Below are 57,671 nucleotides of genomic sequence, written 5' to 3'. Positions count from 1 at the left end.
CGCGGCCTGATTTTGCCGCTTACTGAAGGACAGGTAACACTGTGGGCGATCACGTTTGTAGGAAAATATCAGGCACTGGTCGGCTTTGACGACACGCTCAATCAGATCAAGGAAGTGAACGTTGAAATCAGAAGTGCCGGCCGTCGTCAGGCACGGGGTTAGTATCTCCAGAAATTCCTGGGTCTCTTTTCTACTGAAGATGTTCTCGAGTGACATTGTTTCATGGCGCTTAAGATCACCGGGAATGGCAACGCGACAGGCCGTTGTGATCAGGTAAATATCAGGCATGTCCCCTTCTGCGGGGGACAGAGCTGTAAGTGCCCATTTGCTAGTGTGCTGTCAACGTAAACTGCGCTGGTTCGAAGTTGGACTGGGTGAAGTTGTCAAGAACAGAGGATGCCGAACGGAATGACTAAAGCTGCGTCAATGGAATACAAAGCGGGCCTGTCGACAAAAGATGTAGAGGCGCTAACGCAAGGCAAACCGGTCACCAAGCTTTCGTCGAACGAAAACCCTTTTGGCCCGTCCCCCAAAGCCGTAAAGGCGGCGCGTGCCGCGATTAAAGAGGCCAACCTCTACCCTGAACGCAATGACTCGGCCCTGTGTGATGCATTGGCGGATTTTCACGGGAGGGGGCTGACCCGGGATCACTTCTTTGCGGCAAACAGCGGCGTTGAGGTTCTATCGCTGATCGAGGATGCAATCCTGACGGAAGGCGCAGAAGCCATCATCTGCCCACCCTGTTTTGGTGCTTATGCAGCGTCTTTGAAAAAGAAGGCAGCGACTATTCGGTTAGTCGAACTTGTCGGCAGTGACTATGCTGTCGATGTTGAGGGTATTCTTGCAGAGATCACACCCGAGACGCGTCTGGTCTATCTGTGCAACCCCAACAATCCCACCGGCACGTGGTTCGGTGAGGACACGCTGAGCGCCATATTGGATGGCCTGCCCCCAGATGTGACGCTGATTTATGATGAGGTCTATTTTCAGTTTGCCACTGAACATGGGCTGCCCGACGCCATCCGACATGTCCAAGACGGTCGCAATATCGTCATTGTACACAGTTTTTCAAAAGCTTACGGGCTGGCGGGGATGCGCTTGGGATACGGGATCGCGCGCCCCGAAACAGTCGCCAGAATTCAACGTCTCAAGCGGGCATTCCATGTAAACTCTGCAGGAATGGCGGCGGCAATGGCAGCGCTAAATGATGTCGAACATTTGACACGAACAGTCGACAATAACCATGGCGAACGCGCCAAACTGGCGCTGGGCCTGCAGAAGCTTGGGTTAGAAACTACGCGAAGTCAGGCCAATTTCGTGATGTTTAAATGCCCTGCTAACCACGATGCCGACAGCCTGACCAAGGCACTGGTTCGGCAGGCGGTCATGGTGCGGCCTGCGTTCAACCTGCCCAACCATATTCGGGCGACGGTGGGCACAACTGAAGATAACCAACGGCTGCTGGCCGCGCTGACAACAATTCTGGAACAACACGTATGACACAGGAAATGACAGGCGGCGAGGCCGCTGTTCTCTCGCTTCACAATCACGGTGTGAAGACTGTTTTTGGGCTGCCTGGGGTTCAGAACGATTGGTTGTACAACGCCTTCTACGACCACAGGTCAAAATTCCGGATCGTTCACACACGGCACGAACAGGGCGCGGCCTATATGGCACTTGGGGCGTCGCTGGCGACTGGTGAGAAGACGGTCTTCAACGTAGTGCCGGGGCCGGGATTGCTGAACGCAACCGCAGCCCTGTCGACGGCCTACGCGCTGAACGCCAAGGTGTTCTGCCTGACTGGCCAAATTCCGTCGCACAAAATCGGGCGACAGATGGGCGAGTTGCACGAGATTGAAGGGCAATTGCAGATCCTTCGAAACCTTACGAAATGGGCGGATCGGGCGGAAAAGCCCGAAGATATTTCTGGTTTGATTGGCGAAGCGTTCCGTCAGATGGACTCGGGCCGCCCTAGACCGGTCGGGCTGGAAATCCCGATGGATGTTCTGGCCGCGCAGGGGCCGATCGATCTGAGCCAGAAATCTGCTGTGCCGGATGTGCCTGCTTTGGACGAAGAGGCGCTTGACCGTGCGGCCAAACTGTTGGGGCGGGCGGAAAATCCGATGATCTTTGTCGGAAGCGGAGCCGTTGACGCGAGCTCAAGTATTCGCAGATTGGCCGAAACTCTGCAGGCGCCCGTGATCGGTTACCGGACAGGGATGGGTATTGTCGATGCGCGTAGCCCTTATTCGCTGCACTTGCCGGCAGCTCGACCATTGTGGGAAAAGGCCGATGTGGTGCTGGCGATCGGCAGCAACATGCGGGTGCCAATGGGGAAGTGGATAAAGGGGCATCACCCGGATATCATTCGGATCGATACCGACCCAGCCACTCACGAGATCTTTGCGCAACCAACAATCGCGATCACCTCACGCGCCGAGGCGGCGGTGCCGTTTTTGCTGGATCGCTTGGAGACGTATAACAGCCCACGCGCCTCGCGCCAGGTCGAGCTGTTGGAGGCAAAAGCAAATTGGGCAAAGCGCTCGGCCGTGCTCGAGCCGCAGATCAGTTATCTGAACGTCATCCGCGAGGAGCTGGGCGAAGATGGGATTTTTGTTGATGAACTGACGCAGGTGGGTTTTGCCAGCCGCATCGTTTATCCGGTTTATAACCCACGCACTTATATCTCGACCGGGTATCAGGGAACGTTGGGATATGGGTTTCCAACCGCGCTGGGCGTCAAGGTGGCCCGTCCGGACGTACCGGTTGTCTCGATCACCGGCGACGGCGGTTTCATGTTCAGTGTGCAAGAGCTGGCCACGGCTGTGCAGCACAAGATCCCGTTGGTAACGGTGTTGTTCAATAACAATCAGTTCGGCAATGTACAGCAGATGCAAAAGAACAATTATGGCGGACGGGTCATCGCAACTGATCTGGTGAACCCCGATTTCTGCCGCATGGTCGAAAGCTTTGGCGCGCAGGCATTACGGGCAACCAACGCGGCCGAATTGCGATCCGCGATTGCGCGCGGCATAGCAACAGATGATGTGCCCACCGTGATCGAGGTGCCTTTTGATGACATGCCAAGCATTGACCAATTCCGCTGAGGAGACCCGGATTGAGCAACTGCATTATTCCTGAACCTTCGGACCTCCGCAGGACATTGAACGCGGCGGCCAGCAGCCGCGTTGTTTTCATCGCGGGATTGCCGGGAACAGGGAAAAGTCTTCTGTTTCAGCAGCTTACGATCCTCGCGGATGAGGTGGGCCGGGTTGTTCATACGATGCAATGGGATGACGCTCGGCAGGCATTCGAACAGCTGAAATGGCTGGAGCTATACCCTGAAGTGGATAACCTCACTCATCCCGGCGTGCGAAAGGCTGTTGGGTTGTGGGTCCGACAGGGTCTGCAAAAATGGCAGGATACGCATCCTGATCCAAAGCACCTGCTGGTAATCGAACTCCCAGTGATCGGCGGACGGTTTATCGAGCTGCTGCATAGTCAGAACGACGCCATCGAAGACTTGCTGGCGTCGGATCAGACCGTTGCTCTGGTGCCTGTCCCAACTAATAGCTTGCGACAGAAAATCGAAGGATTTCGAGCCGAGACATTTGCCAACCCGCGAAACGCGCATGAGGAAAAGGACGCGCCGCCCTATATCGTACGCGACCTCTGGCTTGCATCGCGAAGGCTGTATAACCGCTGGAACGGTGTACAAAACGATGACACGCGTGACGCGCAATATGATGAAAATGTGGTTCGTGCCGTCTTCGGACACCTGTGCCGGTTTCGGCATACCGAACTGCTGACGATTGATCAGGTTTTCCCGACAATAGGTTCTGCCTACGAACGGACGGTTCCAATTCACACAATCCGCGCTGATGCGGAAGAGGTCGACACCGCCTTTGCTAGGCTGCAGGCCTTGTTCCCTGGCCAATCAGCAGAAACTGCGACCCATGGTTGGGCAGATTACTGACTCCCTGACAAATACAAAGGACCCGGCATGACCCAACTGGATCAGCAGCGCATTGATGCCATCGCGCAGGCTCCGGCCCCCAAGGCATTGAACATCATAAATGGCCAGATCAAGTCAGCGGCCAGCGGTCAAGAACTTGAAATTACCAGCCCGATTGATGGCCGACCTTTCAGCATGTTGGCAGACAGCAGTGCAGGCGATCTGGATAGTGCTGTTGCCGCCGCGCGTCAGAGCTTTGATGCGGGGATGTGGTCCGCGATGCCCCCTGCAGGGCGTAAGAACGTGCTGCTGAAATGGGCCGACCTGATCGAGGCCAATGCTCTGGACCTCGCGGTGCTGGGCGTTCGGGACAATGGCACAGACATCCGTATGGCGCTGAAAGGCGAGCCTTTGTCCGCAGCGACCACGATCCGCTACTATGCAGAAGCCATCGACAAGCGTTCGGGCGAGATTACTCCAACCGGTCCGGATGTTCTGTCTCTGATCCACAAGGAACCCGTCGGCGTTGTTGGCGTGATAATTCCATGGAATTTCCCGTTGATGATCGGGGCGTGGAAGGTCGCGCCTGCGTTGGCTGCGGGGAATTCAGTGGTGCTCAAACCCTCGGAGGATGCAAGCCTGTCGACGATGAGATTCGTAGAACTGGCGCATGAGGCTGGAATGCCACCGGGTGTCTTAAACCTTGTGAACGGGCGCGGCCCGGTTGTGGGTGAGGCGCTGGGCCTGCACATGGATGTCGATGTTCTGGCATTTACCGGTTCGGGTGTCGTTGGCCGGAAGTTGATGGAGTATTCCGGGCGCTCCAACCTCAAGAGGATCTATCTCGAACTCGGTGGGAAATCGCCCAATCTGGTCTTTGCGGACGCGCCTGATTTGGAGGTAGCCGCCGCGCAGACAGCGGCTTCGATCTTCCGCAACAATGGGCAAGTCTGTGTAGCAGCCTCTCGTCTGGCCGTAGAACGATCTGTGTATGACGAGTTTCTGGGGATGGTCTGCGCGCATGCTGAAGCGATGAAAATCGGTCACCCGCTGAAGCTTGAAAATACTACTGGTGCCTTGGCCAATGCGGCACAATTGGAAAAAACCAAAAACGCTGTGGCCGCGGCACTGTCCGAGGGGGCGACCTTGTGCACCGGAGGCAATGCGCTGCTCGCTGAAAGCGGAGGGTATTATCACCAGCCCACCGTTTTGCGGGACGTGAGACCGGACATGAACATCGTGCAGAACGAGGTCTTCGGCCCTGTCCTGGCTGCCCGCAGTTTCCAGACTGAGGAAGAGGCGATTAGTATCGCAAATGAAACCGTGTTCGGGCTCTCGTCTGCCGTTTGGACGTCAAACTTGTCGCGGGCGCACCGAATGGCGCGACAGATCAAATCGGGGCAGGTTAACGTCAATTGCTTTGCTGGCTCGGACGTCACTTCCCCGTTGGGCGGGGTCAGGCAATCGGGGAACGGGTCCGACAAGTCTCTGCACGCGTTGGAGAAATACGAAAACCTCAAGGCCACGTGGATACAGCTTTGATGTTGACCAATTGCGGTGCAAGGTGCGGCGAGAGTGGAGAGACGCCCTTAGCCACTGAATGAACCGCCCGTACAGTCGGGAAGACGGAGACGAAAATGTCCAAGGCCAAAAACATACTGTTCATCATGTTTGACCAGCTGCGCTGGGATTACCTGAGCTGCTACGGGCATCCCCATCTGCACACCCCGCATATCGACCGGCTGGCCAGCATGGGCGTTCGATTTACCCGCGCCTATATCCAGTCTCCGATCTGCGGCTCATCCCGGATGTGCTTCTATACCGGGCGCTATGCCCAAAGCCATGGTGCCACCTGGAACAACGTCCCCTTGAAGGTAGGAGAGGTTACGTTGGGCGATCACCTGAGAAAGGCGGGGATGGGGTGCTGGCTGGTCGGCAAAACCCATATGACTCCGGATTTCGAGGGGATGGAACGTCTGGGCATCAGCAAGGATACTGTAATCGGTGCGCGGATTGCCGAATGTGGCTTTGATGTATTTGAGCGCGACGACGGAATGCGGCCAGAGGGGCCTAAAGGTTTATACGACCCCGATGGAGCGCTGCAGTACAATGCCTATCTGAAAGACGCAGGTTATGACGGCGACAATCCCTGGCATGACCATGCCAACTCTGGCATCGACGATGACGGAAATGTCCTGTCCGGGTGGTTCATGAAGAACGCGTCCGAGGCCGCAAACATTGCCGAGGATGATAGTGAAACACCCTATCTGACCCGACGGGGAATGGATTTCATCCAGCAGGCGGAAGACCCATGGTGCTGTCACCTGAGTTATATCAAACCGCATTGGCCCTATATCGTCCCCGCGCCATACAACGATATGTACGGGCCCGAACATGTTCTGCCTGCCGCGCGGTCTGAGGCCGAACGGGAGAATCCGCATCCCGTTCTGGACGCGTTCATGCAAAGCCGCGTCAGCCAGGCGTTTGCCCGGGATGAGGTGCGTGACACTGTGGTTCCCGCTTATATGGGGTTGATCAAACAGGTCGATGATCAGATGGGTGTGCTGTTCAAATGGCTGGAAGAAAGCGGCCGCATGGAAGACACGATGATCGTGTTAACTTCGGACCATGGGGATTTCCTGGGCGATCACTGGCTGGGAGAGAAGTCATTCTTCTACGAGACATCAATCCGCGTGCCGTTGATCATCTATGATCCTTCATCCGAGGCGGATTCGACACGCGGAACGGTGTGCGATGCGCTGGTCGAAAGCATCGATCTTGCGCCCACGTTCCTCGAAGTTGCCGGGGGCGAGGCGTTGGATCACATCCTTGAAGGTGAATCGCTGCTACCGATCCTGCATGGCAAATCGACTGACACGGCTAGAAACGCCGTGTTCTGCGAGGTGGACTACACCACAAACAACGAGGCTGTACTGCTGGGCGCTTCTCCGGATCAGGCCATGGTCTTCATGGTCGCCACTCGGCGGTGGAAACTGATCCATTTTGAAACTGATCACCGGCCTATTCTGTTTGATCTGGAAAACGACCCGAATGAGTTGAACGATCTGGGGGCGTCCACCGAGCATCAGGCCATTATCAGAGATATGTACGAGCGACTGGGGGCTTGGGCCCGGCGTACCTCACAGCGTACGACAGTGTCAAAAAAAGACCTGGAAGCCATGCGTTCTGAAAAGGGTGGCACCGGTGTGCTGATCGGCGTGTGGGATGAGAATGAGCTTCCGTCGGAACTGACGGCAAAATATGTCGGGCAGAAGGCCAAGGACGTACGCAAATAGTCCTTGGCCTCGGCCAGTTTTTCTTTTTAAGCGGCTTTGAAGTCGCGTAAGACCCGGCGGGTGGCGCCGACCAGCGGGTCATGTGTGTCCTTCAGGATCTGTACCCGGTCAAAACGAGCGGAATCTGCATTGACGGCATCTCGTAATGCGTTGCCAAAGGCCATGCGCAACTCGGTCCCGATGTTGAATTTGCAGATTTTCGATCCCTGTGCCAACGCGCGGCGCTGGGCTGGAGGAACCCCCGATCCGCCATGGATTACCAGCGGCACCTTGGTAACGGCCTCGATGGCGCGGATTCGAGGCTCGTCCAGGCCACCTTCCTTGTCTTGTTGCAGGTGCACGTTGCCTACCGAAATGGCCATCGCGTCCACACCGGTTTCCCGAGCGAACTGCGCTGCCTCGTCTGGATCAGTACCAGCCGAGCTTTCACCGCCCGAATAGCCCACAAATCCAATTTCACCCTCGCAGGAAACACCGGCGGCATGTGCCATCTCGACGATTTTAGCTGTTTCGTCGATATTCTCCGCCAACGATTTGCGCGAGCCGTCGAACATCACTGAACTGAACCCGCTTTCGATTGCTACACGACATTCTTCAGCCGTGTACCCGTGGTCCAGATGGGCGACGACAGGTACGGCGGCCCCTTCAGCCAGGTGTCGAAACATCGCGCCCAAAACCGGTAGAGGAGTATGTTCGCGGCAAGACGGGCCTGCTTGCAGGATGATTGGCACACCTTCGGCCTCGGCGGCCGCAACATAGGCGCGCATGTCCTCCCAACCCAATGTCACCAGACCGGCAACGGCATAGCCATCCCGCAGGGCAGGTTGCAGAACTTCGGATAAAGTCACCAAACTCATTTGAACTTGGCCACCATGTCCATGATGCCGGGAATGGTCTTCAGCTGCTCGGCATGGGTGGGTTGGAAATACTGTTTCAGGCTGCGCTGGCTGAGTCCGCCCAGAATTGTAAAGTAGTACATCTGGTATCCCGGCAGAGCCGCGCAGGGGTGATATCCCTTGTCGATGCACAGGGTCGACCCGTCCACGACGTGATACGCGTCACCGGGTTTGTTGTCTTCGCGCTGCAACATCTGCAGTCCTGAGCCGTAGTTTGGCTTGAACCGAAAATTATAGGTCTCGTCATGCCGCGTCTCGTCGGGCAGGCGATCGGTGTCGTGTTTGTGGCTGGGAAAACCGGACCAACCGCCTTCACCCACCGTATAAAGCTCGGACACCAGCAGGCGGCCAACCTTGTCGTGGTGGTTCGCACCAAGGATATGTTTGATCTTGCGGTGGGTTTTGGTGTCGTCCGAGCCGTATTGCACCACATCCAGATCGGCAACGCGGACGTCGAAGGGTTCCAGCACCTTGTCGTATTTGGCACCAGCGATGAATGTCTCGGTCTCCTCCGTCAGGCAGGTGATCCGCACCTTGGCACCGACCGGCACATATACGCCTTCGGGATCGCCATCCCAAACATCAGCCGTACGGTTGCCGAGGTTATCGTACACTTTGCCATCAACATCGACGGTCACCGTTCCGGTGGCCGGAACGACACAGGTTTCATAACCTGGCACCGTGTATTCGAAGGTCTCGCCCTGGCTGAGCTTGATGATGTTGAAATAGTTTAGTGGAACCAGATCATTATCGATATCGACGATGGCTTTGTTCTGGTTGTCGTAGGGCGCGATATGCATTTGCGTCTCCTTGTTCAGCACTCAGTCGGGCCGGGGTGCGAGGCCAGAAAGGACTCGAGCTCGGCGGTTGTTGGCATGGCACCGGCGCAGCCGGGTTTGGATACGACGATCGAAGCGCAGGCCGATCCGCGCAGCACGGCATCGCGCAGGTCGTGCCCCGCTGCAATTGACGCCAAAAGGCCTGCCAGAAAACTGTCACCGGCTCCGTTGGGTTTGACCGCTGTCACCGGGTAAATACCGGTCCGGATTTCTTGTCCGTCAACCAGTGTTATCGCCCCTTCGTGCCCCATTTTGTAGACAACCATGCGCCCCTGCGCAGCCAGCTCGCGGGCCTTGTCCAGCCCTTTGTCGATCCCTCCGGCCATAAAGCCGAATTCTTCGTCATTGCCGACGATCAAGTCGCTTTCTGCGCCTGCGCGGGACAAGACGTCGGACGCAATCTGAGGCGAGGGCCAGGAATAGGGGCGATAGTCGATGTCGAAAATGACCGGCATCCCGGCTTTGCGCGCATTTTCGAACGCGCGGAAAGTGGCCGAGCGGGATGGTTCGGCGGCAAAAACAGTCCCTGCGGTGATCAACGCAGTGTAGGCAGAATAATCAACCGCATCCATGTCACCTTCGGTAACTTGAAAATCCGCTGCCCCGTTTCGATAGATGACGTTCTGAAATCCTTCGAGACAGCTTTCATAGACCGCCAGCGAAGTGCGTGCTTCGCCTCCTGCAGAGCGGACATAAGTTGTCTCAACTCCGTAATCCTTCAACCGGTTGATGCAGAACCGACCCACCGCGTCATCCGAGACCGACGTGACCAGCGCAGATGCGCCGCCAAGCTTGACCAATCCGGCGCAAATATTGGCCGACGAACCGCCGAGATCCGCACGAAAGGTTTCCGCATCTTCGCTTTTGACGCCAATCGGATCGGCAAACATGTCCATTCCCGCACGCCCAAAAACGGCAAAGCGATTGCCCTTGATCCCGTTCATCAGGTTCATGCCCGACCCTCCGTATTACCTGCTTTTGCCGTGTCCAGAACCTCAGGGTAGGGGTAGTTCAATCCCAACAGCTGACGCAGGTCAGGGCTGGCGTTGCTCACAAACTCATCTGGCAAGGCGGCGGGCATGTCCTCCATCGGTTTGACCCATTTGGGCAGGTATTGGATCAAAATCGCACTGCGGTCGTGGTCTGCCCGGTTCGGCATCGCGCAGTGCCATGTCACGCCATAGAATAGTGCTACGTCGCCAGGCTCTCCTGTCATGCGTTCACACCGCTCAAAGAAACGGTCATCAGGGCCGGGGTAGCGCAGTTCTTTCTGTGAGCCCGGCAGATATGCAGTGGCCCCGCTTTCCTCGGTGAAGGGATCCAGCAACACCGAGACCTGCGCGTTCATTGGAAACGAGCCGTTCAAGCCGACGGGATGCGTGTCCGGTCGGTGGAAATCCCAATACGGATAATCGACATGTGGTTCCTGCCCGGGGCCGCCCGGCAGGATACGGTTGGCCGCGATCGATCCCATGATGAACTCGGTGCCCAGAAAAGACCGCAAAATATCCATCAAAACAGGATGAGCCGCCAGGCGCGAGAAGACCTTGCCCTTGGCCAGCAGGTTCCAGACACGCCTTTGCAGGTTCAGTTTGCCCGCCTCGGCGGCTGCCCCCTGAAAATGAGTGACCTTGTCCGCGGTCTCTTCGGAATGCGCCATGACAATAGCGCGCGCTTCGGCGATATCGTCCGGCGTAAACAGACCCGAGATGCCGACAGCTCCGCCGCCGTGCAGAAGTTCGTCTACGACTTCAGCAGCGGAAACCGATTGTGCGGTAAACCGTTTCATCAAACACCCCGCCGTTGTTTGTCACGTGTGGCTTCCCAGTCGATATGGGCCTGACGAACATTGTCGTCGTCCGTGACGTGCGGCGTTCCAACTTCCCACCAGGCATGGCCTTCGGTTGTCCAACCCTCGTAGGGGTCGACATCCATGACGATGACATAGGTCTTTTCGCTGGCTTTCGCGCGGTTGAAAGCTTCACCCAGTTCTTCGGGGTTTGACACTTTTTCTGCTGCAGCCCCCATCGATGTGGCATGCGAAACAAAATCCACGCCGAATGGTTCTGCGATTGTGGGGCAATCTGCGAGCAGATTGTTGAAACTTTCGTTGCCCGTGTTGTTTTGCAGCTTGTTGATCACTGCGAATCCGCCATTGTCCAGAACCATAACAATCAGCTTTTTCTGGCTGAGGACTGAGGAATAAATGTCGGAGTTCAACATCATATAGGAACCGTCCCCACAGAAGGTGATCGTGTCCTGATCCGGTTCTTGCTGCATTTGAGCGATCCGCGCACCCCAGGCGCCCGCGATCTCGTAGCCCATGCAGGAAAAGCCGAATTCAACGTCTACCGTGCCGATATCAAGTGTTCGCCAGTTGGCTGTGACTTCGGCTGGCAATCCGCCGGCTGCGGCGACTACGCGGTCACGCGCGTCGCACAGTTCGTTCACAACGCCGATCGCCTGAGCATAAGAATTAGGGCGATTGCCGTAGGAGACGTTGTCCGCAACATACTCATCCCACTTTTTGCGCTCGGCCTGTGCCATGGATACCCAGCTGTCCGGCGCGCGATAGTCAAGCGCGGCACCAAGGGCCGAAATGCAAAGCTTGGCGTCTCCAACAACCGGCAGCGACATATGTTTGCCCGCATCGTGGCGCGCAGCATTGAGCGATATGAATTGCGCGTCTTTCGCAAAGGCAGTCCATGATCCCGTCGTAAAATCCTGAAGACGCGTGCCCACGGCCACGATGACATCGGCCTTTTCTGCAATCGCATTTGCCGAGTCAGAGCCGGTGACACCGATAGGCCCAATATTCAGTGGATGGGTTGCCAGCATATTGGCGCGACCTGCGATGGTCTCGACCACTGGGATCTGGTGCGCCTCGGCAAAGGTTGTCAATTCGGCCACCGCACGAGAATACTGAACGCCGCCGCCGGCGATGATCATCGGACGTTCCGCCCGGGCCAATGCTGCTGCGGCGTCGGCGATTTCTAGCGCATCGGGGGCCTGGCGGCGAATGCGATGCACTTTCTTTTCGAAGAATGTGACCGGATAGTCGTATGTCCATCCCTGTACGTCCTGCGGCAACCCAAGGAACGCGGGCCCGCAATCAGCAGGATCCAACATTGTGGCAATAGCATTCGGCAAAGACTGGATCACCTGCGCAGGGTGCGAAATTCGATCCCAATACCGCACCACAGGTTTGAAGGCATCGTTGACGCCAAAGGTCGGGTCGTTGAAATTCTCCATCTGCTGCAAGACCGGATCGGGCAGGCGGGTGATGAAGGTATCCCCGCACAGCATCAGCATCGGCAGCCGGTTGGCATGGGCCAGCCCGGCAGCGGTCAAAAGGTTGGCCGTACCCGGACCTGCACTGGCCGTGCAGAACATGAAACGCTGACGCAACCACTGCTTGGCATAGCCTGCCGCGGCGAATCCCATGCTCTGCTCATTCTGGCCGCGATAGAGGGGCAGCTCATCGCGAACACTGTTCAGCGCTTCACCAAGGCAAGTCACATTGCCGTGGCCAAAGATGCCAAATCCGCCGCCGCACAGGCGCATTTCCTGCCCGTCGATCTGAATGAACTGGTTGGAAAGCCACCGAATAATCGCCTGTGCAGTGGTCAGGCGAACCGTATCAGTTGATGTCGTCATGTCGTTGCGAACCCTCCGGGAAATTTCGGCGAATTTTTGACGCTGTGCCGAATGCGGCTTGCGAGTTATCGAATCTCAGGATACTAATTTTGCAACCGGTTGCAAACCAATTTCCAAACGAGGAGGTCAGCGGGATGACCCAGATCGGAATCGGCATCGTTGGAGGTGGCTATATGGGCAAAGCCCATGCGGTCGCCATGTCTTCTGTCGGCGCGGTGTTCAACACCGCTTTGCGACCGCGACTCGAGATGGTTTGCGCGTCCAGCGCGGAAAGTGCCGAGAGATACCGGAAGGCGTACGGGTTTCTCCGTTCAACGGATGACTGGCAGTCGCTGGTGTCCGATCCGAAAGTCGAAGCAATCGTAATCGCCACACCTTCTGAGACCCACCGTGCCATTGCCGAGGCTGCTTTTGCTTTGGGCAAGCCTGTGCTGTGCGAAAAACCGCTGGGCGCGTCCGTTGCCGATGGTGCGGCCATGGTTGCCGCGGCCGAAAGGTCGGGTGTCGTCAACATGGTGGGCTTCAACTATATCCGCACACCAGCCAGCCAGTACGCCCGGCAATTGATCGCAGATGGTGTTATCGGCGATATCGCCTGGTTTCGCGGGGAACACACCGAAGACTTCTATGCCGACCCGCAGACACCGGCCACATGGCGTGCAAAAGGCGTATCCAATGGGGCAATGGGCGATCTGGCACCACATATTATCAATGCCGCCAAGGCACTGATTGGCCCGATCGTACGTGTATCGGCTGAAGTGGAAACCGTGTATAAATCCCGTCCAGGCGGAGAGGTCACGAATGATGACCACGGGCAGATGATGTGCCGATTCGAAAACGGGGTTATGGGTCATCTGTACATCTCGCGTATCGCGACGGGCCGTAAGATGGGCTACGCCTACGAGATTACAGGTACCAAAGGTTCGATCCGCTTTGACCAGGAGGATCAGAATGCCTTGTGGCTTTATCAGATGGAAGGGCCCGAGGCGACGAGAGGGTTTGTCAAAATCCTCACCGGCCCGGCGCATCCGGATTACGAGCCGTTCTGTCAGGGTCCCGGACATGGTACCGGCTATCAGGATCAGATCATTATCGAAGCCCGCGATTTCCTGACGGCAATTGACACGGGGCAACCGGTCTGGCCGACTTTCCGCGACGGGCATGCGGTTAATTGTGTGGTCTCTGCAGCGCTTGCCTCGGCGCAGGACGGCACTTGGAAAGATGTCGAAATTATCTGAGCATCGGAGATGTAACAAGATGACAATGAGAATTGGCAACGCGCCCTGTTCGTGGGGAGTGGAATTCGCGGATGATGCCCGCAACCCGGCTTGGCAGACGGTGCTGCAGGAATGCGCCGCTGCGGGTTACAAGGGGATCGAATTAGGCCCGGTTGGATATATGCCTGAAGATCCCGCCATCCTGTCAGATGCGCTGGCCGAGCATGATCTGGAGCTGATCGGCGGCGTTGTTTTCCGCCCTTATCACGATCCTGGCGCTTGGGAGGATGTGCTTGATGCCACCCATCGCACGGCACGTGCGTTGAAGGCACATGGCGCAGAACACCTCGTCCTGATTGACTCGATCTCGCCCCGTCGCGCCCCGACCGCGGGTCGGGCGACCGAGGCTGAGCAGATGGATCAGGCCGAGTGGGCTGCGTACCGTGATCGTATAGCCGAATCCGCCCGGATTGGGGCGGAAGAATACGGGCTGACCGTCGGCATGCACGCGCACGCGGCAGGTTTCATGGATTTTGAGCCAGAACTGGAGCGCCTGCTGGAAGAAGTGGATGAAAAGATCCTGAAGATCTGCTTCGATACGGGCCATCACTCCTATGCCGGGTTTGATCCCGTAGCGTTCATGCAGCGCTATGCGAGCCGTATTTCCTACGTGCATTTCAAAGATATCGACCCCAAGGTCAAAGCTGATGTCATCGAAAATCGCACCGGGTTTTATGACGCTTGCGGGCAGGGAATCTTCTGCAATCTGGGTGATGGTGACGTTGATTTCCCCGCCGTCCGGCAAGTGCTTTTGGACTCTGGATTCAGCGGTTGGTGCACCGTCGAGCAGGATTGCGATCCGACGCTGGACCCCGATCCGGTCGGAGACGCGCGAACCAACCGCGAATATCTTGAAACCATTGGCTTCAACTAAGGAGAGCAGGCAATGGCTAAACTAAAATGGGGTATGATTGGCGGCGGTGAAGGCAGTCAGATTGGGCCAGCGCATCGTTTGGGCGCCCAGGCCGACGGATTGTTCGAATTCACCGCAGCCGCCTTGGATCACCGACCCGAACAGGGCCGGGAATATGCACAGCGACTGGGCGTAGCCGCCGACCGGGCCTATGGCGACTGGCGCGAAATGCTGGAAGCCGAAAGTAAACGGGAAGACCGGATCGATCTGGTGACCGTCGCCACTCCGAATGCGACCCACTTTGAAATCGCCAAGGCGTTTCTCGAGGCCGGATTCAATGTGCTATGCGAAAAGCCTATGACCATGACCGTGGACGAGGGTGAAGAAATCGTCCGCGTGGCCGAGGCTTCGGGCAAAATTTGCGCAGTAAACTACTGCTATTCTGCCTACCCAATGGTACGCCTTGCCCGCGCGATGGTGCGCGAAGGTGAGATTGGCAAAGTTCGGCTGGTTGTCACGAATTTCAGCCACGGCCACCACGGGGATGCAACGGATGCGGATAACCCGCGCGTCCGCTGGCGCTATGATCCGGCAATGGCTGGGGTTTCCGGGCAGTTTGCCGATTGCGGCATTCACGCCATGCACATGGCCAGCTTCATCTGCGACGATCATGTCAAATCGCTGTCTGCGGATTTTGCGTCAACCATCCCCAGCAGAGAGTTGGAAGATGACGCGATGGTCAATTTCCGCATGGTCGGCGGGACGGTTGGCCGTCTATGGACATCTTCAGTTGCAATCGGTCGCCAGCACGGATTCGACATTCAGGTTTTTGGTGAAACCGGCGGCGTGCGATGGATGTCCGAGCAGCCAAATCAGCTGATCTACACACCTGTTGGTGGACGCACCCAGATCATTGAAAAAGGTGAGGGCGGTCTGCACGAAGAAGCGCAGCGGCTGTCGCGTGTTGCGATTGCGCATCCTGAAGGTTTCCCTCTGGCCGTGGCCAACATCTATTGCGATCTGGCTGACGCCATCCGAGGGGAAGATCGGGATGGACTGCCGGGGGCAGAAGATGGTGTGCGCTCGATGGCCGCGGTGCACGCGGCGGTGGAATCCGCCAAAGGGGATGGCGTCTGGACGGATGCCCGCCCGCCAATGTTCCGCTAATTCCGGACGGGGCGCAACGTGCCCCGATCCACCACGGAACAGGGAAAAATCCGGGCTTCGGGATAACGGTCGGGTTCATTCAGCATGGCCACTGTTAATTCGATGGAAGAGTTCACGATTTGCCTGATCGGTTGATGGATGGTGGTGAGATTGATGTTCTCCCACCCGGCCATTTCCATGTCGTTCAGCCCGATAATGCCGATGTCGTCAGGGCAGGAATACCCGCTGTCACGCACTGCAGATAACACCCCAATCGACAGTACGTCGTCGCCGCAGAAATAAGCTTCCGCGGGTGTGCCAGCCAGCAATCGCAACATCTCTTTCCGCCCGGCATTAAAGGAATAAGCTTCGGCAAAGGAGTGGGATGACTGGATTTCGGGGTGGTTTTCGAGCTCTGCCATGAAGCCCTTGAAGCGGTCTTGGGTCGACGTCGCCATCTCGGGGCCACCCAGGAAGGCCACCCGTTGATACCCTCTGCTTATAAGCTCTCGCGCAGCCATACGTCCGCACTCAACGTTGTCGATCCCGACCACGTGCACCTGCGGGGCAGAGGAAGACCGGCCGAATGAATGAACAACCGGCATCCGAGCGTCTCGGAACGCTTTGGCAAACGCAGGAGGCAAGGTTGATGAGGCCACAACAACTCCGTCCACCGAATACTGGCGTAACATCCGGACCGAATTCTCTGGATCGGTTTCATCTGTCAGATTGACCAGCAACGGACGCAGACCTCGATCCTGAAGTCCACGCGTGAACAGATCGAACACTTCCAGAAAAATCGGGTTGTGAAAGTTGTTCGAGATCAGGCCAATCAGTTTCGTTCGCCCTGTGGTCAGGGACGATGCCAGAGCGTTCGGGCTGTACCCGAGTTCGCGAGCTGCCTTTTCAACCTTGCGCCGCATCCTGTCCGAGACAGAGGCGCCATCGGTAAAGGTCCGCGAGACAGCCGACCGGGAAACCCCGGCGCGCGCTGCAACCTCTTTTAGCGTAACGGCCATAGTTACCGATCCCCTTTCGACTTTCGTCGCCTTGTAGGCTCTTTTTAGAACGTCCTGCGCGTTTGTGCATTGTCTATCGGGTTGCTTCATTTTGCAACCGGTTGCAAGAATTGGCAAGATGTGCTTTAACTTGAGTCGGAGGAGCGGTTTTTTGAACCGCCCCGTCGCCACAAACGGTGAAACTGGGAGGAAATCATGACATCACTGATGAAGAAACTGGCGTTGGCAGCGACCGTGGCCGCCGCTCCGCTGATTGCTGCAAGCGCAGCCGTCGCGGAAGGTGAGAAATACGTTCTGGTCAGCCATGCGCCCGACAGCGACAGCTGGTGGAATACAATCAAGAACGGCATCGCATTGGCAGGCGATCAGATGGGGGTTGAGGTTGAATATCGAAACCCGCCAACCGGTGACATTGCCGATATGGCGCGGATCATCGAACAGGCTGCTGCATCGGGTCCTAACGGCATCATTACGACTTTGGCCGATTACGACGTTCTGAAAGGACCAATTTCGGATGCGGTCGCGTCTGGCATCGATGTCATCATTATGAACACCGGTTCCGGTGATCAAGCCCGCGAGGTCGGCGCGCTGATGTATGTCGGCCAGCCGGAATACGATGCCGGGTACGCTGCAGGTCAGCGGGCCAAGGGTGACGGTGTCGGGTCGTTCCTGTGCGTGAACCACTCGATTCAACAGCCGACGCTTGCAGATCGTTGCCAGGGTTTCGCTGATGGTCTGGGTGTCGAGCTCGGCAATTCAATGCTGGACAGCGGTGCAGACCCGGCGGAAGTCAAAAACAAAGTCTTGGCTTACCTGTCTGCCAATCCTGAAACGGATGCGATTCTGACACTCGGCCCTGTATCGGCTGATCCGACTATTTTGGCGCTGGAAGAAAACGGCATGGCCGGCGACATTTACTTTGGCACGTTCGACCTGGGCGAAGAAATCGTCAAAGGCATCAAAGGTGGCGTGATAAACTGGGGAATTGACCAGCAACCCTTCCTGCAAGCCTACCTGCCGGTCGTGATCATGACAAACTATCATCGCTATGGCGTTCTGCCAGGCAACAACATCAACTCGGGTCCGGGCTTCGTTACAGCGGATGGCTTGACTCTGGTTGAAAAATTCGCCGGCGAATATCGCTGATTAAACAAGAAGAAGGCGGCTGGACGGGATCTTGCCGCCCTTTTTTTCAACTCCGAAAGAATACGAGGTCTGATAATGTCCGGATCTACTCAACAATCCGCGACAGTCGATGAACGTATTAAACAGCGTTCCCGATTCCGCGAAGCCCTGATCCGCCCCGAGCTAGGGGGGATCGTCGGCACCATCGTTGTTTTTGCCATGTTCCTGCTCTTTGCATCGGACTCAGGCATGTTCAACGCGCAAGGTGTCCTGAACTGGAGCCAGGTTTCCGCGCAGTTCATGATCATTGCCGTAGGTGCCTGCCTGCTGATGATCGCGGGTGAGTTTGACCTGTCCGTCGGTTCGATGATTGGCTTTGCCGGAATGATGATCGCGATATTCTCGGTCACGTTGGGCTGGCCTGTCTGGATAGCGATCATCGTAACCTTTGCGCTGTGCACTGCGATCGGCGCAATCAACGGGTTCATCGTAATTCGAACCGGGTTGCCTAGCTTCATCGTGACGCTGGCATCGCTTTTCATACTGCGGGGCTTTACGATTTACCTGCCGCAAACCATCGAGCGCAAAACCATCATCGGCGGTGTTAAAGATGCAGCCGAAGGAGATTGGCTCGCTTCAGTCTTTGGCGGCAAAATTTTGACCGGGTTCTTCCAGTGGCTGGGCGATATCGGTATCATCGATACGTTTGAACGCGGGACGCGTGAAGGACAGCCGGTAGTCGACGGCATACCGATGCTGATTGTTTGGGCGATTGTGTTGGTGATCTTTGGTCACGTCCTGTTGACCAAAACCAAATTCGGGAACTGGATTTTTGCCTCAGGTGGTGACGCAGAGGCCGCGCGGAACTCGGGTGTGCCGGTCAGCAGCGTCAAGATCAAGATGTTCATGTTTACAGCATTCTGCGCTTGTATCTTCGCCACTTGCCAGGTGATGGAATTCGGCTCGGCCGGTGCGGACCGTGGTCTGCTTAAGGAATTTGAAGCCATCATCGCGGTTGTTATCGGCGGCGCGTTGTTGACTGGCGGGTACGGGTCCGTCCTGGGCGCGGCGTTGGGAGCGTTGATTTTTGGTGTCGTCCAGCAGGGCCTTTTCTTTGCAGGGGTGGAAAGTTCGTTGTTCCGGGTGTTCTTGGGGCTAATCCTGCTCTTTGCCGTTGTCCTGAATACTTATATCCGCCGCATGATCACTGGAGAGCGCTGATATGACCGAAGATACCAAATTCCATCATGGTGATCCGGCTGCTAGCACCCCGATCATCGAAATGAAGGACATAGAAAAGCACTTTGGCGCAGTTATCGCGCTGGCCGGGGTGTCGGTGAATGTCTATCCAGGCGAATGCCATTGTTTGCTGGGCGATAACGGTGCGGGCAAATCGACATTCATCAAGACAATGTCTGGTGTGCACCAGCCAACGAAGGGAGAAATCCTGTTCGAAGGCAAGCCAATGCACTTCGACAACCCGCGTGATGCAATCTCTGCAGGGATTGCGACGGTGCACCAGCACTTGGCCATGATCCCGCTGATGTCGGTCAGCCGCAACTTCTTCATGGGGAATGAACCCTTGCGGAAGGTCGGGCCGCTGAATTTCTTTGACCATGAGTATGCCAATCAGGTGACCATGGAAGAAATGCGTAAGATGGGTATCAACCTACGCGGACCGGACCAGGCCGTTGGTACTTTGTCGGGCGGTGAACGCCAGACCGTGGCGATTGCACGGGCGGTGCATTTTGGTGCCAAGGTTTTGATTCTCGACGAACCGACCTCGGCTTTGGGTGTGCGCCAAACGGCGAATGTGCTGGCTACGATCGACAAAGTTCGCAAGCAGGGGATCGGCGTCGTGTTCATCACCCACAACGTCCGCCATGCCCTGGCCGTTGGTGACAGGTTCACCGTATTGAACCGCGGTAAGACGCTCGGCACAGCGCAGCGCGGGCAGATTACGCCAGAAGAGCTTCAGGACCTGATGGCCGGCGGGCAGGAGATGGTCGAACTGGAGGGCAGTCTGGGCGGTACAGTCTGAGTGGACGTTTGGGGTCTGAGATAGAGCCGGTCAAATACACGATTGGCTCTTTCTTAGTTCCGACTAATCTTCAGCGTGTCAGCCTCATTCTGATAACGGACAGCGCTGCGTAGTCTTGCTCTCACCCTGTCAGTGGCCGGTCACTTTCTTGTACAGTGCGGATTTATAACCCACCAAGATACCCAGCACACCGACCAGCCATCCAGTCAGCCTGGCAATCTGAATGTACCGGTGGCTGGGTTGAAAGGGCAGCAGAACAACGGCTCCGAGTAACGCCAAAAAGCGAAACGGAGCACCTAGAAAACCAACCAGAGCGCTTACGGGGGCTCTGCTCATTTTACGCCTCAAGTGCGCGTTCGACTGATCCCGGCCACGGGCGACCTGATACCAGAATGACAGCCTTTCGGGCGGGATCGTCTCATAAACAAACGCGTCGGTGACCCAACCGACCGGCAATCCGGCAGCAACTGTTTCTGCATAGAATTTCGCGTCGGTCCCGCCGGTCATCCGCATCTTCTCATCAAACCAGATGCCGAATTCGCTAAAGAGACGGGTTTCACCCAGCCAGTTGTTCGTCACGATGGTAACGCCACCTGTCGCATCCAGCGTGGCGCGTTTTGCGGCGGCTCTTTCTTTTCCCATGTAACGGTTGTCGATGTTTTGAAGCATCAATCGCTGCAGCGTGGTCTCGCGCCCTGTCGGAGCAGCGGCGCGGAGTGGGGCGCCAAGAAGGACGGCAGAGCTGTTTCGGTACCCATCAACCAGTTTTTCAAGCCAGTCTTGGGCCACAACTTCGTCATCATCGACAAAACACAGCAAGTCCGCAGATTCCGCTATAGCTTCGCGTGCAGCCCTGTTACGGCCAAAGGGAATTCCAGGCTCAGTTTCAAGGACGTAGTCCAGGGGAATACCGTTGGGTAGTTTTTCGCCCCAGGCTTGCGCAACGGATTCACTGCGGGCAACCGAGTCGTTTTCGACGACCAGACATCGTACGATGGTATCCTGTGGAACGACCATCTCCGCCCAGCTTTTGATCAAAGCGTCCAGCATTTCCGGGCGCCGCCTGGTCAATGTTGCCACAGTGATACGGAGTAGAGCAGTCCGACGATCCATAAATGCTGATACAATCATATTCGATCCATTGGCAAGCGACGCCACTTGATTAAGTGCTTTCGATGAACATATGAGGCATCCGTTCGATTATGAAAAATGTTCTACGCCACCTCCGGCAAATGTGAACGTTTTTGGTTACCCGACTGTTAACTAACAACGCATGTGGATGTCTCAAGTATTGATGTCAAAGAAATTGACTAAGGACTACTCTGAACCTGAAAGATGCTACTCCTTCCAAACTATGAGGCTGGATCACTACACCCAAAATTGGGGCGAGCTTACCCTGAGATGCGGTTGCATTTCCGTCAAGCGTAGGGTCAAAGTCTTCTGAAATCGTAAGAACGCGGCGATCAGAGTGCCTACCTGCCGCCTCAAGTAGTACGAGGCGAAAGGCAAAAAACAGTTGGTTCGTAGCAAACGAGCCAAATCTGGTCTCGTTTCGTCGTGACTCTAACAACTGCAGGACCTTGTTTTGCGAAAGATCAAACTGAAATTCCTGGACAAGAAGAACGAGTCGCTTTTGTGGCGGCTGGTTAGTGAAAACGCGCGCGCGCAGGCTGTGCCCTACATCATTGCAATTACTGCAATGGTTTTCGTGGCAGCCACGACGGCATCGATTGCATGGATCATGCGCGACGTCGTGGATACCCTGTTCGAAGCCGATAACTCCTCTCAAGTGTGGGGTGTTTCGCTGGCAGTGTTCGTGATTTTCCTTGTCAAAGGCGTGGCCACCTACGTTCAAGTCGTATCACTGACGCGGGCTGGGAACCGGATCGTTGCTCAGCAGCAAATCAAACTTTACGACAAACTGCTGCGTCAGGGAGTGTCCTTTTTCAACCTGACCGAAAGCTCGGACCTACTGACGAGGGTAACGCAATCGGCGCAAGCCGCTCGTAAAGTCGTCGAACTGATCGTCACAACGGCTGTTCGGGACACTTTGACCTTGATTGGCTTGCTTGCGGTTATGTTCTACCAGCAGCCCTTTTTGTCTTTGTTCACGCTGGTGATCGGACCAGTGGCAATGCTTGGTGTCCGAGCGCTTTTGCGGCGAGTTCGAGAAATCGCTGACAAGGAGATGCAATCGTTGTCGGCGATCATGAAGGTGATACAGGAAACCTCGGCCGGTATTCGCGTTATCAAATCGTTCGGGCTGGACGAACGTATGGCGAAACAAATGTATGACTCGGTGAAAAGCGTCGAAAAACGACGCAATAAACTGGCGCGATTGCAGGCGGCTACCAGCCCTTTGATGGATATTCTGGCTGGTTTTGCTATTGCGGCGGTCATCGGTTTGAGCGCCGCGAATATTTTCGGGTCTAAAGGATCAACACCCGGCGAACTGTTGTCTTTCGTGACGGCTTTGATGATGGCCTATGAACCAGCCAAACGGCTGTCCCGTATTCGTGTCGGATTGGAAATCGGGTTGCAGCGCGTGAAGTTGATGTTTGACCTGCTCGACCAACCGGAAACGCTGGTTGAGGACGATAAACCAAAGAGCTTGCCCGCCGGGCCGGGCAAATTGGTTTTCGATGACGTCACCTTTGGATACAGCCCGTCGGATCCAATCCTAAACCATCTCACCCTCACCTTCGAGGCCGGTCAGACCACAGCGCTTGTGGGCCTTTCCGGTAGCGGTAAGTCGACCATTCTGAACCTGGCATTGCGTCTTTATGATCCGCAAAGCGGCAGTGTTTCGATCGATGGACAAGACATCAAATACGCATCGTTCGAGACGCTTCGCAAAAGCATGTCCTTTGTCGGTCAGGAGACGTTTTTGTTTTCGGCTTCGATCGCCGACAATATTCGATTGGGCCGAGAAAACGCCTCGCACGAAGAGGTGATCGAGGCGGCAAAGGCAGCTAACGCGTACGAGTTCATCATGAAATTGGACGATGGTTTCGACACGCTGGTGGGCGAGAACGGTGCGTTCCTGTCCGGCGGCCAAAAACAACGCCTTGCAATCGCACGCGCATTGCTGCGCGACAGTCCGATCCTGTTGCTGGACGAACCAACCAGCGCGCTGGATTCCAAGTCTGAACACCTTGTTCAGGAAGCATTGCATCGCCTGACCAAAGATCGCACAACAGTCATCGTGGCACACCGGCTTTCAACAATACTACATGCCGACAAGATTGTGGTCGTCGAAGCCGGTGAAATTGCTGAGCAAGGCAACGCAAACCAACTGCTCGATCATGATGGCCCGTTCCGCAGTCTTTACGACCACCAATACTCAAACGCCGCGAAAACGTCAGAAGGATCGGTCGAGCAAGGATAAAAGAAGCTGAAGCGCCTTTTTGGCCGAAATCCAAAACACCCTTTCCCGACTTCGACCTGGAGCCAACGCAGATTAAAATGGACGCATCCGTAATCATTCCAACCTATCAAAGCTGGGACGACTTGCAGAGTTGCCTCGACTGCTTGGCGGGGCAAACAATCAGTCCGCAACGGTTCGAAATCCTGGTGGTCAACAACGATCCGGATGGCGCTGTTCCTCAGTCGCTGCGCATGCCGTCAAACGCTCGGGTTTTGTCGGAAGCAAAGCCCGGCTCATACGCGGCACGCAATCGAGGTATTAAAGAGGCAAAGGCGGATCTGCTGTTCTTTACCGATGCAGATTGTCGACCCGCGCCAGAGTACTTGGAAAACGGGATAATGGTAGCTCGGGAAAACCCGGATGTCGGGCGGTTCGGTGGTGACGTAGTTCTTTTTCCGAACGGAGATAACTGGACCGCAACCGAGCTTTTTGACCGGCATCTAGGGTTGGAGCAAAAGAAATGGGTCACGCGGGGGCGGGCGGTTACGGCCAACCTTGTCGTACGGCGCAGCATCCTTGACCGGGTCGGGCTTTTTAACGATGCCGTGCTTTCCGGCGGAGACATGGAGTGGAACGACCGAGCGACCAAGGCTGGCGAACCCATATTGTTCGCCGAAAACGTCATCGTCGGGCATCCAGCGCGCAAAAGCCTGAGCGAGCATACAACCAAAGCCCGCCGTATCGAGGGCGCGCGCCTGAGACGTAATGCCAAACGGGGCGTCCTGAACTACATTCCGCCGGTTCACAAATTTGTACCATCGTTCAAAACTTTGTTTGAGCTCCTGAAAAATCCGGATTTGAGTTTCGGGCAAGCGATGGGAATTTGGGGTGTCCATTACTCCATCAGGGTGGCAAAGATAACTGAAACAATTCGCTTGCTTTGGTTGCGTCAACCGGACCAACGTAAGTAGATCAGCACCGTTTTACTCTTTGAGGTCAGGGTTTTGACGTGGCGGTGGATGACGCACGTCTCGGTCGTCACGGTCTTTCCGTGATCAACCAAACCCAATCGGATTTGCCGTGCTGAGCGTCAGCCTGGGTATTGCCAGTCCCCAGATGCTCCGATGAGATTTGGCCGCACAATTCTGACAGCCTGCCCTTTTTGCGTACTACAGACAGTGCATACTCTGCCCAACGAAATAGATTGGCAGGATCCCGAATGAACCTTTCCCCGTGTTCACGTTGCCCGCTTACCGACTCCGCTGGAGCCAATGGAACGCTGCTTAGAAAAGCTTGGTATCGAGTTGTGGAATTAACGACGATTGCACTGGCGTGTCTACCGGCTGGAACAAGACGCGTAAGTTGGAGTTCTTGATGGGCATGGATCTACCGCAGGGCGCAAATATGGTCATGACTCAGGGCGCAACGCAGTCGAACCACGCGTGCCAGGGGGCACAACGTTTATGTCGTTCCTGACGGTGGGTCGAACCCGACCAGGGCCTTGGGTACGTGAATTGTGCTATGGAACTCTTGGGGCAGGCGAACGACGAGGGGATTCTGGTCGACCGGATCGTTCACGCGACAGGCTCGTCGGGTACTCAGGCCGGGCTGGTGACCGGATTGTGCGCAATGAACGCTCAGATTCCAGTGTTGGGTATTGGAACCCGCGCGCCGCAGCCCAAGCAAGAGCAGATGGTCTATGACCTTGCCTGCAAAACGGCAGAGAAGTTGGGATGTCCGGACGTCGTCAAGCGTGAGGATGTGGTGGCCAACACGGACTATGTCGGAGAGGGGTATGGGCGGCCCACGGAAAGCGGGATTGAAGCCATCCGCCTGTTTGCCGAGCTTGAGGGAATCCTGTTGGAACCGGTCTATTCCGCCAAAGGGGGCAGCCGGTTTGATCGATCTGGCGCGCAAAGGTGACTTTGCCGGCGAGCGTGTGGTTTTTCTGCATGCCGGCGGCTCGGTTCGCTTGTTCGGATATGATTTCGCCTTCGACAATACTGATCGTTGGGTCGAAATCTAAGATGTGTTGCCGATTGCCACGAGATTGGCGGTGACCCGGAATGTGGTGGTAATACTGGGCGGTACGGGGCCTGAGGCGACCGTTTTGCTACAGCAAAGGGTCTTGCAGATCATCGATGCGCGGGATGATGCAGATCATCTGCCACTGCTTATCGACATGAACCCTCAGGTTCCGTCTCGGATTGCGCATCTGATCGACGGAACCGGCCCGTCGCCTGCGCCGGTTCTCATCGAAATGGCCCTACGTCTGCAAAAGGCAGGGGCCACGGCATTGGCGATGCCCTGCAATACCGCACACCACTATCCGCCGCAGATAACGGACCGAATTAAGGTACCCTTTCTGGATATGATCGAGCTTTCAGTCGCGCGTGTATCGCGGAGCCTGCCAAAGGGTAGTCTTGTGGGTTTTCTGGCGTCGCCCGCAATTCAGAAGGCGGGTGTGTTTGATGGTCCGCTAAAACGGCATGGCCTGATACCGATCTGGCCAGAGCAGTCGGAACAGCTGCTATTCGCAATCAAGGACATCAAGGCCAGCGGACCGCCCGATAGGTCTGTTAATACTCTGTCCAGCGCTGCATCCGACTTGGTATCGGCAGGTGCAACGCATCTGACTGTCGCGTGTTCCGAGTTTTCTCTGCTTGCCGAGACTCTGGTGGCGGCCGTGCCTGTCACCGACACGGTTGATGTTTTGGCTGAGGCAATTCGCGACCATTCTGTCGTATGACTTTTGGATGAAGTGACGGTAAGCGCCTTGGATGCACATCGATCACACCACGGTGTCGCGCTGCTCCTTTTTCCCCATCGAGACCAGCAGCGGATCATTGGCCTGACGGGCTTGAAATGCCGCTTTGTCTTCCATCGTATCCCAGTCGCACAGGATCAGGCTCTGCGCTACGGCTCCGCCCAGCGTGGTTCCCGGGCCGGTCACGATGAACAGGTCTGGGGCAAATTCGCGGGCGGCCTGTGCGACGGCACGCGAGAAGTCATAGGTTTCAGTCACTTGGTGGCCCAGCGTGTAATCCCAGAGCGCCTCCAAATTACAAGCACCCGGCCACCATATCTGGCCGCGCCCATCTATCATAGGCAGGTCAGGTTGCTGGAACAGGTCTGTTGTCAGCCGAGCGCGCCCTTCTGCCGCGACCGGGGCTTGAAGATGCGAATGGAATCCAGCGTGGTTGGCCAATCGCATGGGGAACCGTTCTTGCACTACAGGTACAGCCTTTTCAAACGCGGACAAGCCTGCTTCGTCCCCGGCCAGCACCAGCATCCCGCCCAGATCAATCGATAGGGTCAGGGTCGCGTCGTTGTCGTTAATGCCATCTACAAGTACCAGCAGTTCAGACTTGCGTGCTGGGTCCGGTCGCCAATCAGCATCCATAAACGGATAAATCAACTGTCCGCCAATCAGGCGCTCTTGCATCAATGTGCCCATGGTGTTGACCACCTCGAACCCGGCTTCAGCAGACAAGGCCCCGCCGCAAGCCAGAGCCGAATACCACCCCATAGAGTTTCCTGTCACGGCCACCACTTCGAACCGTTCTCGGTCGACAGCGCGAAAATCCCCCAGCGTGGCCGCATAGATTAGGGCCGACGCATTGTCGCCACGCGTATGTTTGGCGATGGAGTAGCGCGCCGCCCCATCCAGATCACTCAGGCTTTCCTGACCCTGTGCACATCGCATCTCATCGAAGTGGGTCAGAAGGGCCCTATCCGTGAAATGCCGCCCCAAGGTGCCAAGCTCGGGTTTGTTATATGTTCCCCGGCCCGGGCAAATGACGACTGCTGTCTTTTTGGTGGTGCTCATTTGCCGACCTCCAACAGGGATCGCGCAGCAGCTGCGATGCTGTCTTTTGATGGCATTGTCGCTGCATAGGCTGGTCCGGTGGCGATAAAGCTGTCCTCGGCGGTGATACGGGCCAGCGGAACATCGGTAGCTTCGTGGAAATGCGCCATCAGGGCTTCGGCGACGCCACCGTGATGGCGGGTCTCATCCACGATCAGGATATGCTTGGCCCCGCTCACGGCTTTTGTCAGGGCCTCTTTGGGCAGAGGGGATAACCAGCGCATGTCGACAATCCGCGTTTTGATGCCCTCGGTCTCGAGTGCGCGCCGCGCCTGATGGCTGAGGTAGACGCCGTTGCCAAAAGTAACGATGGCCAGATCGTCGCCGTCGCTGTCCACGCCAATCTCGCCGAATTCGATCCGTTCAGAGGGGGCGGGATAAGTCCCCATCCAGCCATTATCACCGGCTTCGTGAAGGTCGCGCATCGGGTAGAGCGCGATGGGTTCAAGGAATACCACAAGCCGCTGTTCCTCGCGCGCCAGTCGCACGCATTCGCGAAGCATCCGCGCGGCGTCGGCTCCGCTTGAAGGGCAGGCGAGGATCAGGCCTGGGATGTCGCGGAGAACAGCAACAGAGTTGTCATTATGAAAGTGCCCGCCAAAGCCTTTTTGATAGCCCAGACCGGCAATGCGCACGACCATTGGATTGGTGTACTGCCCATTCGAGAAGAAAGGCAGGGTGGCGGCCTCGCCGCGCAGTTGATCCTCGGCATTGTGCAGGTACGCAAGGAACTGGATTTCCGGCATCGGAGTGAACCCGTTCTGCGCCATGCCGATGGCTAGTCCCAGAATCGACTGCTCATCCAGCAGCGTATCGATCATACGGTCGGCGCCAAATCGCGCCTGAAGTTTTTGCGTCACGCCATAGACGCCGCCTTTGCGGCCCACATCCTCTCCCATCATAACGATCTCGGGATGTTCCAGCATCAGATCTGTCAGGGCCCAGTTGATCAGCCGCGACATGATCTGTGGCTCAGAATGGGCCTTGAGGTCCCCGCCAAAGACTTCACCCCGCCGCTCGGGCACCGGCCCGTTGGTCGGTGCACAGGGACGCGCAGGTGGGATCAGACTTGCCATCACATCCTTGGCGGTTTGCAGGCGCGGCCGGGTCACGGCCTGTTTGGCCACACGCGCCACTCGGGCGCAAGTGTCGTTGTAGACGGTCAGTGCTTCGCGCGGTTGCATGGCCCCGGATTGTTCTAGCAGTCGAACAGAATGTAGCAGGGGATCATTGGCTTCTTCCGCCTCGACTTCAGCCTTGTGCATGTAAGTGGTCGGCATGTCTGCTCCGGCGTGACCGTAAAGACGTACGGTACGAACATGCAGGAACGCCGGTTTCTTACGGTTGCGCACATAAGCAGCGGCCTCCTGAGCGACGCGGAAGGTTTCAAATATGTCCAACCCGTTGCATGTGAAATACTTCAGCCCCCGTCGGTTTGAAAATGTGGCGGCGATCCAGCCCGAGGGCGTCTTGGTGGAGATGCCAATCCCATTGTCTTCGCAACAAAACAACAGCGGTAGTGGAACGGATTGATAGGATGTCCACTGCGCGGTGTTGAATGCCCCCTGTGCGGTTGAATGGTTGGCCGAGGCATCGCCGAACGAGCAGTAGACGATGGCGTCTTCAGGCATGTCTGCATGCTCGGGTCGGTGACGGCGCGCCGCACCGATCGCATAAGCCGCCCCAACCGCCTTTGGCAGATGACTGGCGATGGTGGAAGTCTGCGGCGGAATACACAGCTCCTTAGACCCCAGTACCTTGTGCCGTCCCCCGCTGATCGGGTCGTCTGCGGACGAGGCAAAGGACAACAGGATGTCCCAGGTTGGGCTCTGGCCCGGCACCTGGTCGGCGCGGGCAATCTGAAACGCCGCATCGCGATAATGTAAAAAGGCCGGATCGGTTGGGCGCAGGGCCGCCGCGACGGCAGCCATTCCCTCATGCCCGGAAGACCCGATTGTGTAGAAGCCTTGCCCGGCTTTTTGCATGTCGCGACTTTGCCGGTCGAGTGCCCGGCTGAGGCATTGTGCGCGATAGAGCGCTACCGCCTGTGGCCCGTTAAGTGGGCCCGCGGGAGAAGCACCCGCAGGAAAATCCCGTGCCGCGACCCGACGCAGGAAATTGTCGTGAACGATGGTGGCGCGATCCATATCAGCCTCTCTTATGCAAAAGCCTGAAGGCCCGTTTGTGCCCGGCTCAAAATCAAGGCATGAACGTCGTGGGTTCCTTCATACGTATTTACGGTTTCAAGGTTCACCATGTGACGGATCACATGGAAATCCAGACTGATACCGTTGCCGCCGTGCATGTCGCGGGCGTGGCGTGTAATTTCCAGCGCCTTACCGCAGTTGTTGCGTTTGATCATGCTGATCATTTCGGGTGCGGCACGGGCCTCATCCATCAGGCGCCCCACGCGAAGAGCGGCCTGTAGGCCCAGCGTTATCTCGGTCTGCATATTGGCAAGCTTAAGTTGGAACAGTTGTGTCTGTGCCAGCGGCCGCCCGAATTGCTTTCGATCCAGCCCATACTGCCGCGCCGCATGCCAGCAGGCTTCGGCTGCCCCCATGGATCCCCAGGCAATACCGTAACGTGCGCGGTTCAGACATCCGAATGGTCCTTTCAGGCCTTCGGCGTCAGGCAGCAACGCGTCCTCGCCGACCTCGACGTTGTTCATCACAATCTCGCCGGTGATCGAGGTACGCAGAGATAGCTTTCCTTCGATCTTTGGCGCGGACAAGCCGGGTGTTCCTTTGTCCAGAACAAAGCCCCTGATCTTACCACCATGCGCCGCGGACTTGGCCCAGACGACGAACACATCTGCGATCGGCGCGTTCGAGATCCACACCTTGGTGCCATTCAGCACATAGCCGCCCTGTGTCTTCTGTGCCGTGGTTTTCATCGAACCGGGGTCCGAGCCCGCATCCGGTTCTGTCAGGCCAAAGCAGCCGATATATTCACCGCTGGCAAGTTTCGGCAGATACTTTTTGCGTTGGTCGTTGGTGCCGTATGCGTAAATCGGGTACATCACCAGACTGGACTGTACCGACATCATCGAGCGATAGCCGCTGTCGACGCGCTCAACCTCGCGTGCCACCAACCCATAGGTCACGTAGCCCGCGCCGATACCGCCAAACTCCTCGGGGATGGTGGTGCCCAGCAGGCCCATCTCGCCCATCTCGCGAAAGATCTCAGGGTCGGTTTCTTCCTTGGCAAATGCTTCGGTTACACGCGACATCAGCCTGTCTCGTGCATAGGCGCAGGCGGCATCGCGCACCATGCGTTCGTCTTCGGTCAACTGACCTTCAAGCAAGAACGGATCATCCCAGATAAACGGGCCAAGGTCAGGACGGGATTGAGGCTTCATGCGAGTTTCCTTTCGACAGCGGCTTTCAGTCGGGCCAGACCTGCCGTAATTGTATCTTCGGCGTACGCGAATGACAGGCGGAAATGCCCGGGCAGACCAAAGGCGCGGCCGGGAACCAGGGCAACGCCGGCCTCTTCCAGCGCCCAGTTGCAAAACCCTGCATCGCTTTCGAACGGCCGACCCCGATCTGCCAACAATCCGGCGCAGGACGGGAAGGCGTAGAACGCTCCATCCGGGGCCGCGCAGTCCAGCCCGGGAACCTCATTCAGCCCGGCGACCACAAGGTCGCGGCGCACGGCGAAAATAGTGCGGCGGTCCTCCAGCACTTCGGGTGCACAAGTGATGGCAGCGAGTGATGCCCATTGTGAGATCGAGCATGCCCCCGAAGTGACTTGCCCCTGAACTGCAACCATGGCTTTTATCAGGGCAACCGGCCCGATGCCCCAACCGATACGCCACCCTGTCATTGACCAAGCTTTGGCAACGCCGTTGACGATCAGCGTACGGTCGGCCAACTCAGGGGCGGCCTCGGCCACCGAGATGAAAGGTACGAAGCTGAGATGGCGGTAAATTTCGTCCGCCAATATCCAGACATTTGGTTGGTGCGTCAGAACATTGGCTAACGCTGCAATCTCGGCCCGTGTGTAGATAGCGCCGGACGGGTTTGATGGCGTGTTCAGCATCAACCACCGAGTCCGCGGGGTAATTGCCGCCTCCAACTGTTCAGGTTGCAGCTTAAAGCGCTGCTCCATAGGACAAGGCAAAACAACTGGTACCCCGCCCGCCATGCGGACGATGTCCGAATAGCTGGTCCAATAGGGCGCAGGCATAATGACTTCGTCGCCGGGATTCAGACTTGCCAGCATCGCATTCGCGATAACCTGCTTCGCACCGGTAGAGACAATCACCTGCGCTGCGTCGACCCCGGCCTGCTGGGCAATTCCAGTTCGCAAAGCGGGCACACCAGCGGTGGGCGGGTATTTCGTTTTACCTTCTTGTGCGGCGAGATGAGCGGCCTCAACCACATGTGGTGGGGTAGGCAAATCCGGTTCGCCAGTTGAGAGCGCGAGTATATCGCGCCCTTCACCACGCAGTCTTGAGGCGGTTTCCGAAATCTGCACGATTTCGGACAATTCGATCCCATTCAGACGGGCTGCGCGTTGGAACGACATGAGCACTCCTCTGGTAACTGATGTCCGGTTTTATCTGCAAAAATACTTGATAAAAAGGCGTGAATAGGTATCGTATTGATGATTAGAACTCATGAATGCCCATGTCTAAATTCAACTCCCTGCCATCCCTTGCCTTGATGCGGAGTTTTGAGGCCGCAGCACGGTACGAAAGCTATACAATGGCGGCCGAAGAGCTGGGTGTGACCCAAAGCGCCATCAGTCGTCAGGTCCGTGAACTCGAATCTGCGCTGGGAGTGGCGCTGTTTCGCCGCGTGGGACGGGCCGTGCGCCTGTCGAAGGCGGGACTTGCGCTGCGAGACGAGCTTGCGGGTGATCTTGAACGCCTTAGCGGCACCATCAACCGCGCGACCGCAGCAGGCGACAGCGCAACTCTTCTGAGTGCAGCCGTATTGCCCACCTTCGCCACCCGTTGGCTGGTGCCGCGTTTGCCGGAATTCAAGGCCATGCATCCGGGGATCGAACTGGATTTGCAATCCTATACAACGCCGTTCAGCCTTGAAGAACGTCGTATAGATCTGGCCATTCACTTCGGTCGCGATGACTGGCCTGGTGCCCGACTGCGCAGGCTCTTTCCGGAAAATCTGGTTGTTACAGTCGCGCCTGCCTTGCTCGGGGATCAGGGAGTGCAATCGGAAGAGCAAGTTTTTGACCTGCCGCTTTTACACCTGACGTCTCGTCCGGATCTATGGTCGGCGTATCATGCTCATATTGGGCTGGAAGGAAAAGCCGTCTTTCCAGGCCTGCGCTTCGATCAGTTCTCGATGTTGATCGCCGGTGCTGTGGCTGGGTTGGGTGCTGCGATCCTGCCGTCCTACTTGATCGAGACAGAGCTTGATTCCGGTGCGCTGGCGGAGGTCGGTCACTTAAAGAACACGTCCAACAGCGCTTATTATATCGTAACTCCGACGGGACAAAAAAATGAGGCGGCTCAATTGTTTTCCGACTGGCTCAGCAAGCAAACACGTGTTCGGGCCTGAGCTGCTTGCAAATCTCGACAGTCAAGAGTTTGGCCTCTGAGCTCATTCGCCCAATATCATTCCGGCGGATGTCATCAGACATGGCTTGAAACTCTTGTTGACAACAATCTCGGGACAATTAATTTTAGTTACTAAAATAATCTTGAACTGGAAGCACAAAGTGTATCTTGGATTGGACTTGGGCACATCGGGTCTCCGTGGGATTCTTGTAGATGAAGCCGGTGTCGTTGTTTGCGACGCTGAAGCGGGTATTCCAACCTCAACGCCAAGACCCGGATGGTCCGAACAATCCCCTTTGGATTGGATAGATGCTTGCAGAAAGGTTATCGGACAGCTTCGAGGCGCTAATGGACCTGCCTTTTCGCAGCTGCGCGGAATTGGTCTGAGTGGGCACATGCATGGTGCAACCCTGTTGGCTTCTGACGGAAGTGTTCTGAGACCGTGTATTCTCTGGAACGATACGCGATCTGCGAATGAGGCCAAGATCCTCGACCAGAAGAAGGAAATGCGGGCCATCTCGGGCAATATTGTTTTTCCCGGATTCACTGCACCTAAGTTGGAATGGGTGCGATCTAATGAGCCCAGCGTGTTTTCCAAAACGGCCAAGGTTCTGTTGCCCAAAGATTATCTGCGGTTTTGGCTGACAGGAGAATATATCAGCGACATGTCAGACAGCGCGGGCACGTCCTGGTTGGATGTTGGCGCACGGCGGTGGTCTGAAACGGTGCTCGATCTCAGCAGCATGCGCATAGACCAAATGCCCCGATTGGTTGAAGGCAGCGAGCCTGGAGGAGACTTAAGGGCCGAGTTGCAACAAGAGTGGGGATTGTCAGGCCCTGTGGTTGTTGCTGGCGGTGCGGGCGACAACGCTGCGGCGGCCTGCGGCATTGGAAGTATAAATGAAGGTACCGGGTTTTTGTCGCTGGGAACTTCGGGTGTATTGCTTGTTGCAAGGGAAACCTATGTTCCGGCGCCGGAGACGGCCGTGCATAGCTTCTGCCATGCCGTTCCGGATCGATGGATCCAAATGGGTGTCATCCTTTCCGCGACAAACAGCATGAATTGGCTGTCCCGCAATCTTGGTCAGCCCGTAGAAGACCTGGCCGAAAATGTGCCCGCCAGTCTGAATGGCCCGTCTTCCATTACGTTTCTGCCTTACCTGTCGGGAGAACGAACACCGCACAACGACAGCGTGATCCGTGGGGCGTTTCTAGGTGTGGATATAGCTTCGGAACCAGCAGATTTGACCCAATCTGTGATGGAAGGCGTCGCGTTTGCAATGAAGGATTGTCTGGAGGCGCTGAAGGCCACGGGAACAGAACCGGGCAGAATACTGGCAGTAGGTGGGGGCGCTCGATCCCGTTTTTGGTTAGAGACACTGGCCACTGTGCTGCAGGTCCCTCTGTTGGTGCCCAAGGGCAGCGAGTTCGGGGCGGCAATTGGTGCAGCGCGCCTCGCTATTTGTGCTGTCAACGGCGCAAGCCCTGCAGATGTCATGACACCACCTGAAATTCGGGTAATCATTGAGCCGCGCAGCGACTTGATTGATGCTTACGAAAGTGAATTCCAGCGTTACAGGCAGTATTATACTGCACTGTCACCGTTAGCAGGGCGATGAGAAAACAAGAGGAAGACCTTAATCAAATCAAACGGGCTGTTTTGGAAGACGGCGCGATGCGTGTCTCGCTGTTGAGCTACGGGGCAATCACTCAAGGTTGGTGGTACAAGGGCGTTCCCCTGATACTTGGGTACGAAGATCCAAAGGCGTATTTTGCCGACAAAAACTATATGGGTGCAATTGTCGGGCGCGTTGCCAATCGGATCAGTGGGGCGCAGTTTGCGCTGGGCAATTCCCGTTTTGAGCTAAGCGCAAATGAGGGCCTGAATACGCTGCATGGTGGTAAAGCCGGGTTGTCCCGCCAGCACTGGCGGCTTTCGCAGACTTCCGCAACCGAGGCCGTGTTGAGTTTCGTATCGCCAGACGGAGATAATGGTTTTCCTGGCGAAGTCAGATTTGAAGTGCGTGTGAGCCTGCAATATCCGCGCTTGGTATACTCGATATTTGCCTTACCTGACCGACCAACCCCAATAAGCATCGCACAGCATAATTACTACTCGCTCGGCAGTGACACAGGCATTTCCGAACACAAACTGAAAATAGCTTCTAATCGTTTTCTGGAGATCGACAATGAGGGGATTCCGTCGGGGTCGATAAACGATGCACGAACTGGTGGATTGGATTTTGCCGTTGGTCGAGCGGTTGGAAGTGTCTCGGAAGACATCGACCACTATTTCCTGTTCGATCCTGAAAGACATCGAGAAATCCCGGTGGCGGGGTTCAGCGCACCGTCCGGTCTGAACCTGCATGTGTACTCGGATCAATACGGAGCTCAGGTGTATTCCGGGGCAAAGCTATCAGAACCTTTTCAGCGAAATGCAGGGTTATGCATCGAGCCATCAGGCTTTCCCGATGTACTCAATATCCCATCATTCCCCTCAATCGTATGCACGCCCGAGAACCCGTACCGGCAGACACTCACTCTGGAGATTTCCGAGGTGCAGGCATGAAGTTAGGAATGCTGGTCGGAGTATTGAGCGTAATTTTTGGGGGCGTCTCTGGCATTGGTGCTCAGACGCTTGGACCGAGCCCGGAATTCAATGAACCCGACTTGGCGAATGTTGAGCTGGGGCAGTTGCTTTTCTACGATCCGATCCTGTCTGGAAACAGAAACATAAGTTGCGCGACGTGTCATCACCCCAAGCTTGGCACATCAGATGGCCTCTCGTTAGGGATCGGAGAAGGTGGCGTAGGTCTGGGTGCAGAGCGCGAATTTGATCCTAACAACCCACCAGAGCAACGCATCCCACGGAATTCGTCGGGGCTCTGGAACCTTGGGGCAATCGAATTCACGACGTACTTCCATGATGGGCGCCTGGAACAAGACGCCACGCAACCTAATGGGATAAGAACGCCGTTGGGTACACATATGAGGCCAGGATTTAATTCCGCCTTGGCAGCCCAGGCTATGTTCCCGGTGCTGTCGCCAGATGAGATGGCCGGGCATTATTCTGAGAACGATGTGAGCAAGGCAGTACGTCTTGGCTTTTTCACGCAGGAAGGCGGTGCATGGGATCTGATAGCGGCCCGTGTTGCGGCAATCCCGGAATACGAACGGCGATTTGACGAAGCTATGCCAGGTGACGAGATTACGTTCACCGCAATTGCAAATGTGATCGCTGATTTTATCGCTTTTGAATGGCGCGCGGACAACAGCGCATTCGACCGGGCAATGCGGGGAGAGGGCGATTTGCCTGATAAGGCGCAGCTTGGAATGCAGTTATTCTATGGCAAGGCGCGGTGTGGAACTTGTCACTCGGGATGGTTCCAGACGGATCATAAGTTTCACTCGATTGCGATGCCGCAAATAGGACCCGGTAAAGCGGCCCGATTTGAAAATCATACAAGAGATGACGGACGTCTGCGCGTGACTGGCGATGCAGATGATGCGTTTGCGTTCCGCACGCCTTCACTGCGCAACGTGACCCTCACCGCGCCTTACGGACACAACGGCGCCTTTGCTGAGCTCGAGGATATTGTGCGACATCACCTCGATCCGGTTGGGTCATTGCGTTCGTATTCCGTCGATCTGGCTTTGTTGCCCGATTTCCCAGATGCCGACGACCAGCGACCAATGCTGGAGGTCGAACATGTAGATGCGATCGCCAGGTCCAGCGATTTGGAAAAAATTATTCTATCTGATCAGGAAATTAGCGCAATATTGAGTTTCCTGGGCAGTCTGGAGGACCCTGCAGTTCGGCTTGGTGTTCCCGAGGACGTGCCGAGTGGTCTTCCGGTCGATCAATGATCACCGTTGAATTCGAATAATCTGATTGGAGCTGTAGTCCTGCCAATCACTAGCGGCACCATCGGGCCAGATGACCCTAACATTGACGAACTTGTCTTCTCTCAGACCAAAGTGATGAAACCCCGCGATACCGCCGGCATGTCCTCCGCCGACTGTTATTTCCCGGGTCTGGATGCCATGCGAAGTCCTGATCTCGATAAATCCGCCGACTGCGAAGCGGTTGGGTCGATCCTGACCGACATCCAATAGCAGCCAATTTCCGGTCAGAGCTTGGTTTTGATGGACTTCGATCTTGGAGCCGCGGTTGACGACCACCAGATCCAGCCAGCCATCGTTGTTCAGGTCCATCATAGCTGCGCCACGAGATTTTGACATCGATGCGACTTTTGCCTCAGCTGAGGCTTCGAAAAACTGGCCACCTTCTTGCTGCAACAACATGTTGTTGGGGTCATTCAGCGCAGCGTCCGGCATCTGTTCGACATTTCCTTTTGCTACAAAAATGTCGTCCAAACTGTCGTTGTTAACGTCACCAAACTGTGCATGCCAGCCGGTCGAGGGCCGACCGTCACCACCCACATGTGGTCTGTGGGCTGTCGTGCCTTTATCGTACGTAGCATCACGCCATGTCGGACCATTGGTTTCGCTGTCAAAAATCTGAAACTTCTGGTCTCCCATCGACGTGAGGTAGATCTCGGGATGCCCATCCCCCGTCAAGTCGCGAGAGGCGATACCCATTCCCCAAATCGAATAGGGCAGCCATCCTTCGTCTTGCGAATACAGGCGTGGCGTAGGCTCCATCGCCCAAAGCTGCTCCTGCCCACCGCGCACAAAGTAGTGGCGGTCGTTGCTGACACGCAGATCCGCGCGGCCGGTCCGCCCCCAGTCCGAGAACAGAATCGACAAAGAGCAATACCCCGGCACGAGATGCTCCGGTGTTCGGTAGGTGTCTCCTTCTGGTCGGTAAAGAACCGTTGGCCCGCAGGTTTCAAAGGGACCTTCCGAGTCGTATCGATCAACGTATGTGCCGAACGCCAGCGTCGGCAGCGTTTGGTTGTCCTCCCACGTTGCCGAGAAGCCTGTGGTCCAGTGGTCTTCGGACTGGAAACCGAGCGTGGTGAAGGGGCTGAATTGGCAATCCGGTTTACCCTGAAGCAGAAGGTCTTCACCTACGCGCAAGACTGCCAGATCCATGACGCCATCGCTATCGACATCCAAGGGATAGGCTCCGGTTACTCCGGTCAGGGCGAGTTGGTCAGGTGTTTCGGCGCGAAATGAGATCCCTTCTTGCGAGGTATTCTTGAACAGCTGAGACTGTTCCGAACCGCCTGCCACAAAGAGGTCAGGCCGTGTATCCCCGTTGCAATCAAAAACAGCGACTCCACCGCCCACAAAGTGTTCCCAGCCGCCATCGTAAACGTGAATCGGGACATCCACATTTTCAAACTGCGGAACAGCGGTCTCGGCACCAGCCGCCGTGGCAAGACATGTAAAAATTGCGAACTCACGACGCATGCGTCGCAAGCTCCTGGACCTTAAGGATCGAGACTTGTTCGATCCCATATGCGGCTGCGCCCTTGGCCCACATCAGATCACCCCAGTGGTGAACTTTTATTTCCGGTAAAGGTGCGTCGACATTTACAATCCCACTGCGAATGCGGTCCATAACATCGTCTGAGCACAGGTGCTCAAAACTCATCTGAGCGCCTGACACAATGATGCATTCGGGATCAAAAAGATTGATCAGGTTGGATAGCCCCAAACCAAACATCTGTCCTGCGCGCGCAAGAACAGACAGCGCCCTGTCGTCTCCTGATTTGGCGCGATCATGAATGTCAGAAACGGTTTTCATTTCCCGGCTTTGGCCCGCAACCGTCATTTCGCGGATCAATGCATAATCCCCAACATAGGCTTCAAGGCACCCACGCTGACCGCACTGACAGAGGGCTCCGTCGAGATGCACTTTGATATGTCCGAATTCCGCGCCGCAGCCCCTTTCCCCACGGTAGAGCTTGCCGTCCAGTACAATGCCAAGCCCCACACCGTGTTCGATTGTTACAACAAGGAAGTTTCTCAGGCCTTTTCCCAACCCAAAAAGCTGTTCTGCCTTTGCGACAAGGTTCGCGTCGTTTTCAATAAAGGCAGGGCAGGGAAGCCCCTTGGACAACAATCCGCTGAAATCAACGTTTCGCTCAGTTATGGAAGATGACCAGTGAACGAAGTTCTTTTTAGCGTCGACGAGGCCGGCTATCCCGATTGAGACGCCGGCCAATTGTTGTATGGAGCCATCAATCTTCGCGCATGCTTCTTCCAGTGCGCTGCGAGTGGCGGCCACAAACTCGTTGGGTGCCATTCGGGCACTTTCCAACATGAATTTATGCGAAGTGACTTCGTTTCCCTCGAAATCGACGAGAATGACCGAGATAACTTGCCGCGCAACTTTGAGGCCAGCCACAAGGTAAGACTGGCCGTCCAATTGGAGCAGGACCCTTGGCCTTCCTCTCTTTGCGGATTTGGATTGAGCTTCACCCTCAATCTCTTTGATCAGTCCGGCCGAAATAAGATCAGCCGTTGCCGCAGTGACTGTTGCTGGACTGGTTTGCAAAGCAGAAGCGATATCGATCCGCGATATCGATCCCCTTGTTCTGATGTGCTCCAAAACCCTTAGGCGCGTTATGTTTCTTTGGTCCATGGAATTTGGAGAAGCTTTGCTTTTCAGCATCTTGTCCTCGCGAATCTGATCTGCGTCCCAATCTAGTTGCATTTTGCCTCTTCTTACAGACTAAATATTTTACTGACTGAAATAAATATGATATTCAAAACTGTGAGAGTCACGAATCGAGATGCGATGGCTCAGCAATCGGGAGGAAACCATGAAACGAATTCTCAGCTTCTCAGCTGCGGTCACCTTGCTGGCTTCAACTGCATTCGCAGAGCCGGTCGTCGGTGTGAGCTGGTCCAACTTTCAGGAAGAACGCTGGAAAACAGACGAAGCGGCAATCAAGTCGGCGCTTGAAGCAGGTGGTGCCGAGTACATTTCAGCGGACGCGCAATCGTCATCCGCAAAGCAGCTTTCAGACATTGAAAGCCTGATCGCGCAAGGTGTGGACGCCTTGATAATTCTTGCACAAGACGCACAAGCCATCGGGCCAGCCGTTCAGGCAGCAGCCGACGAAGGTATTCCGGTCATCGCCTATGATCGTCTCATCGAAGATGATCGCGCATTCTATCTGACTTTTGACAATGTCGAGGTCGGTCGGATGCAAGCTCGTGCAGTTTTCGAAGCGATGCCGAAAGGCAACTACGTGATGATTAAGGGTTCACCCACTGACCCGAACGCCGATTTCCTGCGTGGTGGTCAACAAGAGATCATAGGTGCCGCGGTCGACAGCGGGGACATTGTTATCGTTGGTGAGGCGTACACAGACGGCTGGCTACCAGCCAACGCGCAGCGAAATATGGAGCAGATTTTGACCGCCAATGAAAACAACGTGGATGCGGTTGTTGCGTCTAACGATGGGACTGCGGGTGGTGTTGTCGCGGCTCTGACGGCGCAGGGGATGGAAGGTATCCCGGTTTCCGGCCAGGATGGCGACCACGCCGCGTTAAATCGGGTCGCGCTGGGCACTCAGACTGTTTCGGTTTGGAAGGATGCCCGTGAACTTGGAAAAGCAGCCGGAGAAATCGCAGTCGCACTGAGCGGAGGCACAAGCCCGACAGATGTCGAAGGCGCAGCCAGCTGGACCTCACCAGGCGGCACCGAGATGAATTCGGTTTTCCTGGCTCCGGTTCCGATCACCAAAGACAACCTGTCTGTTGTTGTAGACGCCGGTTGGATCCCGTTGGAGGATCTGTGCCAGGGTGTCGAAAACGGTCCTGCTCCCTGCAATTAAACTTCAAAGTCTCTGGCCCGCTTCGTTGGGCCAGAGACCATTGCTGAATATGAAAGATCGGAAATGACCGAAACTTCGACTCAGCCGGTACCTCAGAAAACAAAGCCGGGCCTGTTCCAACAGTTGGAACTTGATATGCGGCTATTGGGAATGATCGGCGCATTTGTCATCCTCTGCATCGGGTTCAACATCTTTACCGATGGACGGTTCTTAACGCCCCGGAACTTGTTCAACCTGTCGATCCAGACAGTGTCGGTGGCGATCATGGCCTGTGGCATGGTTTTCATAATTGTTACACGTCACATTGATCTCTCAGTTGGCGCTCTGTTGGCGACAACATCAGCAGTAATGGCAGTGACACAGACCGAATTGTTGCCACACGTGTTAGGTATGGGTTTGGACAACCCTGCGACATGGGCGATCACGGTTGTGGTCGGGCTTCTGGTCGGTACTCTGATTGGTGCATTCCATGGCTGGATGGTTGGCTATCTGACGATCCCTGCATTCATCGTCACGCTCGGCGGGTTTCTGGTTTGGCGAAATGTAGCCTGGTATTTGACCAGCGGTCAGACAATTGGCCCGTTGGACGGCAACTTCCTCAAATTCGGAGGAACCAACGGAACACTTGGCACAACGACAAGCTGGCTGTTTGGTTTGTTTGCAGCCGGGATTGCAATCTGGATCTTGTTGAGCGGCAGGAGAGCAAAAGCGGCGCATGGATTCCCGGTAAAGCCTGTCTGGGCCGAGACCACCTTGGCCAGCATAATCGCGATTGCGATCCTGGGATACGTATATATCGTAAACAGTTACGCCATTCCGACCCGCAGGCTTCAACGCATGTTCGAAGCTCGGGGGGAAACGATGCCAGAGGGGCTGGTTGTTGGCTATGGTATCCCGATATCAGTTCTTATTCTGATTATCGTTGCAGTCACATTGACAATTGTGGCGCGAAAAACCCGGTTTGGCCGTTACATCTTTGCTACGGGCGGCAATCCAGATGCGGCTGAACTGTCTGGCATCAACACACGTCTGCTAACAGTTAAAATCTTCGCGCTAATGGGCTTCCTATGTGCCGTCTCCGCTGTTGTCGCTTCTGCACGTTTGGCCAACCACTCCAACGATATAGGGACACTGGACGAGCTGAGAGTGATCGCGGCAGCAGTCATCGGAGGGACTGCATTGTCCGGCGGGATCGGGACAATTTACGGAGCCATACTCGGTGCACTGATCATGCAGGCGCTTCAGTCGGGAATGGCGATGGTCGGGGTGGATGCGCCGTTTCAGAACATCGTCGTTGGCAGCGTTCTGGTTCTCGCCGTCTATATCGATATCGTCTATCGCAAGCGATTGGGGACAAAATGATGCAAAACCAAGTGACGCAAAAATCCCCATCGAAATCCGGCAGAGGCTCGGGTAGGCCGCCGTTGGTTGAGATGCGCGAAATCTCGATATCTTTCGGCGGGATAAAGGCCGTGGACCACGTTTCAGTCGACCTTTACCCCGGCGAGGTCGTCGGTTTGTTGGGGCATAACGGGGCAGGGAAGTCCACGTTGATCAAGGTTCTGTCCGGAGCCTATCAGAAGGATCACGGAGAAATCCTGATCGATGGGAAACCGGTTGAGATTGATAACCCACGCGATGCGCGGGCTAACAATATCGAGACGATCTACCAGACGCTCGCCCTGGCCGACAATCTGGATGCGACGTCCAACCTATTCCTCGGGCGGGAAATGACCACGCCAATGGGCCTGGTGAATGATGCGGCAATGGAGGCCGAGTGCCGCAAGATAATGGCGCAGCTCAACCCGAATTTTCAGAAATTCAACGACCCAGTATCGGCGCTATCTGGTGGCCAAAGGCAGTCGGTGGCGATAGCGCGTGCGGTCTATTTCAATGCACGCATCCTGATTATGGACGAACCTACGGCAGCGCTAGGCCCGCATGAGACGCAGATGGTGGCAGATCTGATTCATCAACTGAAGGCGCAGGGCATCGGGATTTTCCTGATCGACCACGACGTTCATGCCGTGATGGAGTTATGTGATCGCGCGTCAGTAATGAAGAACGGAAAACTGGTCGGAACGGTTGATATCGCTGATGTAACTGACGACGACCTGTTGTCGATGATTATCCTGGGCAAACAGCCAGGACAAAAAGCGGAGTAGGGGGCAGGTATGACCAGTGGATTCTTCGAAGGGATCGAAAAGATCCGATACGAAGGGGAGGACAGCAAAAACCCACTCGCCTTCCGCCATTACAACCCGGACGAATTTGTCATGGGCAAACGTATGGAAGATCATCTGCGATATGCTGTTGCCTGGTGGCATTCCTTTGCATGGGAGGGTGGGGATCCCTTCGGCGGGCCGACATTTGAACGCCCGTGGCATCCGCAGGACGACATGGGACGGGCCCGGATGAAAGCGGATATTGCTTTTGAGATGTATGAAATTCTCGGTCAGCCGTATTTTTGCTGGCACGATGTAGACATCCGGCCCGAGCAAGGGAATTTTGCGGGCAATCTGAGAACGCTGGAAGAAATCACCGATTATATCGGTGAAAAGATGCAGGCCGCTGGAACCAAGCTCCTCTGGGGAACGGCCAATATGTTCAGCCATCGTCGCTGGATGGCCGGCGCCAGCACAAACCCGGATCCTGACGTTTTTGCATTTGCGGCGGCCACCGTGAAATCATGTATAGACGCGACCCATAAGCTGGGTGGTGAAAACTACGTTCTCTGGGGCGGACGCGAAGGGTATGAAACCCTGCTCAACACGGACCTGAACGCAGAGCTCGATCACATGGGTAGGTTCTTGAATATGGTCGTCGAGTACAAACACAAGATTGGTTTCAAGGGTGCCATACTTGTGGAACCCAAACCGCAGGAACCTTCCAAGCATCAGTATGACTATGATGCTGCTACTTGTATTGGATTCCTAAGAAAATACGGGCTTGAAAACGAAGTGAAACTGAACCTCGAGCAGGGTCATGCAATTCTGGCTGGCCACAGTTTCGAACACGAAATCGCCGTTGCGGCAGCTGAGGGAATGCTGGGTTCAATCGATATGAACCGGAATGACTACCAATCGGGCTGGGATACGGACCAGTTCCCAAACAACACGCCAGAGGTCGCGTTAGCCTATTACTACATTTTGAAGGCAGGCGGGTTTTCGACCGGGGGCACAAATTTTGACGCAAAAATACGCCGGCAATCGATTGATGCGGAAGATCTCGTCGCCGCGCATGTCGGCGGTATGGACGTGTGTGCCAGAGGCTTGAAAGCTGCGGCTGCAATGATCGAGGACGGAGGCTTGGCCTCCGAATTGGCAAACCGATACGCTGGTTGGGCCTCTCCCGAGGCGCACGCCATGTTGGAATCCAGCCTGGAAGAGATTTCTTCCCGCGTTCTTGCAAAGGACATTAATCCAGATCCGAGATCAGGGCGTCAGGAAGTGTTGGAGAACTACGTGAACAGGTTTGTCTGATCCGTTTGACTTTGCGGGCGGTCTCTTGGTCGCCCAGTGGGTCAGGAAATTCAAGTTTCGCACTCGCCGTTCGTACATTCTGAGATAGCACGATAGGCTATGCTTCTCTTTTGACGAAGCAGCCTTCAAAGAGGGTTATTCTGCCTGGAAGGTCGATTAAACTGCTGTGCCGTGAATTGTGACACCTGCCGTCATCGAGCTGAATCGTATTGCTCTATGCATCGCACTACAGCTTTTGGAGTAGGGGGCAATCGGTTTGCTCAAGGAGATTGCGTCAGATAGCTTTCGATTGCTGCCCGGCTGCCCTTCTGCCAAATCTGAGGCAACCAAGACGAAAACTCCTGAAGGAAGAGCGATTCATGCCCTATGTCGCCGTAAAGCTTGGTTTTACTTATCCACTCCAGTGGATTTTCTCTGGCGGCAAATGCGGCATGCCTTAAGTCGCTCCACATTGGATCGTTTGGGGCGATCTCGGTTCCATCTTCCCGGATGCCAGCGCACATCCGGGCCCAGAACGCCTCAGCCAAGGCTAGCCCTGTTACAGACGAACCTGTTCGCAGCGCGTCGCGGAGCGAAGGCAGTAAGAAGCCGGGATGGCGGGCGGAGCCATCAAAGGCAACACGGCGCGTTGTGTCGCGAATTGCAGGATTTGCAAATCGGCGTTCGACCAAGCCCAGATATTCAGAAGGGTTCGTTTCCGGCACCGCATCGACGAGGGGTGTGATTTCATTGATTTGGGTTTTTCGGAAAAACTCCAAGATTTTAGAGTCTTGCATACATGCCGAGATCGTGGGGACACTTAAAACTTCGCCGACATTTGCCAGAAGCTGGTGGCCACCGTTCAGAATTCGCAGTTTCATTGCCTCATAAGCATGAACATTGTTCGTAATAGTGACGCCTACGTCCTCCAGCGGCGGTCGTCCGGCACAAAAATTGTCCTCGATAACCCACTGGCGGAAATTCTCATGAGACACAGGTGCCAGATCGGCGATACCTAAATCTCGGCTTTGGGATATGACCTGATCGGTGGTTGCCGGAACTATGCAATCCACCATCGAGTTCGGAAAGGCCCCGTTTCGGTCAATCCATTCGGCCAGGTCAGGATCGGACAAACGCGCCAACCCAACGACACAGTCGCGCAAAATAGCACCGTTACCTTGCAGGTTATCGCAGCTCAATGCTGTAAACGGATGCTGCCCGGAAGACCGCCGGTGCCTGAGGGCGGCCACGATGGCCCCAAATACAGTTTTGGGGTATTCGGGATTTTGAGCGTCGTGGCGGATATCTTCGTGCTCGATATCGAAGTCACCCGTATTAGTGTTTTGGTAATAACCGCCCTCCGTTACGGTAAGCGACACGATACGGATGGCCGGGTTGGACATCTGCCGGATCAACGGCGCGTTACCGCACTCGATTGGAAGATAGTCAACCATTGGGCCGATGATTTCGGCAGATGTGCCCGAAGGGGCAAGCTCGGTCAGTGTCGTAAGACAGTCTTGCTCGATCAGCCTTTCCCGCATCTCGGCGTCGTAGGGGCGCACACCTGCTCCGATGATCGCCCAGTCGTATGCCATACCCTGCTGCATGAGCCGGTGAATGTACCAGGCTTGATGAGCCCGGTGGAAATTGCCGAGACCGATGTGAACGATCCCTGGCTTCAGATCCTGGCGTCGGTACTTGGGAACTTTGATATCGGCAGGAAGATCTGCCAGGTGGTTGAGTTTCAGATTTATCGGTGAATTAGCGTTCGCCAGAGGTACCATCAGCTCATCCAATTTCCGCCATCCACGTTATACGTTTGTGCAACGATGTAATTGGCCTCCTCAGATGCGAGGAAAACTGCCATGCCCGTAAGGTCTTTGGCACAGCCCATGCGCCCATAGGGCACCGCTGCTGCGACTTCGCGCTTTTTCTGGCCCGGTACTTTGCCTTCATGTTTTGCAAAGAAGGCATCAACACCGTCCCAATGTTCGCCATCTACAACGCCCGGGGCGATGGCATTCACATTGATCCCGTGTGAAATCAGGTTCAGGCCGGCCGACTGCGTTAGCGAGATGACTGCCGCCTTGCTGGCGCAATAGATGGCAACCAATGGTTCGCCGCGTCGTCCGGCCTGCGAGGCCATATTGATGATCCGGCCCCGGACGCCGTGCTTGATCATGTGCTGCGCTACGGCTTGCAGAGTGAACAGCGTGCCTGCGACGTTAACCTCAAAAACCCGGTTATAGTCGGCGCGTTCGATTTCGGTGATCGGTGCGGCCGAAAAGATCGCCGCATTGTTTATCAGGATGTCTATTGGCCCAAAATGTGCTTCCGTGCGTGCGATGGCGTCCTTGATGCTTGGTTGTTCAGTGACGTTCATCTCGACGGCCAGCGCGTCCTCACCGATTTCAACAGCCGCATCCTGCGCTTGCACGATGTCGATATCCGCAAGGGCTACCCGAGCGCCCTCTGCGACATAAGCTTTGGCGAAGGCCAGTCCGATTCCCCGCGCTGCGCCCGTGATGAGCGCAGTTTTACCGGCAAGTCGTTTCATTCGATCCGCATCCCTTGGGCGTCAAATCGGTGGATCACATCTGTACGCGGCGTTAAGTGGATGCGGTCCCCGTGCCGAAAACCAACCTCTCCGTCCGCACGTACCGTTATGGTTTCGGCCAGGCCTGTTTCATGGATGTGGAAGAAAGTGTCCGATCCGAGATGTTCGGAAACCCCTACGACACCGGACCATGTGCCTTCGCTTTCGGATACAGCGATGTGTTCAGGTCGAACACCTATCGTATGTGCGTTATGTTTTGCGGCCTCTTCACCTTCGATGAAGTTCATCTTCGGCGAACCGATAAACCCGGCTACGAACAGGTTTCGCGGCGTACGGTACAATTCCAGCGGGCTTCCAACCTGTTCAATGACTCCAGCCTGAAGCACGACAATCTTGTCGGCCATGGTCATGGCTTCAACCTGATCGTGGGTCACATAGATCATTGTTGTCTCTAGGCGTTCGTGCAGTTCGCTGATCTCGAGCCGCATGCCGACGCGTAGGGCTGCGTCGAGGTTGGACAGAGGTTCGTCGAACAAGAACGCCGCCGGTTCGCGGACAATCGCGCGCCCGATAGCAACACGTTGGCGTTGACCGCCCGACAGTTGTCCGGGGCGGCGATCAAGATAATCGGCCAGGTTCAGAACCTGCGCGGCCCCTTCCACACGCCGGTCAATTTCGGCTTGATCCAGCTTGGCCATGCGCAACGGGAACGCGATGTTTTTGCGCACCGTCATATGCGGGTACAAAGCATATGACTGAAACACCATCGCCAATCCTCTTTTCGCGGGTGGCACGTCTGTTGCATCTGCCCCGTCGATCTCGATGGAACCGGAGGTGATATCCTCCAACCCCGCGATCAACCGCAGCAGCGTGGATTTACCGCAACCCGAGGGACCGACGAAGACGGTGAACTCGCCATCTTCTATAGTCAGGTCCAGCGGGGGGATGACCTGTACGTCGCCGAAGCTTTTGGTCACAGACTTGAGTTGAATGCGTCCCATGAGGAGTGCTCCTTATTTCACAGCGCCGAAGGTGAGGCCGCGGACAAGTTGTTTCTGGCTGAACCAGCCAAGGATCAGGATAGGTGCGATCGCCATAGTCGAGGCCGCGCTGAGCTTGGCAAAGAACAGGCCTTCAGGGCTGGAATAGCTGGCGATGAAGGCAGTCAGCGGGGCCGCGTCGACGGCGGTTAGATTGAGGGTCCAGAACGCCTCGTTCCAGGCCAGGATAAAGTTCAGCAGAACGGTCGAGGCGATGCCGGGCACGGCCATAGGCGTCAGGATGTAGAGGATTTCCTCTTTTAGCGTTGCCCCGTCCATTCGCGCGGCTTCCAGGATTTCACCAGGAATTTCGCGGAAGTAGGTGTAGAGCATCCAGACGATGATCGGCAGGTTGATCAGCATCAGCACCACAACCAGCCCTCCGCGCGTGTCCAGCAGACCCAAACGGATGAACAGCAGGTAGATCGGATAAAGTACGCCGACCGCAGGCAGCATCTTAGTGGACAGCATCCACAGCAGGATGTCTTTGGTGCGTTTTGAAGGCACGAAGGCCATCGCCCATGCTGCTGGTACTGCAATGATCACGCCCAGGATAGTCGACCCGCCCGCGATGATGACCGAATTCCAAAGGAACCGCATATAATCCGAGCGTTCCTGTACAATGGCGTAGTTTTCCAGCGTCCAATCGAAGTTAAGGAACAGCGGCGGGCTTGCTATCGCCTGAGCCTCGGTCTTGAAGCTGGTCAGGATGGTCCAGAGGATCGGAAAGAAGATCAGCAGGCCGACTGCCCAGGCGAGGGCGGTGTTGAGCGATTTGCGTTGTGTCGTGACGGTGCGGGCCATGGTTTTCGTCTCCTCACGCGTCCAGGTTTTTGCCGACGATGCGCATCAGGAAGATCGCAACGATGTTGGCAAGGATGATTGCGTAGACACCTCCGGCTGATCCAAGGCCGACGTTCTGGCTTTCCAAGACACGCTGGAAGATCAGGTAGGTGAGTGTGCGGGTGCCGAATGCGCCGCCAGTGGTCACAAAAATCTCGGCGAAGATCGACAGCAGAAAGATTGTTTGGATAAGGATCACGATTGTGATCGCGCGACCCAGATGTGGCAGAATAATATAGTAGAACCGTTTCAACGGCGGCGCGCCGTCCATCTCGGCCGCTTCCAGCTGCTCGCTATCCAGCGACTGAAACGCTGTCAGCAGGATCAGCGTCGCAAAAGGCAGCCACTGCCACGAGACGATCATGACAATTGAGGTCATCGAGGCCTCGGACAGCCATGAAATCGGCTCTGCTCCGAAGAACCGCCACAGATGAGCCAGAAGCCCGTTCACAGGGTCCATGAACATGTTCTTCCAGACCAGAGCAGAGACTGTCGGCATGACAAAGAACGGGGCGATCACGAGGATGCGAACAACGCCCTGTCCCCACATTGGCTGATCCAGCAGCATCGCCAGCAGGATGCCGAGAATAACAGTGATCACCAGCACTCCGCCAACGATCACAAGAGTTGCCTGAACCGCGGGCCAGAACGAGCTGGACGATACGAACCGGACGTAGTTGTCGAACCCGACCCAGCCCAGATCACCGCCACGCAGCGGCAGGTATTTCTTGAAGGAGAAGTACAGCGTCATCGTGAGCGGTACGAGCATCCAGCCAAGTAGAAGGACCACAGCGGGTGCCATCATCAGGCGTGCTACGGATCGGGATTGTTGAGTTGCCATGACGCAAGACCTCTCTGTTCAGGCGCATACCAGCCTGCGAGAAAAACGCGAGTTGTGGAAGTAGGGAGCGGGGGACAGAAACCTGCCCACCCGCCGGGGAGTGTGCCTCAGTAGCCTGCGGCTTCCATTTCTTCAGTAGTGAAGGCCTGCGCTTTTTCCAGCGCTTCTTCAACTGATTGTTGTCCGGCATAGACTGCCGAAAACTCTTGGCTAACTTGCGTGGCGATGCCCGCAAATTCCGGGATAGCAGCGAACTGGATGCCGACATAGGGTACCGGCTTGACCGTCGGGTTGTTCGGGTCTGCCGACAGGATCGAGTCCAGTGTCATCTTGGCAAACGGAACCTTCTGATACTCAGGGTTCTCATAAAGCGAGGTGCGCGCTCCCGGAGGGACGTTAGCCCATCCTTCGGTTTCGGCGACCAGTTCGATGTAGTCTTTGGATGTAGCCCATTCGATGAACTGCTTGGCAGCATCTTCCTGCTGAGTACCCGCCGGCACAGCCAGCGCCCAGGCCCAGAGCCAGTTGGATCGCTTGCCCAGACCTGTATCCGGCGCCAGCGCAAATCCAACCTGATCTGCCACAGTCGAGTCCGTCGGATTGGTTACGAAGGATGCCGCAACCGTCGCGTCGATCCACATACCGCACTTGCCCTGTTGGAACAGCGACAGGTTTTCATTGAATCCGTTGGTGGCGTAACCGGCAGGGCCGGATTCATTCATCATTTCGACGTAGAAGTTCAGCGTGTCTGCCCATTCCGGTTGGTCGAACTGAGGTTTCCACTCTTCATCGAACCAACGCGCGCCAAAGGAGTTGGACATTGCAGTAATGAACGCGCCGCCTTCGCCCCAACCGGCCTTGCCACGCAGGCAGATACCGTTGATGTCGGCGTCACGATCGGTCATGGCTGCTGCCGCTTCTTTGATGAACTCCCATGAAGGAGCATCAGGCATCTCAAGGCCCGCCTTTTCCATCAGATCCTTGCGGTACATGATCATCGAGCTTTCGCCGTAGAAAGGCGCCGCATAAAGCGTACCCTCGTGGCTCAGACCGCCCGCCATAGCGGGCAGGATGTCACTAACGTCATACTCGTCGGACAGGCCATCGAGAGGGACCAGCCATCCATTCGCACCCCAGATTGGGGTCTCGTACATGCCGATCGTCATGATGTCGAACTGACCGCCCTTGGTGGTGATGTCGGTCGTCACGCGCTGACGCAGCACGTTTTCTTCGAGCGTCACCCATTCTACGTCGATGCCGGTCGCTTCGGTAAATTTATCAGAATAGCCCTGCATCCGGATCATGTCGCCGTTGTTCACGGTGGCGATGGTGATGGATTGTGCATGGGCTGCTGCCGTTGCGACGAATGTTAGTGCAGTCGCCGCACGAAGTGTGTTCTTCAGATACATCCCTGTCCTCCCTGAGCTTGGATGTCGTACAGAGAGAGTAGTGCGAAAATTGTCGCGACGTCAATAAAAACTTTACGCGCGTTAAATTTTAGGTCACGCAGAATCCCTCAAAACGAGCCGCGCGGGAAACAGAGTTTCTGTTCGCTCATTAATTTGTCCCCCACTTTCAATGAGTTCAAAGAGAGTTTCTACACTTCGGCCCGCAACGTTATCATAGTCGTGTGCAGCCGTTGTCAAAGATGGGCACGTGAACTTAGAGAACGGATGATCGTCGTTGGATGCGACACGCAACGAGCAATCTTCCTTCCGTCCGACCCGAATCCCCTGTTTGTAACACGCAGCCAGGAAGCCGATTGCAAGGCGGTCATTGCTGCATAAAACAGAATCCGTTCTCAGTATTCCTTCTTCCAGTACCTTCGTTGCGCCTTGACAGCCGATCTCCTCGAAGGCCCAGCCTTCACCGTCAACCTTGATGACATGGGGTTCGAACCCCAGACGTTCCATCACGTCGATATAGGCTTTGCGGCGTTTATTGGCGTTTGGGTTGGCAGGTGTGCGCATCTCAAAAAACGATGGTGGCTCGCCGGTTCGCATCATGTATTCGACGGTCTGAGAAACAAAGCTGAAGTTGTCAGAGCCGATAAAGGCGGCCCCTAATCCTTCGAGGTTGCTGTCAAACAAAACAGTCGGAACATTCTCGCAGAATTTTTCGATTTGAGCCCGATCTGATGGTCGCCCCAGGGGGGCCAGCAGCACGCCAGCGGGCTTCATTGACCTGAGACTTTCCAAGATCTCATTTTCCAGTTTGGGCTCGCCGTGTGAACTGAACAGAGTTGGACGATAACCAGCAGCGATACAGCTTTGTTCCAGATACCTGGCAATTTCGGCAAAGAACGGATCGGCAAGGTAGGGCACAACGATCCCGATATTCTTGGTCAGCTTCCTGTTTTGGTTTACCGCATAAATGTTAGGTCGGTAGTCAAACCGCTCTAGCGCTTCTTCGATGCGAGCGCGTGTTGTGGCGCGAACACTATCCGGGTCCTGAAAGTACTTGGAGACCGTCGGGCGGGAGATGCCGCTGACAGCAGCGAACTCCTCCATATTTTTAATTTTTGTCATTCTCTCTAACCTTCGGGCAAGCGTCGTCACGATCTTACGCTTCTTTACATATTCTTTGCGCGCGGTAAAAATCAATAGCTGGACCCTTGTCGCTTTGATCTCGCAAGACTACAGATTTGATATGTATGTGGGGATCGATATCGGCACGTCGGCGGTCAAAGTCGTCTGCTCGGACGGGATGAAAATCCAAGCCGCAGCCTCTGTTGAACTAACAACAACCTCACTCAAACCGGGTTGGTCAGAGCAACACCCCGACATTTGGTGGCACGCAACTTGCGTGGCAATGCGTCAGCTGGGTGAAAGGGCTAATCTTTCGGACGTCAAGGCCATCGGCCTTTCCGGCCAGATGCATGGCGCTGTCCTGATCGACCGGGAGCAGCGTCCCATCAGACCGGCAATTCTCTGGAACGACAGCCGGGCCGCGCACGAGTGCGATCAACTGCGTGGCGCGATACCCGAGATCGGCCAAATAGCAGGCGTACCCCCACTTCCAGGCTTTACCGCACCGAAGATTATGTGGCTGAAGCGTCACGAGCCGGAAAGCTATCGACACATTGCCCACATCTTGCTGCCGAAAGATTACGTCGGCCTGCGTCTTCACGGAGAAGCAGCGACTGACACTTCTGATTCTGCTGGGACCTTGTGGTTGGATCAAGCCTCGCGAAATTGGAATGCCGAGATTGCAGAGGCCTCTGGCGTTTCCCTGAACTGGCTGCCGCCGGTGTTCGTTGGTCATGAGGTCGTCGGGAGGGTAACCGCCCAAGCCTCGGAGGAAACGGGATTGAAGATCGGTGTGCCGGTTGTCGCGGGGGGTGGGGATGCTGCGACCGGCGCAGTGTCTCTTGGCGTGACTGAGCCGGGGCGAGGGTTCGTATCTCTTGGCACTTCAGGTCAGCTTTTTGTCGCGGACCGCACTTACCGGCCCAATCCGGATCGCTACGTGCATGCGTTTGCGCACACGCTGCCTGACCGGTGGTACCAAATGGCAGCGATGCTGAATGGCGCCAGGCCCATTTCGTGGATTGGTGGGCAATTTGAAATGTCCGCCGCCGAGGTGGTTGCCTTGGCGGAAACAGTCGGCAGTGATCGTGTTCCAATATTCCTCCCCTATCTAACGGGAGAGCGCAGCCCTCATGGTGACCCGCACATTCGAGCGTGTTTCTTTGGCCTTGAGGATTCGACCACTCGGGCGGAAATCTGTCGCTCCGTAGTGGAAGCTGTCGCATTCTGCTTTGCCGACGCAGCCGATAGTTTTGGCGACACCCTTGCCCTGCAGTCCGAGCTGGCCGCGATTGGCGGCGGGAGCCGATCGGACCTGTTGCTTCGCCTGATTGCAACTGTGACATCCAAGGCCATCGTTCGTAGCGATGGGGCAGACTCGGGCCCGGCGTTGGGGGCGGCAAAACTTGCGGCATGCCGGGATGGCGCTTTAAGCATTGGCGATCTGGCGGTGCGGCCTCCTACAGACGATCGATTTGAACCTGAAGATAAGACTGCATTGTTTGATCGACTCCAAAAGTTCCGTTCACTGTACAAGTCGGTCAGTACCATGGGATAGGATTAGCATTCCGCCGAAAATCCGGTGTCAAAGCCGTCAGGTATGATAGGCACCATTTATCAAAAATACCTCGGGAAAAACGCGCGCGCAGTAATGGCGCAAATTTCCACAGCTGCTTGTCGATCAAACGTGTCGGGATGGGCATGGAAGTCTGTCCAGAGACCCTCCAGCAATGACATTAGTGCCATGGCGACTTTCTCGTAATCCTCGGTGGTTTCGCCTGCCTCACATAAGATACGGCAGCATTCCCGAACGTGTTCGTGCAAGGCGGTCCCTCGGGTCTCCACGTAACCGGAGCCGAGTTTTCGAAGCTCTGGTTCGGCGCGAAATGCAAATGTCAGTCTTGCATTTCGCTCGTTCAGCACGTCTTCCGAAAAATCGGTCTCAAACAGCGCTTTCAACTGAGCTGCCGCATCCGCAGGGGAATCTACGTCCTCAGCGGCTTTGTCAGTGAAGCTCTGCCAAGCCGTGTCGTATCGCCGGGAAAGGTGAGTGGCAAGTTCGCGAATCAAGTTGTCTTTGGTTTGGAAATGCAGGTTGATCATTCCTCGCGATAGTCCGGATTCTTCCTGTATGCGGCTGATCGTTGTGCCGCTTACGCCATGCTTCAGGATTACATTGGCCGTAGCTTCCAATAGGACTTCCCGATGTAAGTCCTTGTCGATTTTCCGTTTTTTGACTGCATTCCCGCTGCTTGCCATCCATTGCACCTTTTCGACGTCAAACGTTCTGCTGCCGCTTGGGCGTGTTGCCAGTGTTTACAGCAAATCCCATCGACAATGAACGTTCATTCAACTATATTATAAATGTATGAACGTTCATTCATAGCGAATGCAACCCCCGGACAGAGGCTTGAGATGACTAAACTTGGCAATGACTTCGAAAACTTCAGAATCTGGGACAAGCAAAACTACTTCCACCCGTGGGAAGGGCTGGAAGTGCAGGGCGCTGATAAAGCGGCTCGGACATTTAGCGAATACGCTGAAGGCATCTATGTCTATGACGAGCACGGAAACAAGATGATCGACGGTCCGGGCGGCATGTGGTGCATGCAACTTGGCTATGGCAATGCTGAGATTGCCGACGCCATGGCAGATCAGGCCCGTAAAATGGCTTATTGTTCACCGTTCTCCGAGGCGACTTCGGTCAGTGCAGCCCTTGCGCATGCGATTGCCGAACGAGCACCGGGCGACTTAAACCGTGTTTATTTCACAACCGGCGGCTCGACGGCCGTCGATACTGCAATCCGCTTCGTTCATTTTCGTAACAACTTGCTGGGAAAACCTACCAAAAAAAGGATCATTACCCGCGCGCATGCCTACCACGGCGGCACGTATCTGGCAGCATCGTTGAGCGGTAAGCCAGGCGAGCGCCAATGGTTGGACACGGATCAATCCACTCCGTATTTTCTGCCCGACGTAAACCCCTTCCACCGGCCTTCAGGTCAAAGCATCAAAGCCTTTCTCGAAGAGAAGGTAGCGGATCTGGAGAATGCCATTTTGGAATTGGGGCCGGATAATGTCGCCGCATTCATAGCCGAGCCTGTGCTGGGATCAGGCGGAGTAATTGTGCCGCCAGAAGGCTACCATAAGCGCTGTCTTGAAACCTGCCGCAAGTATGATGTGCTTTATATATCGGATGAGGTGGTCACCGGCTTTGGACGTCTGGGTCATTGGTTTGCATCGGAAGAGGTGTTCGGCATCGTGCCCGACATCATTACATGCGCCAAAGGTTTGACTTCGGGTTATGCGCCAATGGGCGCTGCGGTTTTCTCTGATCGGTTGTTCCATGACATTGAGGGCGAAATTTCCAAGGACGTCTATTTCACCAGCGGTTACACGTATTCGGGCCATCCGGTTTGCGCTGCGGCTGGCCTAAAGAACATCGAAATATTCGAACGGGATGGCATTCTGGAGAATACGCGAAAAAATATCCCTCACTTTCAGAAGCGGCTGCATCAGCTGCGGGATATTCCGCTTATAGCGGACGTTCGCGGCATAGGGCTTGTGGGTTGTATCGAATGTTCGATTACAAGCGTCGGGGAGGCGAACCCGAAGGTCGACGCCACAATCGGCGCGCAGATCGACGCCCGTTGCCAGGAACTGGGCCTCATGGTCCGTCCTTATGGCAACATGGCGATTTTTTCGCCGCCACTGGTGATCAATGAGAAGCAGATTGATGACTTGTTCGATCTGCTGACTGAAGGCGTGAACCGAGCAACTCAGGACTTGTTGGGGCAAGGGTTTGAACTGGAAGACGAAAGGTACTGAGTTGCCTGCCGACATTCATCCCGGTGAAGGCGACAGTTTAGCCAGCAAAGCAGGAATTTCGGATCGGGATTGAAATTTCCCTCCGACCCGGTTCTTGCGCTTTTAATAGCGTGAGTTCAGCAAGCGCAGGAAACGGGTCGCTTCACTCTCACTTTGTTCACAAGCTGAATGGCATGCAATTAGTGAAAGGCATGACCATGGAACTTAAAGGTAAAACGATAATCGTCACCGGCGCGAGCAGTGGAATTGGCGCAGCAGCAGCGCTGTTGTTTGCGGCAGAAGGCGCTAATCTGGTTCTGGGAGCACGTCGCGAAACCGAATTGTTCAACCTCGTTGGGCAAATCACGCAAAGCAACGGAAATGCAGTTTGCGTCGCTGGCGATGTGACAGATAGTGCGTATGCGATGGAGCTTGTTGATTTGGCCGAACAGACTTTTGGTGGTCTTGATGGTGCCTTCAACAATGCTGGCATTGTGGGTGATATGGCGCCAGTTCCGGCCATGGAAGTAGAAAACTGGCAATCTGTTATTGCGACCAACCTCTCAAGTGCGTTCTTCGCAGCCAAGGCTCAACTTCCGGCACTGGAGAAACGTGGCGGCGGGTCGATCGTATTTACAGGGACGTTTGTCGGGTTCAGTAATGGCGGCATGCCCGGCATGGGCGCCTATGCTGCGTCCAAAGCGGGATTGATCGGCTTGGTGCAGTCCTTAGCCTCTGATCACGCGGCGCAGGGCATTCGAATTAGTACTGTTCTGCCGGGTGGTACCAAAACCAGATTGGCAGGTGACGATCCGGCAACGCACGAGTTCATTGCTGGGTTGCATCCTCTGAAGCGCATGGCAGAACCGAAAGAGATTGCGCAAGCAGCGATGTTCTTGTTGTCGGACCGATCAAGCTTTGTAACGGGTTCGCCATTGGCCGTGGATGGAGGCATGGCGACCAGGCTGCTTTAAAAAGGCTTCCTAAGTTACCAGAGCGGCTCCGCGCATTAGGGGCCTCTCTCAAGTTTTCAGACTTGCCGGACTGGTCCGAGCGGTGCATCAGAAAGCTCAGAAAGCTGCGGAGGTATATTGATCTGTTACCAGCCAAGCAGAATGAAAGACCGATTCACAGCGACACTGGACCCTCAAGCCCCAATGAGGTGTTCGCGATGATCAATTTTCTGACCCTGTGGCTTGGCCCACCTAATGGAATATGGGCCAAAGCCTGAGTTTGACTTGGTCTACTGGGACTCAAGCGCCAGTTTGTGCACATGAATCTCATTTATCGGGTGGCTTTCGGCACCGATGACACCGGGACGGGAATGACGGTACAGCGACCGCCAATACGGTTGAATGATTGTTCCGTCATCCCGCATGAACTGCTCGATTTTTTCCATATGACCACGTCGGGTTTCTGCATCGGCGATGGCGGACGCTGCTTCCAGCATCGTGTCGAAATCAGAGCTGGCCAAACCGGTTTCATTCCACGCTACGCCTGATTTATAGGCCAGCGTCAGCACCTGAACACCCAAGGGTCGGTGCCCCCAGTCGGTTGAGCTGAAGGGGTACTTGTTCCAGTCGTTCCAGAAGGTGTTCCCTGGCAGAACCGTGCGTTTGACGTTCAGCCCCGCATCACGCAGCTGGGCTGCCAATGCGTCGGTCGTGTTGCGGCGCCAGTCGTCGTCAATCGAGAATATCTCGTGCTCGTATTCGAGCATGCCGACTTCTTCCAGCAATGCTAGTGCGCCCTCGACATCCTTTTCTGGGGCTCCGATGTCGGCATATTCCGGGTGAATGGGACAAACGTGGTGGTTCTCACCCAGCGTCCCCCGATTGGCGTACCCGAGCTCAAGCAAAACTTCGTTGTCGCAGGCCATTGCCAGTGCACGGCGCACGCGTGCGTCGGCATAGGGCTTCACACCGTCGACCTCGGCGTCTCGATTTGTGCGCAGAACCATCGTGTTCG

Annotated in this window: 48 protein-coding genes and 1 pseudogene (2 of these 49 cut by a window edge); 26 read left to right on the top strand and 23 right to left on the bottom strand. The window is 55.7% G+C overall.

The features are described from left to right. Window positions 1–288: the 5' portion of a helix-turn-helix transcriptional regulator gene (locus tag AC2TCY_RS17500; RefSeq protein WP_480849283.1), read on the bottom strand. Its footprint begins 540 nt before the window's first position; 288 of the gene's 828 nt are visible here — the first part of the coding sequence; the start codon lies at window positions 286–288; its stop codon lies off the left edge, out of view. Between the two features lie 120 nt (window positions 289–408). Here AC2TCY_RS17500 and AC2TCY_RS17495 point away from each other — a divergent pair, with 120 nt between their 5' ends. The 5 genes from AC2TCY_RS17495 (at window position 409) to AC2TCY_RS17475 (ending at window position 7,251) form a co-directional block, all read left to right on the top strand. Continuing rightward, window positions 409–1,500 (top strand): pyridoxal phosphate-dependent aminotransferase, encoded by a 1,092-nt coding sequence (locus tag AC2TCY_RS17495; protein WP_480849281.1) that lies wholly within the window; start codon window positions 409–411, stop codon window positions 1,498–1,500. Continuing rightward, entirely contained in the window at window positions 1,497–3,107 is a 1,611-nt protein-coding gene (locus AC2TCY_RS17490) for a thiamine pyrophosphate-dependent enzyme (RefSeq protein ID WP_480849279.1), read from the top strand. The genes AC2TCY_RS17495 and AC2TCY_RS17490 overlap by 4 nt, the downstream gene beginning before the upstream one ends. Before the next feature lie 11 nt (window positions 3,108–3,118). Further along, window positions 3,119–3,976, top strand: a complete 858-nt coding sequence (locus AC2TCY_RS17485; protein ID WP_480849278.1) for a hypothetical protein — start codon at window positions 3,119–3,121, stop codon at window positions 3,974–3,976. A gap of 27 nt (window positions 3,977–4,003) precedes the next feature. Then, window positions 4,004–5,497 carry an aldehyde dehydrogenase family protein gene (locus tag AC2TCY_RS17480; protein WP_480849276.1) on the top strand — a complete coding sequence of 498 codons (1,494 nt, stop codon included), beginning with the start codon at window positions 4,004–4,006 and terminating at the stop codon, window positions 5,495–5,497. A 95-nt stretch (window positions 5,498–5,592) separates the two neighbouring features. After that, window positions 5,593–7,251: a sulfatase-like hydrolase/transferase gene (locus AC2TCY_RS17475; RefSeq protein WP_480849275.1), complete on the top strand. Its 1,659-nt coding sequence runs from the start codon at window positions 5,593–5,595 to the stop codon at window positions 7,249–7,251. Between the two features lie 26 nt (window positions 7,252–7,277). Here AC2TCY_RS17475 and AC2TCY_RS17470 read toward each other — a convergent pair whose 3' ends face one another. Genes AC2TCY_RS17470 through iolD form a run of 5 tightly spaced genes read right to left on the bottom strand, consistent with a single transcriptional unit; the run spans window position 7,278 to window position 12,643 of the window. Next, window positions 7,278–8,108, bottom strand: a complete 831-nt coding sequence (locus AC2TCY_RS17470) for a class II fructose-bisphosphate aldolase (RefSeq protein WP_480849273.1) — start codon at window positions 8,106–8,108, stop codon at window positions 7,278–7,280. Beyond that, entirely contained in the window at window positions 8,105–8,947 is an 843-nt protein-coding gene (locus AC2TCY_RS17465) for a 5-deoxy-glucuronate isomerase (RefSeq protein WP_480849272.1), read from the bottom strand. Before AC2TCY_RS17465 ends, AC2TCY_RS17470 begins: the two co-directional genes overlap by 4 nt. Before the next feature lie 14 nt (window positions 8,948–8,961). Next, a complete protein-coding gene (iolC, locus tag AC2TCY_RS17460) occupies window positions 8,962–9,939 on the bottom strand; it encodes a 5-dehydro-2-deoxygluconokinase (RefSeq protein WP_480849270.1) in 978 nt (325 codons plus the stop codon). After that, entirely contained in the window at window positions 9,936–10,775 is an 840-nt protein-coding gene (locus AC2TCY_RS17455; protein WP_480849268.1) for a phytanoyl-CoA dioxygenase family protein, read from the bottom strand. The genes iolC and AC2TCY_RS17455 overlap by 4 nt, the downstream gene beginning before the upstream one ends. Next, on the bottom strand, window positions 10,775–12,643 hold the full coding sequence (iolD, locus tag AC2TCY_RS17450; protein WP_480849267.1) for a 3D-(3,5/4)-trihydroxycyclohexane-1,2-dione acylhydrolase (decyclizing): 1,869 nt from the start codon (window positions 12,641–12,643) through the stop codon (window positions 10,775–10,777). Before iolD ends, AC2TCY_RS17455 begins: the two co-directional genes overlap by 1 nt. 134 nt (window positions 12,644–12,777) lie before the next feature. Between iolD and AC2TCY_RS17445 the strand changes: the two genes are divergently transcribed. Genes AC2TCY_RS17445 through AC2TCY_RS17435 form a run of 3 tightly spaced genes read left to right on the top strand, consistent with a single transcriptional unit; the run spans window position 12,778 to window position 15,940 of the window. Further along, window positions 12,778–13,881, top strand: coding sequence for a Gfo/Idh/MocA family protein (locus AC2TCY_RS17445; protein WP_480849266.1), 1,104 nt, complete (start codon window positions 12,778–12,780; stop codon window positions 13,879–13,881). A gap of 19 nt (window positions 13,882–13,900) precedes the next feature. Further along, on the top strand, window positions 13,901–14,794 hold the full coding sequence (locus AC2TCY_RS17440) for a TIM barrel protein (RefSeq protein WP_480849265.1): 894 nt from the start codon (window positions 13,901–13,903) through the stop codon (window positions 14,792–14,794). Between the two features lie 12 nt (window positions 14,795–14,806). Further along, the gene (locus AC2TCY_RS17435) at window positions 14,807–15,940 is read left to right on the top strand and encodes a Gfo/Idh/MocA family protein (RefSeq protein ID WP_480849263.1); all 1,134 of its coding nucleotides are present in this window, start codon (window positions 14,807–14,809) and stop codon (window positions 15,938–15,940) included. On the opposite strand, the gene AC2TCY_RS17430 is transcribed toward AC2TCY_RS17435, so the two are convergent. Continuing rightward, window positions 15,937–16,938, bottom strand: coding sequence for a LacI family DNA-binding transcriptional regulator (locus AC2TCY_RS17430; RefSeq protein WP_480849261.1), 1,002 nt, complete (start codon window positions 16,936–16,938; stop codon window positions 15,937–15,939). The genes AC2TCY_RS17435 and AC2TCY_RS17430 overlap by 4 nt on opposite strands. 195 nt (window positions 16,939–17,133) lie before the next feature. Between AC2TCY_RS17430 and AC2TCY_RS17425 the strand changes: the two genes are divergently transcribed. The 3 genes from AC2TCY_RS17425 (at window position 17,134) to AC2TCY_RS17415 (ending at window position 20,104) form a co-directional block, all read left to right on the top strand. After that, window positions 17,134–18,084, top strand: coding sequence for a sugar ABC transporter substrate-binding protein (locus tag AC2TCY_RS17425; RefSeq protein ID WP_480849260.1), 951 nt, complete (start codon window positions 17,134–17,136; stop codon window positions 18,082–18,084). Between the two features lie 75 nt (window positions 18,085–18,159). Then, window positions 18,160–19,284 carry an ABC transporter permease gene (locus AC2TCY_RS17420; protein WP_480849258.1) on the top strand — a complete coding sequence of 375 codons (1,125 nt, stop codon included), beginning with the start codon at window positions 18,160–18,162 and terminating at the stop codon, window positions 19,282–19,284. A gap of 1 nt (window position 19,285) precedes the next feature. Continuing rightward, complete coding sequence (locus tag AC2TCY_RS17415; protein WP_480849257.1) at window positions 19,286–20,104, top strand: ATP-binding cassette domain-containing protein; 819 nt, start codon at window positions 19,286–19,288, stop codon at window positions 20,102–20,104. A 129-nt stretch (window positions 20,105–20,233) separates the two neighbouring features. On the opposite strand, the gene AC2TCY_RS17410 is transcribed toward AC2TCY_RS17415, so the two are convergent. Beyond that, window positions 20,234–21,217: a glycosyltransferase gene (locus tag AC2TCY_RS17410; RefSeq protein ID WP_480849327.1), complete on the bottom strand. Its 984-nt coding sequence runs from the start codon at window positions 21,215–21,217 to the stop codon at window positions 20,234–20,236. Between the two features lie 472 nt (window positions 21,218–21,689). Between AC2TCY_RS17410 and AC2TCY_RS17405 the strand changes: the two genes are divergently transcribed. The 4 genes and pseudogenes from AC2TCY_RS17405 to cuyB all read left to right on the top strand — a co-directional run bounded on the left by AC2TCY_RS17405 (window position 21,690) and on the right by cuyB (window position 26,220). Beyond that, a complete protein-coding gene (locus AC2TCY_RS17405; RefSeq protein WP_480849255.1) occupies window positions 21,690–23,492 on the top strand; it encodes an ABC transporter ATP-binding protein in 1,803 nt (600 codons plus the stop codon). A 77-nt stretch (window positions 23,493–23,569) separates the two neighbouring features. Beyond that, window positions 23,570–24,442: a glycosyltransferase family 2 protein gene (locus tag AC2TCY_RS17400; protein WP_480849254.1), complete on the top strand. Its 873-nt coding sequence runs from the start codon at window positions 23,570–23,572 to the stop codon at window positions 24,440–24,442. 300 nt (window positions 24,443–24,742) lie between these two features. After that, window positions 24,743–25,497: pseudogene (locus AC2TCY_RS17395) on the top strand (pyridoxal-phosphate dependent enzyme). A 30-nt stretch (window positions 25,498–25,527) separates the two neighbouring features. Beyond that, window positions 25,528–26,220 (top strand): cysteate racemase, encoded by a 693-nt coding sequence (gene cuyB / locus AC2TCY_RS17390; RefSeq protein ID WP_480849252.1) that lies wholly within the window; start codon window positions 25,528–25,530, stop codon window positions 26,218–26,220. 42 nt (window positions 26,221–26,262) lie between these two features. Here the strand turns inward: cuyB and AC2TCY_RS17385 are convergent, their stop codons facing one another. The 4 genes from AC2TCY_RS17385 to AC2TCY_RS17370 are packed head-to-tail and all read right to left on the bottom strand — an operon-like array spanning window position 26,263 to window position 31,872. After that, complete coding sequence (locus AC2TCY_RS17385; RefSeq protein WP_480849251.1) at window positions 26,263–27,300, bottom strand: ACP S-malonyltransferase; 1,038 nt, start codon at window positions 27,298–27,300, stop codon at window positions 26,263–26,265. Next, entirely contained in the window at window positions 27,297–29,486 is a 2,190-nt protein-coding gene (locus AC2TCY_RS17380) for a dehydrogenase E1 component subunit alpha/beta (RefSeq protein WP_480849249.1), read from the bottom strand. Before AC2TCY_RS17380 ends, AC2TCY_RS17385 begins: the two co-directional genes overlap by 4 nt. A gap of 11 nt (window positions 29,487–29,497) precedes the next feature. Further along, a complete protein-coding gene (locus AC2TCY_RS17375) occupies window positions 29,498–30,700 on the bottom strand; it encodes an acyl-CoA dehydrogenase (RefSeq protein WP_480849247.1) in 1,203 nt (400 codons plus the stop codon). Next, window positions 30,697–31,872 carry a pyridoxal phosphate-dependent aminotransferase gene (locus tag AC2TCY_RS17370; protein ID WP_480849246.1) on the bottom strand — a complete coding sequence of 392 codons (1,176 nt, stop codon included), beginning with the start codon at window positions 31,870–31,872 and terminating at the stop codon, window positions 30,697–30,699. Before AC2TCY_RS17370 ends, AC2TCY_RS17375 begins: the two co-directional genes overlap by 4 nt. Window positions 31,873–31,973: 101 nt before the next feature. Here AC2TCY_RS17370 and AC2TCY_RS17365 point away from each other — a divergent pair, with 101 nt between their 5' ends. From AC2TCY_RS17365 to AC2TCY_RS17350, 4 genes are all read left to right on the top strand, one after another. Beyond that, window positions 31,974–32,870 carry a LysR substrate-binding domain-containing protein gene (locus tag AC2TCY_RS17365; RefSeq protein WP_480849245.1) on the top strand — a complete coding sequence of 299 codons (897 nt, stop codon included), beginning with the start codon at window positions 31,974–31,976 and terminating at the stop codon, window positions 32,868–32,870. Window positions 32,871–33,030: 160 nt separating this feature from the next. Beyond that, a complete protein-coding gene (gene xylB / locus AC2TCY_RS17360; protein ID WP_480849243.1) occupies window positions 33,031–34,488 on the top strand; it encodes a xylulokinase in 1,458 nt (485 codons plus the stop codon). Beyond that, complete coding sequence (locus AC2TCY_RS17355; RefSeq protein ID WP_480849241.1) at window positions 34,485–35,438, top strand: aldose epimerase family protein; 954 nt, start codon at window positions 34,485–34,487, stop codon at window positions 35,436–35,438. The genes xylB (AC2TCY_RS17360) and AC2TCY_RS17355 overlap by 4 nt, the downstream gene beginning before the upstream one ends. Further along, complete coding sequence (locus tag AC2TCY_RS17350) at window positions 35,435–36,736, top strand: cytochrome-c peroxidase (protein ID WP_480849239.1); 1,302 nt, start codon at window positions 35,435–35,437, stop codon at window positions 36,734–36,736. Before AC2TCY_RS17355 ends, AC2TCY_RS17350 begins: the two co-directional genes overlap by 4 nt. On the opposite strand, the gene AC2TCY_RS17345 is transcribed toward AC2TCY_RS17350, so the two are convergent. Beyond that, window positions 36,737–38,248: a CRTAC1 family protein gene (locus AC2TCY_RS17345; protein WP_480849238.1), complete on the bottom strand. Its 1,512-nt coding sequence runs from the start codon at window positions 38,246–38,248 to the stop codon at window positions 36,737–36,739. After that, window positions 38,238–39,497, bottom strand: coding sequence for an ROK family protein (locus tag AC2TCY_RS17340; protein ID WP_480849236.1), 1,260 nt, complete (start codon window positions 39,495–39,497; stop codon window positions 38,238–38,240). The genes AC2TCY_RS17345 and AC2TCY_RS17340 overlap by 11 nt, the downstream gene beginning before the upstream one ends. A gap of 109 nt (window positions 39,498–39,606) precedes the next feature. On the opposite strand from AC2TCY_RS17340, the gene xylF reads away from it, so the two are divergent. The 4 genes from xylF (at window position 39,607) to xylA (ending at window position 44,108) form a co-directional block, all read left to right on the top strand. Beyond that, on the top strand, window positions 39,607–40,626 hold the full coding sequence (gene xylF / locus AC2TCY_RS17335; protein WP_480849234.1) for a D-xylose ABC transporter substrate-binding protein: 1,020 nt from the start codon (window positions 39,607–39,609) through the stop codon (window positions 40,624–40,626). 63 nt (window positions 40,627–40,689) lie between these two features. Continuing rightward, window positions 40,690–41,988: a sugar ABC transporter permease gene (locus AC2TCY_RS17330; protein ID WP_480849233.1), complete on the top strand. Its 1,299-nt coding sequence runs from the start codon at window positions 40,690–40,692 to the stop codon at window positions 41,986–41,988. Next, the gene (locus AC2TCY_RS17325; protein ID WP_480849231.1) at window positions 41,988–42,791 is read left to right on the top strand and encodes an ATP-binding cassette domain-containing protein; all 804 of its coding nucleotides are present in this window, start codon (window positions 41,988–41,990) and stop codon (window positions 42,789–42,791) included. Before AC2TCY_RS17330 ends, AC2TCY_RS17325 begins: the two co-directional genes overlap by 1 nt. Before the next feature lie 9 nt (window positions 42,792–42,800). Beyond that, the gene (gene xylA, locus AC2TCY_RS17320) at window positions 42,801–44,108 is read left to right on the top strand and encodes a xylose isomerase (protein ID WP_480849230.1); all 1,308 of its coding nucleotides are present in this window, start codon (window positions 42,801–42,803) and stop codon (window positions 44,106–44,108) included. Window positions 44,109–44,368: 260 nt separating this feature from the next. Here xylA and AC2TCY_RS17315 read toward each other — a convergent pair whose 3' ends face one another. The 7 genes from AC2TCY_RS17315 to AC2TCY_RS17285 form a co-directional block, all read right to left on the bottom strand. Then, on the bottom strand, window positions 44,369–45,871 hold the full coding sequence (locus tag AC2TCY_RS17315; RefSeq protein WP_480849229.1) for a mannitol dehydrogenase family protein: 1,503 nt from the start codon (window positions 45,869–45,871) through the stop codon (window positions 44,369–44,371). Beyond that, window positions 45,871–46,644, bottom strand: coding sequence for an L-iditol 2-dehydrogenase (locus AC2TCY_RS17310; protein ID WP_480849228.1), 774 nt, complete (start codon window positions 46,642–46,644; stop codon window positions 45,871–45,873). The genes AC2TCY_RS17315 and AC2TCY_RS17310 overlap by 1 nt, the downstream gene beginning before the upstream one ends. Further along, on the bottom strand, window positions 46,641–47,645 hold the full coding sequence (locus AC2TCY_RS17305) for an ABC transporter ATP-binding protein (protein WP_480849226.1): 1,005 nt from the start codon (window positions 47,643–47,645) through the stop codon (window positions 46,641–46,643). The genes AC2TCY_RS17310 and AC2TCY_RS17305 overlap by 4 nt, the downstream gene beginning before the upstream one ends. A 12-nt stretch (window positions 47,646–47,657) precedes the next feature. Then, window positions 47,658–48,488 carry a carbohydrate ABC transporter permease gene (locus AC2TCY_RS17300; protein ID WP_480849224.1) on the bottom strand — a complete coding sequence of 277 codons (831 nt, stop codon included), beginning with the start codon at window positions 48,486–48,488 and terminating at the stop codon, window positions 47,658–47,660. A 13-nt stretch (window positions 48,489–48,501) separates the two neighbouring features. Beyond that, the gene (locus AC2TCY_RS17295) at window positions 48,502–49,368 is read right to left on the bottom strand and encodes a carbohydrate ABC transporter permease (protein WP_480849222.1); all 867 of its coding nucleotides are present in this window, start codon (window positions 49,366–49,368) and stop codon (window positions 48,502–48,504) included. 107 nt (window positions 49,369–49,475) lie between these two features. Continuing rightward, window positions 49,476–50,777: an ABC transporter substrate-binding protein gene (locus tag AC2TCY_RS17290; protein WP_480849220.1), complete on the bottom strand. Its 1,302-nt coding sequence runs from the start codon at window positions 50,775–50,777 to the stop codon at window positions 49,476–49,478. Between the two features lie 93 nt (window positions 50,778–50,870). Continuing rightward, on the bottom strand, window positions 50,871–51,896 hold the full coding sequence (locus AC2TCY_RS17285; RefSeq protein ID WP_480849218.1) for a LacI family DNA-binding transcriptional regulator: 1,026 nt from the start codon (window positions 51,894–51,896) through the stop codon (window positions 50,871–50,873). Window positions 51,897–52,017: 121 nt separating this feature from the next. Here AC2TCY_RS17285 and xylB (AC2TCY_RS17280) point away from each other — a divergent pair, with 121 nt between their 5' ends. Further along, window positions 52,018–53,454, top strand: a complete 1,437-nt coding sequence (gene xylB, locus AC2TCY_RS17280; RefSeq protein ID WP_480849216.1) for a xylulokinase — start codon at window positions 52,018–52,020, stop codon at window positions 53,452–53,454. Between the two features lie 59 nt (window positions 53,455–53,513). Here xylB (AC2TCY_RS17280) and AC2TCY_RS17275 read toward each other — a convergent pair whose 3' ends face one another. Beyond that, entirely contained in the window at window positions 53,514–54,155 is a 642-nt protein-coding gene (locus tag AC2TCY_RS17275; RefSeq protein WP_480849215.1) for a TetR/AcrR family transcriptional regulator, read from the bottom strand. A 156-nt stretch (window positions 54,156–54,311) separates the two neighbouring features. Here AC2TCY_RS17275 and AC2TCY_RS17270 point away from each other — a divergent pair, with 156 nt between their 5' ends. Continuing rightward, on the top strand, window positions 54,312–55,724 hold the full coding sequence (locus AC2TCY_RS17270; RefSeq protein ID WP_480849213.1) for an aminotransferase: 1,413 nt from the start codon (window positions 54,312–54,314) through the stop codon (window positions 55,722–55,724). A gap of 197 nt (window positions 55,725–55,921) precedes the next feature. Next, window positions 55,922–56,677 (top strand): SDR family oxidoreductase, encoded by a 756-nt coding sequence (locus AC2TCY_RS17265; RefSeq protein WP_480849325.1) that lies wholly within the window; start codon window positions 55,922–55,924, stop codon window positions 56,675–56,677. Between the two features lie 269 nt (window positions 56,678–56,946). Here AC2TCY_RS17265 and AC2TCY_RS17260 read toward each other — a convergent pair whose 3' ends face one another. Beyond that, window positions 56,947–57,671, bottom strand: the end of a protein-coding gene (locus AC2TCY_RS17260) for an ABC transporter substrate-binding protein (RefSeq protein ID WP_480849212.1). 928 nt of this gene lie beyond the right edge of the window; the window shows 725 of its 1,653 coding nt (coding positions 929–1,653); its start codon lies off the right edge, out of view; its stop codon occupies window positions 56,947–56,949.

The sequence above is a fragment of the Ruegeria sp. HKCCD7181 genome (assembly GCF_057221055.1).
The sequence above is the reverse complement of the archived record's forward strand: the minus strand, read 5'-3'. Positions and strand labels throughout refer to the sequence as shown.

What these genes read in the sequence shown, in the direction of transcription:
- AC2TCY_RS17495 (WP_480849281.1), top strand. Translation starts at nt 409, where the DNA reads ATGACTAAAGCTGCGTCAATGGAATACAAAGCGGGCCTGTCGACAAAA.
- AC2TCY_RS17490 (WP_480849279.1), top strand. Translation starts at nt 1,497, where the DNA reads ATGACACAGGAAATGACAGGCGGCGAGGCCGCTGTTCTCTCGCTTCAC.
- AC2TCY_RS17480 (WP_480849276.1), top strand. Translation starts at nt 4,004, where the DNA reads ATGACCCAACTGGATCAGCAGCGCATTGATGCCATCGCGCAGGCTCCG.
- AC2TCY_RS17475 (WP_480849275.1), top strand. Translation starts at nt 5,593, where the DNA reads ATGTCCAAGGCCAAAAACATACTGTTCATCATGTTTGACCAGCTGCGC.
- AC2TCY_RS17470 (WP_480849273.1), bottom strand. Translation starts at nt 8,108, where the DNA reads ATGAGTTTGGTGACTTTATCCGAAGTTCTGCAACCTGCCCTGCGGGAT.
- AC2TCY_RS17465 (WP_480849272.1), bottom strand. Translation starts at nt 8,947, where the DNA reads ATGCATATCGCGCCCTACGACAACCAGAACAAAGCCATCGTCGATATC.
- iolC (WP_480849270.1), bottom strand. Translation starts at nt 9,939, where the DNA reads ATGAACCTGATGAACGGGATCAAGGGCAATCGCTTTGCCGTTTTTGGG.
- AC2TCY_RS17455 (WP_480849268.1), bottom strand. Translation starts at nt 10,775, where the DNA reads ATGAAACGGTTTACCGCACAATCGGTTTCCGCTGCTGAAGTCGTAGAC.
- iolD (WP_480849267.1), bottom strand. Translation starts at nt 12,643, where the DNA reads ATGACGACATCAACTGATACGGTTCGCCTGACCACTGCACAGGCGATT.
- AC2TCY_RS17445 (WP_480849266.1), top strand. Translation starts at nt 12,778, where the DNA reads ATGACCCAGATCGGAATCGGCATCGTTGGAGGTGGCTATATGGGCAAA.
- AC2TCY_RS17440 (WP_480849265.1), top strand. Translation starts at nt 13,901, where the DNA reads ATGACAATGAGAATTGGCAACGCGCCCTGTTCGTGGGGAGTGGAATTC.
- AC2TCY_RS17435 (WP_480849263.1), top strand. Translation starts at nt 14,807, where the DNA reads ATGGCTAAACTAAAATGGGGTATGATTGGCGGCGGTGAAGGCAGTCAG.
- AC2TCY_RS17430 (WP_480849261.1), bottom strand. Translation starts at nt 16,938, where the DNA reads ATGGCCGTTACGCTAAAAGAGGTTGCAGCGCGCGCCGGGGTTTCCCGG.
- AC2TCY_RS17425 (WP_480849260.1), top strand. Translation starts at nt 17,134, where the DNA reads ATGACATCACTGATGAAGAAACTGGCGTTGGCAGCGACCGTGGCCGCC.
- AC2TCY_RS17420 (WP_480849258.1), top strand. Translation starts at nt 18,160, where the DNA reads ATGTCCGGATCTACTCAACAATCCGCGACAGTCGATGAACGTATTAAA.
- AC2TCY_RS17415 (WP_480849257.1), top strand. Translation starts at nt 19,286, where the DNA reads ATGACCGAAGATACCAAATTCCATCATGGTGATCCGGCTGCTAGCACC.
- AC2TCY_RS17410 (WP_480849327.1), bottom strand. Translation starts at nt 21,217, where the DNA reads ATGGATCGTCGGACTGCTCTACTCCGTATCACTGTGGCAACATTGACC.
- AC2TCY_RS17400 (WP_480849254.1), top strand. Translation starts at nt 23,570, where the DNA reads ATGGACGCATCCGTAATCATTCCAACCTATCAAAGCTGGGACGACTTG.
- AC2TCY_RS17385 (WP_480849251.1), bottom strand. Translation starts at nt 27,300, where the DNA reads ATGAGCACCACCAAAAAGACAGCAGTCGTCATTTGCCCGGGCCGGGGA.
- AC2TCY_RS17380 (WP_480849249.1), bottom strand. Translation starts at nt 29,486, where the DNA reads ATGGATCGCGCCACCATCGTTCACGACAATTTCCTGCGTCGGGTCGCG.
- AC2TCY_RS17375 (WP_480849247.1), bottom strand. Translation starts at nt 30,700, where the DNA reads ATGAAGCCTCAATCCCGTCCTGACCTTGGCCCGTTTATCTGGGATGAT.
- AC2TCY_RS17370 (WP_480849246.1), bottom strand. Translation starts at nt 31,872, where the DNA reads ATGTCGTTCCAACGCGCAGCCCGTCTGAATGGGATCGAATTGTCCGAA.
- AC2TCY_RS17365 (WP_480849245.1), top strand. Translation starts at nt 31,974, where the DNA reads ATGTCTAAATTCAACTCCCTGCCATCCCTTGCCTTGATGCGGAGTTTT.
- AC2TCY_RS17355 (WP_480849241.1), top strand. Translation starts at nt 34,485, where the DNA reads ATGAGAAAACAAGAGGAAGACCTTAATCAAATCAAACGGGCTGTTTTG.
- AC2TCY_RS17350 (WP_480849239.1), top strand. Translation starts at nt 35,435, where the DNA reads ATGAAGTTAGGAATGCTGGTCGGAGTATTGAGCGTAATTTTTGGGGGC.
- AC2TCY_RS17345 (WP_480849238.1), bottom strand. Translation starts at nt 38,248, where the DNA reads ATGCGTCGTGAGTTCGCAATTTTTACATGTCTTGCCACGGCGGCTGGT.
- AC2TCY_RS17340 (WP_480849236.1), bottom strand. Translation starts at nt 39,497, where the DNA reads ATGCAACTAGATTGGGACGCAGATCAGATTCGCGAGGACAAGATGCTG.
- xylF (WP_480849234.1), top strand. Translation starts at nt 39,607, where the DNA reads ATGAAACGAATTCTCAGCTTCTCAGCTGCGGTCACCTTGCTGGCTTCA.
- AC2TCY_RS17330 (WP_480849233.1), top strand. Translation starts at nt 40,690, where the DNA reads ATGACCGAAACTTCGACTCAGCCGGTACCTCAGAAAACAAAGCCGGGC.
- AC2TCY_RS17325 (WP_480849231.1), top strand. Translation starts at nt 41,988, where the DNA reads ATGCAAAACCAAGTGACGCAAAAATCCCCATCGAAATCCGGCAGAGGC.
- xylA (WP_480849230.1), top strand. Translation starts at nt 42,801, where the DNA reads ATGACCAGTGGATTCTTCGAAGGGATCGAAAAGATCCGATACGAAGGG.
- AC2TCY_RS17315 (WP_480849229.1), bottom strand. Translation starts at nt 45,871, where the DNA reads ATGGTACCTCTGGCGAACGCTAATTCACCGATAAATCTGAAACTCAAC.
- AC2TCY_RS17310 (WP_480849228.1), bottom strand. Translation starts at nt 46,644, where the DNA reads ATGAAACGACTTGCCGGTAAAACTGCGCTCATCACGGGCGCAGCGCGG.
- AC2TCY_RS17305 (WP_480849226.1), bottom strand. Translation starts at nt 47,645, where the DNA reads ATGGGACGCATTCAACTCAAGTCTGTGACCAAAAGCTTCGGCGACGTA.
- AC2TCY_RS17300 (WP_480849224.1), bottom strand. Translation starts at nt 48,488, where the DNA reads ATGGCCCGCACCGTCACGACACAACGCAAATCGCTCAACACCGCCCTC.
- AC2TCY_RS17295 (WP_480849222.1), bottom strand. Translation starts at nt 49,368, where the DNA reads ATGGCAACTCAACAATCCCGATCCGTAGCACGCCTGATGATGGCACCC.
- AC2TCY_RS17290 (WP_480849220.1), bottom strand. Translation starts at nt 50,777, where the DNA reads ATGTATCTGAAGAACACACTTCGTGCGGCGACTGCACTAACATTCGTC.
- AC2TCY_RS17285 (WP_480849218.1), bottom strand. Translation starts at nt 51,896, where the DNA reads ATGACAAAAATTAAAAATATGGAGGAGTTCGCTGCTGTCAGCGGCATC.
- xylB (WP_480849216.1), top strand. Translation starts at nt 52,018, where the DNA reads ATGTATGTGGGGATCGATATCGGCACGTCGGCGGTCAAAGTCGTCTGC.
- AC2TCY_RS17275 (WP_480849215.1), bottom strand. Translation starts at nt 54,155, where the DNA reads ATGGCAAGCAGCGGGAATGCAGTCAAAAAACGGAAAATCGACAAGGAC.
- AC2TCY_RS17270 (WP_480849213.1), top strand. Translation starts at nt 54,312, where the DNA reads ATGACTAAACTTGGCAATGACTTCGAAAACTTCAGAATCTGGGACAAG.
- AC2TCY_RS17265 (WP_480849325.1), top strand. Translation starts at nt 55,922, where the DNA reads ATGGAACTTAAAGGTAAAACGATAATCGTCACCGGCGCGAGCAGTGGA.